General features: G+C 70.1%; 50 protein-coding genes (2 of these 50 cut by a window edge). 32 read left to right on the top strand and 18 right to left on the bottom strand.

From position 1 onward, the window contains the following. The 4 genes in view from HNR67_RS39675 to HNR67_RS39660 are tightly spaced (at most 29 nt apart) and all read right to left on the bottom strand, a layout consistent with a single transcriptional unit that may run on beyond the window. Positions 1-193 carry the 5' end (the start) of an NACHT domain-containing protein gene (locus HNR67_RS39675; RefSeq protein ID WP_185008602.1) on the bottom strand. 3,098 nt of this gene lie to the left of the window's left edge, so 193 of the gene's 3,291 nt are visible here — the first part of the coding sequence; its start codon is at positions 191-193; its stop codon lies off the left edge, out of view. Between the two features lie 3 nt (positions 194-196). Continuing rightward, positions 197-3,175 (bottom strand): NACHT domain-containing protein, encoded by a 2,979-nt coding sequence (locus tag HNR67_RS39670; RefSeq protein ID WP_185008600.1) that lies wholly within the window; start codon positions 3,173-3,175, stop codon positions 197-199. Positions 3,176-3,204: 29 nt separating this feature from the next. Further along, positions 3,205-3,945 (bottom strand): ABC transporter permease, encoded by a 741-nt coding sequence (locus HNR67_RS39665; protein WP_185008598.1) that lies wholly within the window; start codon positions 3,943-3,945, stop codon positions 3,205-3,207. Next, positions 3,942-4,871 (bottom strand): ABC transporter ATP-binding protein, encoded by a 930-nt coding sequence (locus HNR67_RS39660; RefSeq protein ID WP_185008597.1) that lies wholly within the window; start codon positions 4,869-4,871, stop codon positions 3,942-3,944. Before HNR67_RS39660 ends, HNR67_RS39665 begins: the two co-directional genes overlap by 4 nt. A 185-nt stretch (positions 4,872-5,056) precedes the next feature. On the opposite strand from HNR67_RS39660, the gene HNR67_RS39655 reads away from it, so the two are divergent. Together HNR67_RS39655 and HNR67_RS39650 are read left to right on the top strand one after the other, a co-directional pair. Then, positions 5,057-6,928 (top strand): sensor histidine kinase, encoded by a 1,872-nt coding sequence (locus tag HNR67_RS39655; RefSeq protein ID WP_185008595.1) that lies wholly within the window; start codon positions 5,057-5,059, stop codon positions 6,926-6,928. Further along, positions 6,880-7,536, top strand: coding sequence for a response regulator (locus HNR67_RS39650; RefSeq protein ID WP_185008593.1), 657 nt, complete (start codon positions 6,880-6,882; stop codon positions 7,534-7,536). The genes HNR67_RS39655 and HNR67_RS39650 overlap by 49 nt, the downstream gene beginning before the upstream one ends. Positions 7,537-7,668: 132 nt before the next feature. Here HNR67_RS39650 and HNR67_RS39645 read toward each other — a convergent pair whose 3' ends face one another. The 3 genes from HNR67_RS39645 to HNR67_RS39635 are packed head-to-tail and all read right to left on the bottom strand — an operon-like array spanning position 7,669 to position 12,508. Then, entirely contained in the window at positions 7,669-10,140 is a 2,472-nt protein-coding gene (locus HNR67_RS39645) for a transglutaminase family protein (RefSeq protein WP_312989144.1), read from the bottom strand. Positions 10,141-10,153: 13 nt separating this feature from the next. Further along, positions 10,154-11,425, bottom strand: coding sequence for a DUF58 domain-containing protein (locus HNR67_RS39640; protein ID WP_185008589.1), 1,272 nt, complete (start codon positions 11,423-11,425; stop codon positions 10,154-10,156). A gap of 3 nt (positions 11,426-11,428) precedes the next feature. Continuing rightward, on the bottom strand, positions 11,429-12,508 hold the full coding sequence (locus tag HNR67_RS39635; RefSeq protein WP_407645166.1) for an AAA family ATPase: 1,080 nt from the start codon (positions 12,506-12,508) through the stop codon (positions 11,429-11,431). A 451-nt stretch (positions 12,509-12,959) separates the two neighbouring features. Here HNR67_RS39635 and mraZ point away from each other — a divergent pair, with 451 nt between their 5' ends. The 4 genes from mraZ to HNR67_RS39615 all read left to right on the top strand — a co-directional run bounded on the left by mraZ (position 12,960) and on the right by HNR67_RS39615 (position 17,165). After that, the gene (gene mraZ / locus HNR67_RS39630; RefSeq protein WP_185008585.1) at positions 12,960-13,391 is read left to right on the top strand and encodes a division/cell wall cluster transcriptional repressor MraZ; all 432 of its coding nucleotides are present in this window, start codon (positions 12,960-12,962) and stop codon (positions 13,389-13,391) included. Between the two features lie 167 nt (positions 13,392-13,558). Beyond that, positions 13,559-14,515, top strand: a complete 957-nt coding sequence (gene rsmH, locus HNR67_RS39625; RefSeq protein WP_185011650.1) for a 16S rRNA (cytosine(1402)-N(4))-methyltransferase RsmH — start codon at positions 13,559-13,561, stop codon at positions 14,513-14,515. Then, positions 14,512-15,234, top strand: a complete 723-nt coding sequence (locus tag HNR67_RS39620) for a hypothetical protein (RefSeq protein ID WP_185008583.1) — start codon at positions 14,512-14,514, stop codon at positions 15,232-15,234. The genes rsmH and HNR67_RS39620 overlap by 4 nt, the downstream gene beginning before the upstream one ends. Further along, positions 15,234-17,165: a peptidoglycan D,D-transpeptidase FtsI family protein gene (locus HNR67_RS39615; protein WP_185008581.1), complete on the top strand. Its 1,932-nt coding sequence runs from the start codon at positions 15,234-15,236 to the stop codon at positions 17,163-17,165. The genes HNR67_RS39620 and HNR67_RS39615 overlap by 1 nt, the downstream gene beginning before the upstream one ends. Positions 17,166-17,232: 67 nt before the next feature. On the opposite strand, the gene lexA is transcribed toward HNR67_RS39615, so the two are convergent. Then, the gene (gene lexA / locus HNR67_RS39610; protein ID WP_185008579.1) at positions 17,233-17,979 is read right to left on the bottom strand and encodes a transcriptional repressor LexA; all 747 of its coding nucleotides are present in this window, start codon (positions 17,977-17,979) and stop codon (positions 17,233-17,235) included. A 203-nt stretch (positions 17,980-18,182) separates the two neighbouring features. Between lexA and HNR67_RS39605 the strand changes: the two genes are divergently transcribed. The 7 genes from HNR67_RS39605 to HNR67_RS39575 all read left to right on the top strand — a co-directional run bounded on the left by HNR67_RS39605 (position 18,183) and on the right by HNR67_RS39575 (position 27,472). Beyond that, positions 18,183-18,683, top strand: a complete 501-nt coding sequence (locus HNR67_RS39605) for a hypothetical protein (RefSeq protein ID WP_185008577.1) — start codon at positions 18,183-18,185, stop codon at positions 18,681-18,683. A 212-nt stretch (positions 18,684-18,895) separates the two neighbouring features. Next, positions 18,896-19,384, top strand: a complete 489-nt coding sequence (gene nrdR, locus HNR67_RS39600) for a transcriptional regulator NrdR (protein ID WP_185008575.1) — start codon at positions 18,896-18,898, stop codon at positions 19,382-19,384. Positions 19,385-19,536: 152 nt separating this feature from the next. Next, the gene (locus HNR67_RS39595; protein WP_185008574.1) at positions 19,537-22,344 is read left to right on the top strand and encodes a vitamin B12-dependent ribonucleotide reductase; all 2,808 of its coding nucleotides are present in this window, start codon (positions 19,537-19,539) and stop codon (positions 22,342-22,344) included. A gap of 225 nt (positions 22,345-22,569) precedes the next feature. Further along, positions 22,570-23,625 carry a tyrosine-type recombinase/integrase gene (locus tag HNR67_RS39590; protein ID WP_221490206.1) on the top strand — a complete coding sequence of 352 codons (1,056 nt, stop codon included), beginning with the start codon at positions 22,570-22,572 and terminating at the stop codon, positions 23,623-23,625. Beyond that, positions 23,622-23,945, top strand: coding sequence for a helix-turn-helix domain-containing protein (locus HNR67_RS39585; RefSeq protein WP_185008569.1), 324 nt, complete (start codon positions 23,622-23,624; stop codon positions 23,943-23,945). Before HNR67_RS39590 ends, HNR67_RS39585 begins: the two co-directional genes overlap by 4 nt. A 1,157-nt stretch (positions 23,946-25,102) precedes the next feature. After that, positions 25,103-26,302 carry a hypothetical protein gene (locus HNR67_RS39580; RefSeq protein WP_185008567.1) on the top strand — a complete coding sequence of 400 codons (1,200 nt, stop codon included), beginning with the start codon at positions 25,103-25,105 and terminating at the stop codon, positions 26,300-26,302. Positions 26,303-26,449: 147 nt separating this feature from the next. Beyond that, positions 26,450-27,472: a ParA family protein gene (locus HNR67_RS39575; RefSeq protein WP_185008565.1), complete on the top strand. Its 1,023-nt coding sequence runs from the start codon at positions 26,450-26,452 to the stop codon at positions 27,470-27,472. Positions 27,473-27,751: 279 nt separating this feature from the next. On the opposite strand, the gene HNR67_RS39570 is transcribed toward HNR67_RS39575, so the two are convergent. Continuing rightward, complete coding sequence (locus HNR67_RS39570) at positions 27,752-28,843, bottom strand: hypothetical protein (RefSeq protein WP_185008563.1); 1,092 nt, start codon at positions 28,841-28,843, stop codon at positions 27,752-27,754. Positions 28,844-29,106: 263 nt separating this feature from the next. Between HNR67_RS39570 and HNR67_RS39565 the strand changes: the two genes are divergently transcribed. Then, the gene (locus HNR67_RS39565; protein ID WP_185008561.1) at positions 29,107-29,487 is read left to right on the top strand and encodes a hypothetical protein; all 381 of its coding nucleotides are present in this window, start codon (positions 29,107-29,109) and stop codon (positions 29,485-29,487) included. An 80-nt stretch (positions 29,488-29,567) separates the two neighbouring features. Next, a complete protein-coding gene (locus HNR67_RS39560; protein WP_185008560.1) occupies positions 29,568-30,344 on the top strand; it encodes an SDR family oxidoreductase in 777 nt (258 codons plus the stop codon). Positions 30,345-30,371: 27 nt separating this feature from the next. On the opposite strand, the gene HNR67_RS39555 is transcribed toward HNR67_RS39560, so the two are convergent. After that, positions 30,372-31,130 carry a bestrophin-like domain gene (locus tag HNR67_RS39555; RefSeq protein WP_185008558.1) on the bottom strand — a complete coding sequence of 253 codons (759 nt, stop codon included), beginning with the start codon at positions 31,128-31,130 and terminating at the stop codon, positions 30,372-30,374. Between the two features lie 269 nt (positions 31,131-31,399). On the opposite strand from HNR67_RS39555, the gene HNR67_RS39550 reads away from it, so the two are divergent. Both HNR67_RS39550 and HNR67_RS39545 read left to right on the top strand, forming a co-directional pair. Beyond that, a complete protein-coding gene (locus HNR67_RS39550) occupies positions 31,400-32,461 on the top strand; it encodes a DUF6923 family protein (protein ID WP_185011824.1) in 1,062 nt (353 codons plus the stop codon). A gap of 604 nt (positions 32,462-33,065) precedes the next feature. Then, positions 33,066-34,004 carry a GNAT family N-acetyltransferase gene (locus HNR67_RS39545; RefSeq protein ID WP_185008556.1) on the top strand — a complete coding sequence of 313 codons (939 nt, stop codon included), beginning with the start codon at positions 33,066-33,068 and terminating at the stop codon, positions 34,002-34,004. Here HNR67_RS39545 and HNR67_RS39540 read toward each other — a convergent pair. Together HNR67_RS39540 and HNR67_RS39535 are read right to left on the bottom strand one after the other, a co-directional pair. Beyond that, complete coding sequence (locus HNR67_RS39540; protein WP_185008554.1) at positions 33,988-35,052, bottom strand: DUF2293 domain-containing protein; 1,065 nt, start codon at positions 35,050-35,052, stop codon at positions 33,988-33,990. The genes HNR67_RS39545 and HNR67_RS39540 overlap by 17 nt on opposite strands. Before the next feature lie 951 nt (positions 35,053-36,003). Continuing rightward, positions 36,004-36,408, bottom strand: coding sequence for a RidA family protein (locus HNR67_RS39535; RefSeq protein WP_185008553.1), 405 nt, complete (start codon positions 36,406-36,408; stop codon positions 36,004-36,006). A gap of 633 nt (positions 36,409-37,041) precedes the next feature. Between HNR67_RS39535 and HNR67_RS39530 the strand changes: the two genes are divergently transcribed. Next, positions 37,042-38,025: a helix-turn-helix transcriptional regulator gene (locus tag HNR67_RS39530; protein ID WP_185008551.1), complete on the top strand. Its 984-nt coding sequence runs from the start codon at positions 37,042-37,044 to the stop codon at positions 38,023-38,025. Positions 38,026-38,442: 417 nt separating this feature from the next. Here HNR67_RS39530 and HNR67_RS39525 read toward each other — a convergent pair whose 3' ends face one another. Then, positions 38,443-39,141, bottom strand: coding sequence for a DJ-1/PfpI family protein (locus HNR67_RS39525; RefSeq protein WP_185008549.1), 699 nt, complete (start codon positions 39,139-39,141; stop codon positions 38,443-38,445). A gap of 95 nt (positions 39,142-39,236) precedes the next feature. Between HNR67_RS39525 and HNR67_RS39520 the strand changes: the two genes are divergently transcribed. The 3 genes from HNR67_RS39520 to HNR67_RS39510 all read left to right on the top strand — a co-directional run bounded on the left by HNR67_RS39520 (position 39,237) and on the right by HNR67_RS39510 (position 41,906). Beyond that, positions 39,237-40,217, top strand: coding sequence for a GlxA family transcriptional regulator (locus HNR67_RS39520; RefSeq protein WP_185008548.1), 981 nt, complete (start codon positions 39,237-39,239; stop codon positions 40,215-40,217). A gap of 357 nt (positions 40,218-40,574) precedes the next feature. After that, positions 40,575-41,006, top strand: coding sequence for a CBS domain-containing protein (locus HNR67_RS39515; RefSeq protein ID WP_185008546.1), 432 nt, complete (start codon positions 40,575-40,577; stop codon positions 41,004-41,006). Positions 41,007-41,054: 48 nt separating this feature from the next. Next, complete coding sequence (locus tag HNR67_RS39510; RefSeq protein WP_185008543.1) at positions 41,055-41,906, top strand: NAD(P)-dependent oxidoreductase; 852 nt, start codon at positions 41,055-41,057, stop codon at positions 41,904-41,906. Positions 41,907-42,020: 114 nt separating this feature from the next. On the opposite strand, the gene HNR67_RS39505 is transcribed toward HNR67_RS39510, so the two are convergent. Both HNR67_RS39505 and HNR67_RS39500 read right to left on the bottom strand, forming a co-directional pair. After that, complete coding sequence (locus HNR67_RS39505; protein ID WP_185008541.1) at positions 42,021-42,695, bottom strand: LON peptidase substrate-binding domain-containing protein; 675 nt, start codon at positions 42,693-42,695, stop codon at positions 42,021-42,023. Positions 42,696-42,704: 9 nt separating this feature from the next. Next, positions 42,705-43,430: an NUDIX domain-containing protein gene (locus HNR67_RS39500; protein ID WP_185008539.1), complete on the bottom strand. Its 726-nt coding sequence runs from the start codon at positions 43,428-43,430 to the stop codon at positions 42,705-42,707. Between the two features lie 71 nt (positions 43,431-43,501). On the opposite strand from HNR67_RS39500, the gene nadA reads away from it, so the two are divergent. From nadA to nadC, 3 genes are read left to right on the top strand one after another with little or no spacing between them, the layout of a single operon-like run. Next, positions 43,502-44,521 (top strand): quinolinate synthase NadA, encoded by a 1,020-nt coding sequence (gene nadA, locus HNR67_RS39495; protein ID WP_185008537.1) that lies wholly within the window; start codon positions 43,502-43,504, stop codon positions 44,519-44,521. Between the two features lies 1 nt (position 44,522). Next, positions 44,523-46,172 (top strand): L-aspartate oxidase, encoded by a 1,650-nt coding sequence (locus tag HNR67_RS39490; protein WP_185008535.1) that lies wholly within the window; start codon positions 44,523-44,525, stop codon positions 46,170-46,172. 56 nt (positions 46,173-46,228) lie between these two features. Then, positions 46,229-47,083 (top strand): carboxylating nicotinate-nucleotide diphosphorylase, encoded by an 855-nt coding sequence (nadC, locus tag HNR67_RS39485; RefSeq protein ID WP_221491360.1) that lies wholly within the window; start codon positions 46,229-46,231, stop codon positions 47,081-47,083. Between the two features lie 83 nt (positions 47,084-47,166). Here the strand turns inward: nadC and HNR67_RS39480 are convergent, their stop codons facing one another. Beyond that, positions 47,167-47,961: a carbon-nitrogen hydrolase family protein gene (locus HNR67_RS39480; protein ID WP_185008531.1), complete on the bottom strand. Its 795-nt coding sequence runs from the start codon at positions 47,959-47,961 to the stop codon at positions 47,167-47,169. Positions 47,962-48,045: 84 nt separating this feature from the next. On the opposite strand from HNR67_RS39480, the gene HNR67_RS39475 reads away from it, so the two are divergent. After that, a complete protein-coding gene (locus HNR67_RS39475) occupies positions 48,046-48,672 on the top strand; it encodes a GntR family transcriptional regulator (protein ID WP_185008529.1) in 627 nt (208 codons plus the stop codon). On the opposite strand, the gene HNR67_RS39470 is transcribed toward HNR67_RS39475, so the two are convergent. Continuing rightward, on the bottom strand, positions 48,626-49,945 hold the full coding sequence (locus HNR67_RS39470; RefSeq protein ID WP_185008526.1) for an MFS transporter: 1,320 nt from the start codon (positions 49,943-49,945) through the stop codon (positions 48,626-48,628). The genes HNR67_RS39475 and HNR67_RS39470 overlap by 47 nt on opposite strands. Positions 49,946-49,995: 50 nt before the next feature. Here HNR67_RS39470 and HNR67_RS39465 point away from each other — a divergent pair, with 50 nt between their 5' ends. From HNR67_RS39465 to HNR67_RS39435, 7 genes are read left to right on the top strand one after another with little or no spacing between them, the layout of a single operon-like run. Further along, a complete protein-coding gene (locus HNR67_RS39465) occupies positions 49,996-50,682 on the top strand; it encodes a DUF2848 domain-containing protein (RefSeq protein WP_185008524.1) in 687 nt (228 codons plus the stop codon). Positions 50,683-50,726: 44 nt separating this feature from the next. After that, positions 50,727-52,325 carry an ABC transporter substrate-binding protein gene (locus HNR67_RS39460; protein ID WP_312989135.1) on the top strand — a complete coding sequence of 533 codons (1,599 nt, stop codon included), beginning with the start codon at positions 50,727-50,729 and terminating at the stop codon, positions 52,323-52,325. After that, on the top strand, positions 52,322-53,317 hold the full coding sequence (locus tag HNR67_RS39455) for an ABC transporter permease (protein WP_185008522.1): 996 nt from the start codon (positions 52,322-52,324) through the stop codon (positions 53,315-53,317). The genes HNR67_RS39460 and HNR67_RS39455 overlap by 4 nt, the downstream gene beginning before the upstream one ends. Continuing rightward, a complete protein-coding gene (locus HNR67_RS39450; RefSeq protein ID WP_185008520.1) occupies positions 53,310-54,218 on the top strand; it encodes an ABC transporter permease in 909 nt (302 codons plus the stop codon). Before HNR67_RS39455 ends, HNR67_RS39450 begins: the two co-directional genes overlap by 8 nt. Then, positions 54,215-55,162 carry an ABC transporter ATP-binding protein gene (locus tag HNR67_RS39445; RefSeq protein WP_185008518.1) on the top strand — a complete coding sequence of 316 codons (948 nt, stop codon included), beginning with the start codon at positions 54,215-54,217 and terminating at the stop codon, positions 55,160-55,162. Before HNR67_RS39450 ends, HNR67_RS39445 begins: the two co-directional genes overlap by 4 nt. Further along, a complete protein-coding gene (locus HNR67_RS39440) occupies positions 55,156-55,815 on the top strand; it encodes an ABC transporter ATP-binding protein (protein ID WP_185008516.1) in 660 nt (219 codons plus the stop codon). Before HNR67_RS39445 ends, HNR67_RS39440 begins: the two co-directional genes overlap by 7 nt. Then, complete coding sequence (locus HNR67_RS39435) at positions 55,812-56,987, top strand: aminotransferase class V-fold PLP-dependent enzyme (RefSeq protein WP_185008514.1); 1,176 nt, start codon at positions 55,812-55,814, stop codon at positions 56,985-56,987. The genes HNR67_RS39440 and HNR67_RS39435 overlap by 4 nt, the downstream gene beginning before the upstream one ends. A gap of 59 nt (positions 56,988-57,046) precedes the next feature. Here HNR67_RS39435 and HNR67_RS39430 read toward each other — a convergent pair whose 3' ends face one another. Further along, positions 57,047-57,671 carry the 3' portion of a S1 family peptidase gene (locus HNR67_RS39430; protein WP_456064362.1) on the bottom strand. 461 nt of this gene lie beyond the right edge of the window, so the window shows 625 of its 1,086 coding nt (coding positions 462-1,086); the start codon falls outside the window, past its right edge; it ends in the stop codon at positions 57,047-57,049.

Genomic DNA, 57,671 nt, shown 5'->3' with positions numbered 1-57,671 from the left:
AGAGGCCGTTGACCAGATCATGGCCGTGTTTCACCAGATCGGCCTTGGCGTCGAACCAGCCGAGCACTTCCTCGACCGCGGGCGCGGTGCCGAGCATGGCCGCGCCGGTGATCCGGTCCAGCCAGGTGACGGCCTTGCTTTCCTTGCCGCCCAACAGGCGGACGGCATCGGCGTAGCTCAGGGTGCGCGGCACGGGTCAGCCTTCCGAACGGAGGTCGTCGAGGATGCGGGTACAGCGCCGGTGGATCGGGTTGCTGCCGCTGAGTTGTTTCCGCCAGGCGCGGGCGAGCAGTTCCTCCAGCGCGGCGGCGTCGAGGTCGGTGTCCGCGGCCAGGCGCTCCAGCACGAGGGTGAGGTACTGCTCCTGTTCGCTGGCGGGCAGGGACTTGCCGCCGACACCGGTCAGGAAGTCGAGTGCGTGGTGGTAGTGCGCGATCCGGTTCGGCAGCGTGACCCGGTCCGCGGACAGCGTCCACAGGTCCATGATCCGGCGTGCGGGTGAGGGTTCGACAACGCCGTCGACGCAGGGGAAGTTGTTGATCACCGAGCCGAGTCGGCGCAGCAGTGGTTCCGTGGCGTGCAGCAGGGCGGATTCCATGCCGAGCAGGTTGTTCCGGCGCTGGATGTGTTGCGGGTCCTGGTCGCCTCGGCCGTAGACGGTGCCGTGTTCCTTGCTCTCACCGAAGACGATCCGGAGATCGACGGTCGGCGGTGGGTCATCGGTCCGGATCAGCCGGGCCCAGGCGATCGGCTCCGGCTGGGACTGGCGTACCGAGACCGTGATGGTGTCCAGGATGCTCAGCCAACCCGGGCCGCCGAGCTGGGAATGCCAGAGTTGGGCCTCCTGGTACCAGCGGCCGTAGGCGCTGACCGGGACCTCCTCGTCGACGATCACGCTGAGCAGCAACAGGTTGACGCTGTAGGCCGCGTGCCGGGCGGTGACCTGGCGAGGGCCGGGCCGGTAGGCGGCGTGCCTGCGCGGCGGTCGCTCCTGGTGGGCGGCCTCGAACAAGCGGGTCAGCAGGGCCGAGGTCGCCTGCCTGGTCGGATCGTCCAGTCGGCTCGCCAGTTCGGTCAGGAAGCTGATCACGGGTTTGCGGGAGCTGAGGGGCTCGAAGGAGATCAGGGCGTGCAGCAGGTCGTCGTTGACCTCGGTGGTCGAGTACGGGTCGTCGGCGATGGCTTTCTCCTGGGCTACCAAGCCTTGCAGGACTTTCCAGGTGAAGCGGGCGACCAGGTATTCGCCGAAGGTGGCGTGCAGGAACTCGTAGGTGCGCAGGCGGCGGTCGTCGCGGCTGGCCTCGGCGCGGTGGATGAAGAAGAACCGGCCCAGGGTTTGTTCGGCTTCGGTCAGGTCGGCCTGGAGGCTTTGTGTGGCAACGGTCTTGCGGGTTGGGCCGGGGAGGGCGGCGAGGTCGGACTCCAGGTCTGACTCGGCTATCCACTGGGTGCCGCGGTTGAACATGCCGTAGGCGACCACGGACAGCCGCCGCAGTTCCTCCTCGATCGAGCGGCGGATCTCGTTGTCGGGCAGGGCGTTCTGGGTTTTCACCACCTCGCGGCGGGCGAATCGGAACAGCAGGCGTTCGTAGAGTTCGCTCTGGCTCAGGCCCGCCTCGGCGGTGAGCGCGCCGCCCTCGGAGTGGTACAGGGCCAGCATCAGCAGCAGTAGGGGCTGGGTGGCGAGGTCGGGGTGGTGCAGGGCGACCTCGGCGGGCAGGGCGGTGAAGCCGGGGCCCGCGTTGGCGGTGTTCCAGGTGTCCAGCCAGGTGCGGACCCTGGGTTCGTCGAAGGGTTCCAGGCGTAGCGCCACGCAGCCGTCGGGGACGCGGGCGCGGTCGGCGACCGAGGTTCGGGTGGTGACCAGCACGGCGACCGGGCGGCCGGTGTCGGACTCGCGTTCCTGGAACTCCTGCACCTTCTCCAGGTAGTTGCTCTGGCTGACGCCGGTGGCCTGCAACAACTCGTCGAAACCGTCGAGCAGGACCACCGGCAGCGCGTCCCCGGCGGAGCGGGCGAACACCGGCCAAGACAGGGATTCGCCGGTGTCGGCGCGGATGGCCTGTTCGATCTGGGACTGGATGTCGCTCTCCGCGGCGACATCGCGCAGCGGCACCCGGACCGGCAGGAAATCGGTGGCCGGCAGGCGGGCGGCCAGCACCGAGGTGAGCATGGACTTGCCCGAACCCGGCTGGCCGAGCACCAGCAGCGGGAGCTGGACGGCGACCGGGTTGGTCAGGTAGCCGGTGAGGAAGTCGTGGATGTCGTCGCGGTCCGGGAGCTTCCGCCACTCGGACTCGTGCGCGGGTGAGCGGCCCTCGGCGGCCATCGCCCGGAAAAGCGGGTCCACGTAAGCCTTTTCCAGCGCCGGGATGCGCAGGTGGGCAGGCAGGTCGCCGCCGATGAGCACCGGGCGGGACAGGCGGGCCTGATAGCGGCGGGTCAGCTCGGCGCGGCGGTCGTCAGGGAGGCGGCCGGTGGCGATCTGGTCCAGGCGTTCGGACAGCGCGGCCAGGCCGGTGCTGATGGTGCCGCGGGTGGCCTGGTGGTCGATCAGGTTGGCCCAGCAGGCGAGTTCGGGGCAGTCGGCGGCGAGTTGGCGGAACTGGGCCTCGTAGTGGCGGATCGCGTTGTCCGGCACCACTTTCAGCAGGGCCGTGCTCACCCGGCCGCGCTCGGTCTCGGTCCAGGTGTCCCAGACCGCCAGCGCGGGCAGTTCGTCGCACAGTTCGGCGGCGCGATCGCGGTAGTGCCCGCGCAGGGTCGCCAGGTTGTGCTCATAGGGGTGCTCTGGACTGGGCAGCGGCAACGGGGTGGTCAGCAGGTGCTCGACCAGCGTGCCGAACCGGCCGGCCGGGCGGTCGGCCTCGGGCAGTGGCAGGTCGGCGCAGGCGGTGCAGAAGGCGGTGGTGACGATGATCGCGTGCGCGGCTTCCAGGCGCTGGGTGCGGTCGAAGCGGTGCAGGCCGCGCAGGCGCTCGGACAGGCCGGTGACCAGGTCATGGCCGTGGCGGATCAGGTCGGACTTGGCGTCGAACCAGCCAAGCACCTCCGCCGAACCGGGCGCCGCGGCCAGCATGGCGGTGCTCGCGACGCGGTCCAGCCAGGCCACGGCCGGGCTCTGACCGTCGCCCAGCAGGCGGACCGCGTCGCGGTAGTTCAGGATTCTCCGCACGCCTCACGTTATCCAGAGTGCGCGGGCGGTCACTGCCAGCGGAACAATTTCGTTGCACCGAACAGGGCCGCGGCCGCGAATCCGGCCGCCACCAGCAGGTGCAAAGGATTGGGCCAGCCGCCGGACCAGGCCGCCTGCATGGCCTGGGTGCCAGCGCCGATCGGGCTGAACTCGCCGATCCGGCGGACCAGCTCCGGCATCAGCGGACCGGGCGTCCACAGCCCGGCCAGGAACATCAGCGGGAAGAACGCCACCGTGCCGATGCCCTGCGCCGACTTGGTGGTCGGCGCGAGCGCGGCGATCAGCAGGCCGATGCCGAAGACGGCCAGCGTGGCCAGCAGGAAGGACAGTGCGAAGGCGACCGGGTTGCCGGGCAGCGGGACGTCCGCGACGACCTTGCCCAGCCCGATCAGCAGCACCAGGGACACCGTCACCATCAGCAGGTGCACCAGCAGCTGCGCGGTCAGCAGCCGGACCGGCGGCACCGGGGTGGTGGCCAGGCGACGCAGCACCCCCAGTTCGCGGTAGTTGGCCAGGCTGCCGGAGAGCAGGCTCAGGCCGATCATGGCCACCGACATCGAGATCAGCGTGGGCAGGTAGAAGTCCACGATCCGGGCGCCACCGTAGGCCGCCTGTGGTTCGCGGAAGAACGGGATCGAGCCGAACACGATCAGCAGGATCGGGCCCAGGCCGAGGCTGAGCACAACGGCGGCCGGGTCACGCAGGAACAGGCGCAGTTCGGTGGCGCTCAGGCGGGTCAGGGCGGTCATCGGGTGCTTCCGTTCTGCTCGTCGGTGAGGGCGGCGCCGGTCAGCGCCAGGAAGGCATCGTCCAAAGTGGACCGCTCGATGCTCAGGTCCAGTGGGGTGAGCTGGTGTGCGGACAGCGTGGTGACCACCGCGTTGAGCAGATTTCCCTTGCCGGACAGGGTGATCCCGTCGCGCCGGATGGACAGTGCGGTCACCTCGGGCAGGGCGCGCAGTGCCTGCTCCGGGAGTACGCCGTTGATCCGGAAGGTGATTCGCTGCTCACTGTCCACAGTGGACACGAGTCCGGCCGGGCTGTCCACCGCGAGCACCCGGCCCGCCTCGATCACCGCGAGCCGGTCGCAGAGTCGTTCCGCCTCGGCCATGAAGTGGGTGACCAGCAGGATGGTGACGCCGCGGTCGCGGACCTGCTCGATCAGCCGCCAGGTGTCCCGGCGGGCCTGCGGGTCCAGGCCGGTGGTCAGCTCGTCCAGCACCGCGACCTCCGGGTTGCCGATCAGCGCCAGCGCGATGGACAGCCGCTGCTTCTGACCGCCGGAGAGCTTCTTGAACGGGGTGCGGCGGTGCTCGGTCAGGCCCAGGGTGTCCAGCAGCTCGGCCGGATCCGCCGGGGCGGGGTAGAAGGAGGCGTACAGCTCGACCGCCTCGCCGACCCGGAGTTTGTCCGGCAGCGCCGCCTCCTGGAGCTGCACGCCGACCCGCTGGCGCAGCCGCGCGCCGTCCAGGGCCGGGTCCAGGCCCAGCACCCGCAACCGGCCGCCGTCCGGGGTCCGCAACCCGGTCAGGCACTCCACCGTGGTGGTCTTGCCCGCGCCGTTGCGGCCCAGGATCCCGAAGATCTCCCCGCGTTCGACGTGGAAGGACACCTCCGCGACCGCGACCCTCTCGCCGTACCTCTTGTGCAGGTTCGCGACCTCGATGACCGGCATCTCCGGTTGCTCCCTCCCGGTTGGTTTCGCTGACGGGAGAAACGTTAGGAACTCGCTGACCTGCGGAGAATCCGTCTGGGCCCCGAGTGGGGGTTGTGCTAGCCCCACCCCCGACACGGTGTCTGGGCGGAGCGCGCGCGGCAGGCGGACTCGGTCAGACTGGGCCGGTCGAAGGAGGTGCGCGGATGGGCCGCGAGTACGTCACCGCACTCGGCCGCGCGCTCCGGCTGCTCGGGCTCGCGGTGGCTGGGCTGGCGGTGCTGCTGTTCGGGCTGATGTGTTTCCTGCCCGCGATGGCCGGGCTGATCTTCTACTACGGCTGGGGGCTGCGGAACTGCCGCCCGTTCCTCAACCGGGTGCGGGCGGTGGTGGGTCAGTGGTCCGGGACCGAGATCGCACCGCCGTACCGGCCGCGACCGCCGCTGCCCGAACGGGACGCCGACGGGCTCTACCGGCTGGGCGACAGCCTCTACCGGTCCCGGCGCCGGCTGGTCTTCCAGCACAACCTGGCCTGGGTGTCAGACGATCCGGCCACCTGGCGGGACCTGCGCTGGCTGCTGATCAACCCGGTGCTCGCCCCGCTCACCGCGCTGGCCACGGTGCTCGTGGGGCCGCGTGCACTCCGGGTATACAGCTGGTGGACCGCACGTACGCTCGGTGTGCACCGGCCGTCCGGCCAGAATCGGTTCCTGCGCTGGCTGATCCACGGCTGGGAGCTGTCCTGGCGTGGCTTCCTGCTCGGGCTGCTCGCCCTGGTGGGACTGCCGATCCTGGTGGCCAACCTGCTCGGCTTCCTCGTCTACCACGTGCTGGGCATGTGGCAGTTCTGGTGGCCGCCGCTGGTGGAGTACACCCGGCAGTTCGTCGAGCTGCACCGCAGGCTGCTGCGGGACTGGGTGGGCATCGAGATCCCGGACCCGTACCTGCCCGCCCCGCTGCCGCCGCTGCCGGAGTCCGACGGCAAGTTCCGCTTCAACAACCAGTTCTTCAGCACCCCGCAGCCGGTGCGCCGGATGCGCCGCTACGTCTGGGTGATGACCGACCGGGCGAGCTGGCGGGACCTGCTGTGGCTGCTGGTCAACGGCATCCTCGCCCCGGTGCTGGTGATCCTGCCGCCGCTGGTGGCCGCGGGCGCCTTCCTGCTCGGGGTCTGGCTGCCGGTGATCATCTCGCCGATCGTCTCGCTGTTCATGGGGCGGGAGATGCTGCCCACGATGTACGGCTGGATGCCGCTGGATCCGGTGCCCACCACGTTGTTCCGCACGCTCGGCCCACTGATCGGCCTGCCGCTCTCGGTATTCGCCGTGTATGCCGGGGTCCGGCTGGTCACGGTCTACGGCCGGTGGTGCGCGCTGCTGCTCGCGCCGACCAGGGCGGCGCTGCTGGCCCAGCGGGTGCGCAGGCTGACCGAGAGCCGCACCGAGGCGGTGGACGGCCAGGCCGCCGAACTGCGCCGGATCGAACGCGATCTGCACGACGGCGCGCAGGCGAGACTGGTCGCGCTCGGCCTGAGCCTGGGCACGGCCAAGGCGCTGGTGGACACCGATCCGGCGCGGGCCAAGGAGATGCTGGACCAGGCGCTGGCCTCCTCCTCGGCCGCGCTGACCGAACTGCGTGAGCTGGTGGCAGGCATCCACCCGCCGGTGCTGGCCGAACGCGGCCTGGCCGACGCCCTGCGCTCGGTCGCCCTGGACGCCGCGCTGCCGGTGCGGCTGACGGGGTCGCTGCCCGGCCGGTTCGCGCCGCCGGTGGAGTCGGCCGCCTACTTCGCGGTGTGCGAGCTGATGACCAACGCGATCCGGCACGCTGGCGCGGACACCGTCGTCGTACATCTTGTATACAGCGCGGATACCTTGCGTATCAGCGTGGTGGACAACGGGTGTGGCGGCGCGGACCCGGCAGGTGGCAGCGGGTTGCGGGGCATCCGGCGGCGACTGGGAGCATTCGACGGTCAGCTCATCCTGGACAGCCCGCCGGGCGGTCCCACGACGGTCAGCCTGGAGATCCCGTGCGCGTTGTCCTCGCCGAGGACCTCTACCTCCTCCGAGACGGCCTGACCCACCTGCTCACCGCACACGGTTTCGAGGTGGTCGCCGCGGTGGAGACCGGCCCCGAACTGCGTGCCGCGCTCACCGAGCACCGCCCGGACGTGGCCGTGGTCGACGTCCGGCTGCCGCCCACCCAGACCGACGAGGGCCTGCAGGTCGCACTGGCCGCCCGCACCGAGACGCCGGGACTGCCGATCCTGGTGCTCTCCCAGCACGTGCAACAGCTCTACGCCAGGGAACTGCTGGCCGACGGCACCGGCGCGATCGGCTACCTGCTCAAGGACCGGGTGTTCAACGCCGAACAGTTCGTGGACGCCCTGCGCCGGGTCGCCGCCGGTGGCACCGTGATGGACCCGGAGGTCATCGCGAAGCTGCTGGACAGCTCGCCGCGCCGCTCCGGCGTGGACCGGCTGACCCCGCGCGAACGCGAGGTGCTGGAGCTGATGGCCGAGGGCCGGTCCAACGCCGCCATCGCCCAGCGCCTGTTCGTCAGCGAGGGCGCGGTCGGCAAACACACCGCGAGCATCTTCGGCAAGCTCGAACTGGCCCCGTCCGACGACGACAACCGCCGGGTGCTGGCCGTGCTCGCCTACCTGCACGGCACGACCGGGGGCTGAGCCCGGCCCGGCTGTACGACAACGGCCAACACGGCGTACAACAACGGCCAACACGGCGTACGAGAACGGCCAACACGTGGTGCGACCGCGCGGCGGCGCGCGCTCCTGGGTGGGAGCGCGCGGCGCGGGGGGTCAGCGGGCGGGGCGGAGGATGGACGGGGGGAAGAGGCGGGAGCGCCAGCCGAGGGGTGAGTTGGCGGTGAGGCTTTCCAGGACCTGGCGGACGGCGGTGAACAGTTCCGGTTCCGGGCGGGGGGTGCCGCCGTACCAGGAGCGCTCCACCGCGCCGATGATCGTGCGCAGGCCGTTCTGGCCGTGTTCGTCCAGTTTGTGCTCGCGTACCAGCTTCCGCGCGGCCGCGCGCACCGTCTCGGTGCCGGCCACCGCCGCGCCCCGGTCCACCGAGGCGGCCATCAGTTCCTGCCAGGCCGCGCCTGCCGCGTCCGGGCCGCCGAGGGCGACCGCGTGCAGCCGCCGGTCCCGCAGGTACCGGCGCAGCCAGGACGGCACCGCCAGTGCGACCGCGGCCACGCCGAGGGCCAGCAGCAGCCACCACACGATCGGGTGGACCAGGAACCACAGCGGCACCAGCAGCGCGATCCCGCCGCTCAGCGCGGCCAGGCCCCACCACAGTTCCGGTGGTTCCTTGCCGCCGGAGACCACCCCGGCCCGTCGCTCCCGCCTGCGGGCCTGGGTGACCGCGGCGCCGCGGGCGGCGGCGGCCATGGCCAGCAGGGCCAGTGGGCCGGAGGTGAACCAGACCCACACCGGCACGATGCTGTCGTCGCGGTTGCCGTCCTTGTTCGCCTGATCGCCCTGGTTCTGGCCGGGGAGCCCGGTGGTGGTCGGCGCGGCGGTGGTGGTGCGGCCGGTGGACGGGACGATCGCCGAGCTGGTCGGCGCGCCGGGGTTGGGCTGTTCGTAGGGGTTCGCGGTGCCGCGGCTGTCCGGCAGCGGGGTCGGGTCGAACTGGATCCAGCCGACGCCGTTGAAGAACACCTCGACCCAGGCGTGCGCGTCGTTGGTGGTGATCGAGTAGTAGCCGCTGTTGTTGTAGCCGGGGGTGAACCCGACCGCGACCCTGGACGGCACGCCCACCGAGCGCAGCATGGCCGCCATCGAGGAGGCGAACTGCTCGCAGTAGCCGGTCTTGCCGTTGAACAGGAAGTCCACCAGCGGGTCGCCCTGGCCGGTGCCCGCGGTGCGCAGCTGGTACTTGAACCCGCCGCTCTGCGCCAGGAAGTGGCGGATCGCGACGGCCTTGTCGTAGTCGGTGCCCGCGTTGCGGGTGATGTTGCGGGCCAGCGATTCGACCTGCGGATCCACGTTGTGCTCGAAGTAGCGCTCGCCGATGAGCCCCGCGGTGCGGGCCCGGCCGCCGGGCGCGGCCCGCATGGACTCGACGCTGGGTTCGGGCAGCACCGCGGACTGCAGGTACTTCCCGGCCTGCCGCTTGCTGGGGGCGTGCACGATGCCCGCGCCCGGGTCGTAGTTCCAGTCCTCGGAGATGTTGGCCAGCTGCATGGGCACGCCGTAGACCGGCAGCCACGGGTCCAGGTAGCCGATCGCCTCGATCTCCACCTGCATCGGCCTGCCCTCGGCGAGCAGCCGCTGCCGGGTGGTGCCCGGCGGCATGGCCAGTTCGCCGCGGGTGGGCTGGTTGTCCAGCCTGCTGTCCACCTCGAAGCCGCGTGCGGTGTCGAACTTGCTCAGCGTGGTCACCCGCAGGTACGGCGGCTTCTCCGGCAGGCCGCGGACCCGGAACAGCTCGATGCTGCTGTCGCGTTCGAGCTGGCCGCGCAGCGAGGTGAACGTGTTGAGTCCGATGGAGGCGGTGGAGTCGGCCGCACCGCCGCCGGGCAGCCGGCCCGCGGTGCCGACCATGGTCAGCACCGCACCCGCCACCAGCGCGATCGCCACCGCGGAGGCGGCGACGCCGGCGGCCGCGGGCGCCGAGCCGTCCCCGGAGCGCAGCGCCGGCAGGCCGAGCCTGCCCCGCCACAGCCGGTGCCGCTGCCGTTCGTCGATGACCAGCAGCAGCGCGAATCCGGCCGCGCCGGCCGCGAAGGACCACCAGGGCAGCAGTTCGTCGGCCAGTGAGGCGGGCACCGCGAACACGCACAGCAGCACCAGCCCGGAGGCCGCTGGCGCGGCGGCGGCCACCGCGAGGGTGTCCACCACGATCGCGACCAGGCCCAGTGCCACGCAGACCAGGCAGAGCATGGCCGCGGTGGCGGTCACCGGCGGCACCCCGCTCTGCACCTGCGCCATCGCCTGCCGCAGCACGCCGAGCAGGTCGCCGAGCGCGCCCGGCCCCGGCAGCACGACCAGGATGCCGCTGCGGGTGAACACCGCGGTGAGGAAGCACAGCAGGCCGGCGAACTGGCCGAGCGCGACCAGCGGCGTCGGCGTGCGGACCGAGCGCAGCGCGATGCCGGTGCCCACGATCACCGCCACGGTGACCGCGACGAACACCAGCCAGCGCACGCCGTCGATGACCCCGGACAACGAGGTGGCCGCGGTCAGCACGGCCAGCCCGGCGGCACTGGGCACCACCGGCCCGGTCCAGCCGACCGGCGCGGTCACCGCCCTTCGCCTGTTCACCATCAGTCCTCGCTCACCATGGCCCAGCCCCGGCCACATGGCCGCTGGACATCCGTTCCGGCACGGTGTTGCACAGCAGTGACCACACCGCGGCCATGCCCTGTTCGGGCCTGGCCACCACCGCGCCCCAGCCCGCTGAGTTGAGCAGCCGCACCGCGTCGGCCGGGTCGTTGCCCCGGTCCTCGCGGGCGCTGGCCCAGCCGTTGACGTCGAGCAGGATGGCCAGGCTGCGCACGCCGCGCGGCCGGAAGCGCACCAGTTCGGCTATCGAGGCCGGGGTGACGTCGCCGAGCACCGCGATCAGTTCCCGGCCCGCGCCGGGGTCGCCGGTGACGGCCAGTTGCGCGCGATGCGCCGGGTGCAGCGCGGCCAGCGCGTCCAGCACCGGCACGTCGCTGAGCCCGGCCGAGGCGGAGCCACCGGCCAGCAGCACGCCCTCCTCGGTGCTCAGCCGCACGTGCTGACCGTGTTTGTGCAGGTGCAGGCAGATGCTCGCGGTCAGCGAGATCGCCCATTCCAGGCTGGAGGTGGGGCCGTTGCCGCGGTGCGCGGCCGCCCTGGTGTCCAGCAGCACGGAAACCCCGCCGTGCCAGGGGCTTTCCTCGACCCGCACCATCAGCTCGTCCCGGCGCGCGGTGGACTTCCAGTGCACCTTGCGCAGGTCGTCGCCGTGCCGGTACTGCCGGATGATCGCGTCGTCCTCGCCCTGCCCGGCCCGCAGCCGCACCGCGCCGTCATCACCGGCGCCCAGGCCGGAGCCGTGCGGCAGGCCGTTGAGCGTCATCACCTTGGGCACCACGACGAGTCGGCTGCGGCCGCCGAGTTCGCGTTCGAATTCGGCGAGGCCGAAGGGGTCGGTGACCCTGGCCCGCAGCGGTCCGAGCTGGTGCACGCCACGCATCACGGGCTGCAGCGGGTAGCGCAGCACCGCGGCGCTGCGCCGGGGCAGCCGTTCCACCACGAACCTGGGTTTGTTGCCCAGGGCGTAGGGCACGCCGTCCTCCAGCATCAGCCCGCCCGCGGGCAGCCGTCCCGAGCTGCGCACTTCCAGCCGGACCTCGGAGCCGGTGCCCACCTGCACCCGGTCGGGCACCAGGTGGCGCAGCGCGGCCAGGCCGATCCGGGCGTTCGCGGCCATCACCGCGGCGATGATCGGCAACGCGACCACGAACACCGCGATCCGCAGCAGGTCACGTTCGTCGAGCAGCAGCGCGCACAGGGCGGCGGCGAGTCCGGCGGCGAGCAGGCAACGGCCTCTGGTGGTCAGTCCCGCCAACGCGCCCATGGATCACCTGGCTCCGCGCAGGCCGGCGTGCCACTGCTGGCTCTGGTTGCCGGCGGGGCCCTGCGGCACCGGCACCCGCTGGACGAGTCCGCGGACCAGGTCGGCAGGCGAGCGGCGGGCGGCCTGGGCCTCGGCGGTGAGCACCAGGCGGTGCGCGAGCACCGGCACGGCGACCGCGTGCACGTCGTCGGGCACCACGAACTCGCGCCCGGACAGCGCCGCCTGCGCCCGCGCGGCCCGCACCAGGTGCAGGGTGGAGCGCGGCGAGGCGCCAAGGCGCAGCTCGGGCAGGCGGCGGGTGGCCGAGACCAGCTCGACGCTGTAACGCCTGATCTCCGGCGAGAGATGTACTCCACGAACGGTGGCGACGAGCTGGCGCACCCGTTCGGCGTCGGAGACGGGCTTGAGGTCGGACATGGGGTCGTGCCCGGCGTGCTCGTCGACCATGGCCAGTTCGGCCTGCGGGTCGGGGTAGCCGATGGAGACCCTGGCGGTGAACCGGTCGCGCTGCGCCTCGGGCAGGGCGTAGGTGCCCTCCATCTCCACCGGGTTCTGGGTGGCGATGACCATGAACGGCGAGTCCAGCTCGTAGCTGCGGCCGTCCACGGTGACCTGGTGCTCCTCCATGCATTCCAGCAGGGCGGACTGGGTTTTCGGCGAGGCGCGGTTGATCTCGTCGCCGACCACGATGTTGGCGAAGACCGGGCCGGGCCGGAACTCGAACTCGCTGTTCTGGCGGTTGAAGATGGACACGCCGGTGATGTCGCTGGGCAGCAGGTCCGGGGTGAACTGGATGCGGCTGACCGAGCAGTCGATGGACCTGGCCAGTGCCTTGGCCAGCGAGGTCTTGCCGACGCCCGGCACGTCCTCGACCAGGAGGTGGCCTTCGGCGAGCAGGGTGACCAGCGCGATCCGCACCACCTCGGGTTTGCCGACCAGCACCCGTTCGACGTTGGCCGCGATCCGCGACGCGGTGGCGTGCAGCTCCGGCAGTCCGCCGCCCGACTCGCGCGAGTTCACCGTGGTCCCGTCCTCACCGAACTGGTGGCCGGATAGCGCGGCGGGCTGGGTACTGGGCGTCACACGTCCTCCTGCTGAAATCATTCTGCCCCGTCGCTCCGCTCGCCCCGGACCCTGTGCGGCAGCCTGCCACGCAGTGTGTCAAAACCGGGCGAAGGCGGTTGTCGGTCAGGGTCAGTCTTACCGCACGCCTGGTTGCCCACATCGTCCCCCACTTCTCACCACCGTGGACGGCCGATAGACCAACTGGTTGCTCTCCGGCCCCGGATTCGTGGGCGGAGGGTGATCGGATGGCTGTCAATCCCGCCCGCCGCGGCTGCCTCTCCGGGCAGGTCCCCTCCCCGCCCCCCACCCGGCCCCACCGCCGTTTTCCTGCGAAAACGTCGACACACCCGGGGGACAACGGGCCCGTTTCGCGTTGACTGTGGGGGAAAGTGGGGTACTGTGGCGGCCGGTGGGGCAAACGGGGGCCCCGCTGCCGGTCCCGTCGGGTCGGTTGGGAGGTGCGTGGCCGATGTTCCTCGGCACTCACAGCCCAAAACTCGACGACAAGGGGCGGCTCACCCTGCCGGCGAAGTTCCGGGACGCACTCGCGGGGGGTCTGATGCTCACCAAGGGCCAGGACCACTGCCTGTTCGTCTTCCCGCGAGCCGAGTTCGAGCAGATGGCGCGGAAGGTGGCCGAGGCGCCGTTCACCAACGAGGCGGTCCGCGCGTACCAGCGCTACCTGTTCGCGGGCACCGACGAGCAGCGACCTGACTCGCAGGGCCGGATCTCGATCACGCCGGAGCTTCGGCGTTATGCCGCGCTGACCAAGGAATGCGTGGTCATCGGGGCGATCAACCGGCTGGAGATCTGGGACGCCACCGCCTGGGCGCGCTACCTCGAGGAGAACGAGGAGAACTACGCGCAGGCACGCGAGGAGGTGCTTCCCGGCGTCTTCTGACGTGTGAGGCATTCGGATGCGGCTTGGCCTCGGTCCGCTCGGCTTTCGACCCTGGTGCACCTTCCCCGGCACCAGGTGCGACGGGCGGGCGGGGACCTGGCGGCATCGGGAGACGTACAAGGCACCTGCTTGTCGCGCATGGGCGGGTAAGAGAGGTAGTGACCGCCATGACGGGGCAGCCGCAGCACGTGTCGGTCCTGTTGGATCGCACGCTTGAGCTGCTCGCACCCGCGCTGAGCGGACCGGACGCCGTGGTCGTCGACGCCACGCTCGGTCTGGGCGGGCATTCCGAGGCATTGCTGGCCGCGCACCCCCGGCTGACGCTGATCGGTCTGGACCGGGACACCCAGGCGCTCAAGCTCGCCGGCGAGCGACTCGCGGTATACAACTCGCGTACCCATCTTGTGCACGCGGTGTACGACGAGCTGCCCGAGGTGCTGCTCGATCTCGGTATACCGCGGGTACACGGCGTGCTCTTCGACTGCGGTGTCTCCTCCCTGCAGCTGGACGCGGTGGAACGCGGGTTCGCCTACTCCAAGGACTCCCCGCTGGACATGCGAATGGACCCGAGCGGGCCGGTCACCGCCGCGGACATCCTCAACACCTACAGCGCGGGCGAGCTGTCTCGGATCCTGCGCGACTACGGCGAGGAACGCTTCGCCGGCCGGATCGCCTCCGCCGTGGTGCGCGAGCGGGAGAAGGAGCCGTTCACCACGAGTGGACGCCTGGTGGACCTGTTGTATGCCAGCGTCCCCGCGGCCACCCGGCGCACCGGCGGACACCCGGCCAAGCGGACCTTCCAGGCACTGCGGATCGAGGTCAACGCCGAGCTGGACGTGCTGCGCCGGGCCATCCCGGCCGCCGTCGACGCGCTGCGGCTGGGCGGCCGGATCGCGGTGATGTCCTTCCAGTCGCTGGAAGACAAGATCGTCAAACGGGTGCTGGTCCAACGGGCCACCTCGACCACACCGCCGGGACTGCCGGTGGAGCTGCCCGGTCACGGCCCCGAGCTGAAGCTGCTCACCCGAGGGTCGGAACAGGCCGGTGAACAGGAACAGGCGGTCAACCCGAGGGCCGCCTCGGTGCGGCTGCGGGCCGCGGAGCGGATCAGGGAGGCGACATGACCGCACCAGCACGGCAGACCCCGCCCGAACTGCCGGAGCACGCGAGCCCGGCCAAGCCGGGCGAGCGCGGCCGCTCCGACGCCGCCGAACGCGCCTACGCCCGCCGCGAGCAACGCAAGGACCGCTGGCTGCGGCCGGTGCAGGAACGCGCCGCCGCGACCGGCTTCCGCGCGCCGTTCGTGCTCATGGTGATGTCGCTGCTGGGCATCGGCCTGGTCACCTCGCTGTGGCTGACCACGGCCGCGGCCGCCGACTCGGTGAAGCTGGAGCAGATCAAGAAGGACGCGCGCGCCCAGGCCGAACTGGTCGAGCTGCTGCGCCGGGAGGTCGCCACCAAGGAGTCCCCGGCCGAGCTGGACCGCAAGGCCAGGGAGATGGGCCTGCTGCCCGCGGTCGACCCGGCCATGCTGGTGCAGCGGCCGGACGGCAGCTGGGGCCTGGTCGGCGAGCCGAAGGCGGTCAAGCCCGCGCCCCGGCAGCAGCCGAGTCCGCCCGTGCAGAACCCGGCCCCGCCGGCCAACCCGCCCGCGCAGAACCCGGCCCCGCCCGCGCAGAACCCGCCGCCCGACCAGGGACAGCAGGGTGGCGGCCAGGGTCAGCCCGCGCAGGGCCAGCCCGGCGCCCCGGACCAGCAGGGACAGCCCGGCGGACAGCCCGCACAGGGGCAGCAGCAACCGGGTGGCCCGGCCGGCGTGGGCCAGCCAGGAGGAGCCGGCTGATGCAGCGTTCGCGCACGAGCCGCCCGGTCCGGTCGCGGTCCGTCCGCGGCGCCCGGACCAGCCGCCCGCCCGGCGGGATGGGCAACCATCGCACCCGAGCCGTGGTCGGCCGGATCATGCTGGTCATCGCGCTGGTCGCGGCCGGGGTGAAGCTGGTCGAGGTGCAGATCATCAACGCCGGCGAACTCTCCGCTGCCTCCCAGCGCCAGCGCAGCACCCCGCAGGAACTGCCCGGCCCGCGCGGCTCGATCACCGACCGCAACGGCGCGCTGCTCGCCTTCTCCAGCCAGGTCCGCGCGCTCTACGCGCTGCCGCAGCGGATCAACCAGGAGTGGGACAAGCTGGCCGAGGAGGCCAAGACCAAGGGCGTCAAGGACCACGTGCCCAACGGGGACGAGCGCAAGCGCAACATCGCGGCCAAGTTCAAGCAGGTGCTCGGCGAGGCGGTCAACGAGAACGAGATCCTGGACAAGCTGCGCAAGGACGTCAAGTACGTGGTGCTGGCGCCCAACGTGGAGCCCGGCAAGGCCAGGGAGATCACCAAGGCGTTCTCCGACGTCGGCGCCGAGTTCCGGGAGGAACGGCAGTACCCCGGCGGCACGCTGGCCTCCGACATCCTGGGCTTCGCGAACTGGCGGATGGAGGACAAGCCCAACCGCCTGGCCGGCATCGAAGGCCTGGAGAACATGCGCAACGACCTGCTGACCGGCAAGAACGGCAAGCGGGTCGTGGACACCGTGGCCAACAACGAGGACGCGGTCATCCCCGGCAGCGAGCGCGAGCTGATCCCGCCGACGCCCGGCTCCGACCTCGAACTGACCATCGACGCGGACCTGCAGTACCGGTTGCAGCAGCAGCTCACCGACTACGTCCGCCGGGTGGGCGCGCGCAACGGCTCGGCCGTGGTGCTGGACGCCAAGACCGGCGAGGTCTACGCGCTGGCCGATGACAAGCCGTATGACCTGAAGAACTTCAGCACCGCGACCAAGGACCAGCTCAACCGGTTCGCGGTCACCTCGCCGTTCGAGCCAGGCTCGGTGAACAAGATCGTCACCGCCGCGGCCGCGATCGAGCACGGCCTGGTCACCCCGACCACGGTGCTCAGCGTGCCGGGCAGCATCAGCTACCCGGGCCACGTCGTCTCCGACGCCTGGGACCACGGCACCGAGCGGATGACCTTCACCGGGGTGCTGGCCAAATCCTCCAACGTGGGCACCCTGCTCACCGCCAAGGAGATCGGCGAGGACCGCTTCGCCGACATGCTGGCCAAGTTCGGCCTCGGCAAGCGCACCGGCGTCGGCCTGCCCGGCGAGTCGCCGGGCACGGTGCCGCCGCGCGCGCAGTGGTCGCAGTCCACCTTCGGCAACCTGCCGATCGGCCAGGGCCTGAACATGACCGTGCTGCAGATGGCCGGGATGTACCAGACCATCGCCAACGACGGGGTGCGCGTGCCGCCGCGGATCGTGCGCGCCGAACTCGTCTCCACCCCCGGCGGCGGGGCCGATGCCAAGCAGCGCCGCGAGGAGAAGCGTCCGGACGGCGTGCGGGTGGTCTCCCCGGAGACGGCCAAGACCGTGCGGGACATGATGCGCGCGGTGGTGCAGCAGGTGCCGGGCAAGCCGGACCTGCGTGGCACCGGACCCGCGGCGGCGCTGGAGGGCTACCAGATCTCCGGCAAGACCGGCACCGCGCAGCAGGTCGAGAACGGCCGGTACAGCCAGAGCCAGTACTGGATCACCTTCGCCGGCATGGTGCCAGCGGACAACCCGCGGTTCGTGGTGGCGCTGATGCTGGACGCGCCCTCCGAGGGCGGCGCGGAGGGCAAGTCCGCGGCCCCGCTCTTCCACGAGGTCGCCTCCTACCTGGTGCAGCGCTACCGGATCCCGGTCTCCCCGGAGCCCAGCCCGATCCAGAACCTGATCGTGCGCTGACCACCCGGTCCAGCGACGCGAAAGCCCCGCTCCGGCAGCCGGAGCGGGGCTTTCGTCAGCGTGTGGGTCAGAGGCGGCGCAGCACCGCGACGACCTTGCCCAGGATCTGCGCCTCGTCGCCCAGGATCGGCTCGTAGGCCGGGTTGTGCGGCATCAGCCAGACGTGCCCGTCCCGGCGCTTGAACGTCTTCACCGTGGCCTCGCCGTCGATCATCGCGGCCACCACGTCCCCGTTGTCCGCGTCGGGCTGCTGGCGCACGGCCACCCAGTCCCCGTCGGTGATGGCCGCGTCGACCATCGAGTCGCCGACCACCTTGAGCAGGAACAGCGAACCCTCGCCGACCAGCTCCTTGGGCAGTGGGAAGACCTCCTCCACCGACTCCTCCGCCAGGATCGGGCCACCGGCGGCGATGCGCCCGACGACCGGCACGTAGGTCGGGACCGGGCGGGCGAAGCCCTCCGGCTCCTCCTCACCCTCCGGCGAGCGCACGCCGTAGGCCCGCGGGCGGTTGGCGTCGCGCCGCAGGTAGCCCTTGCGCTCCAGCGCGCGCAGCTGGTGCGCCACCGAGGAGGTGGAGTTCAGCCCGACCGCCTCGCCGATCTCCCGGATGCTGGGCGGGTAGCCGAAGCGCTCCAGCCAGTCCTTGATGACCTCGAGGACCTTGGTCTGCCTTGGGGTCAGCCCCACGAGTTCCGCACCCTCGGCCACCGGTTCCGGTAGGACGTGCACCTCGGCCCGTCGCGCCGCATCCCCCGCCTCGGCAGCGGGTTCAGCGCCGGTAAGAACAGGCTCCTTGGTCGTCTCGCGTGCCACGGGGGTGCCCTCCAGATCCCAGGTGAACTCAGGTTCGAACGGTAGTCGCACAGCGTGTCCAGATCAAACGGGTGTTCGAACGACACGCCGGAAATGCTTCAAATCAGCGCGCCGTGGTGGTAGACATTCGCACGGACGTTCGATCGAACAGGCGTTCGATCGGACGTCCGAGCCAGGGACCGCTCGCGTTGGATGGAGACGTCATGTCGGCGCTCACGCACACCGAAACCGCGCAGCCGCAGGCCGGGACCGGCCATGTGCCCGCCCATGTCGCCTGGCAGCGGCGCAGCCTGCGGGTCCGCCGGGCCGGGGACGGCGCGCGGCCGCACGGGCGCCCGGACAGCGAGCTGTCGACGGGGGAGTCCGGCCGGGTGATCGCCACCTGCGGGCCGGCCCGCCGCCGCGCCACCTGGGTGGACGTGGTGCTGGTCGCCCTGGTCACCGCGCTGGCCGTGCTCGGGCTGGGCCTGCTCGCCGAACTACGGATGGGCGGCGACACCGCCCCGCTGCCCGCCAAGACCATGCTCACCCAGCTCGGCGCCGGCGAGACCCTGACCGACCTGGCCCGCCGGGTCGCCCCCGGCCGCTCGACCGCCGAGGTCATCGCGCGCATCCACGAGCTGAACGCCTCGCTGTCCAACGGTCCGCACGCCGGTCAGCCGCTGTGGGTGCCCGACCTGGACGCCGATCCCGCCCGGCCCTGAGCCCGGCCGCGATCCGGCCCTGAACTGGGCTGTCTTTCACCTGAAGGCGTGATCCCGCTCGCATGTCCCCGTAACGCGTGATGACATGCGCCTGTCAACTTGCTTCCTTAACCCGCTCGGCCTAGTTTCTACCCCTACATCTAGTAGTTACACCGCTGTCTTTGTCCCACTGATTGGGTCGAGGCGGCTGGTGCGGGGAAGGGGCGAGGACCGTGCGGTGTCCATTCTGTCGGCATGCCGACTCTCGGGTGGTGGACTCCCGCGAGGTCGACGAGGGCCAGGTCATCCGCCGTCGCCGGTCCTGCCCGCAGTGCAGCCGCCGGTTCACCACGGTCGAGGAGGCCGTGCTGGCGGTGGTGAAGCGCTCCGGCGTCACCGAGCCCTTCAGCCGGGAGAAGGTGGCCCGCGGGGTCAGCCGCGCCTGCCAGGGCCGTCCGGTCGATGAGGACAAGCTGCAGCTGCTGGCCCAGCAGGTGGAGGAGGCCATCCGCTCCACCGGCGTGGCCGAGGTGCCCAGCCACGAGGTCGGCCTGGCCATCCTCGGGCCGCTGCGCGAGCTGGACGAGGTGGCCTACCTGCGCTTCGCCAGCGTGTACCGCTCCTTCACCTCGGTGGAGGACTTCGAGAAGGAGATCCTCGACCTCCGCGAGGCCAAACAGCCCGAGACCGGGGACGAGCAGGAAGCGGCGAAGAGCGAATGACCAGCCAGGAACGGCGTCCTGGGCAGCGCGCCAAGGGATCGGTAGCCAAGACCGCGGCGGCGAAGAACAAGAAGAGTCCTGCCGGACCGAAACGTACGGGGACACCGGACGGGGCCAGGCGTGCAGCAGCCAGTGAGGGAGAGCAGAAGGTCATGACGGAGACCGTCGGGACCCCGGCCACCGGGGAACAGGCCACCGGCCTGCGCATGGAGCGCGTCTACACCACCGCGGGCGTGCATCCCTATGACGAGGTCACCTGGGAGCATCGCGACGTCGTCATGACCAACTGGCGCGATGGCACGGTGAACTTCGAGCAGCGCGGCGTGGAGTTCCCCGACTTCTGGTCGGTGAACGCGGTCAACATCGTGACCAGCAAGTACTTCCGCGGCGCCGTCGGCACCGACAAGCGCGAGAGCAGCCTGCGCCAGCTCATCGACCGGGTGGTGCTGACCTACACCAAGGCCGGGGTGGACAACGGCTACTTCGCCACCGGGCAGGACGCGGAGATCTTCGAGCACGAGCTGACCTGGATGCTGCTGCACCAGGTGTTCAGCTTCAACTCGCCGGTCTGGTTCAACGTCGGCACCGCCTCCCCGCAGCAGGTCTCGGCCTGCTTCATCCTCGCCGTGGACGACACCATGGAGTCGATCCTCAACTGGTACAAGGAAGAGGGCCTGATCTTCAAGGGCGGCTCCGGCGCCGGGGTCAACCTCTCCCGCATCCGCTCCTCCCGCGAACTGCTCTCCTCCGGCGGCAGCGCCTCCGGCCCGGTCTCCTTCATGCGCGGCGCGGACGCCTCCGCGGGCACCATCAAGTCCGGCGGGGCCACCCGGCGCGCGGCCAAGATGGTCATCCTCGACGTGGACCACCCCGACGTGGAGGAGTTCATCGAGACCAAGGCCCGCGAGGAGGAGAAGATCCGCATCCTCCGGGACGGCGGCTTCGACATGGACCTCGGTGGCAAGGACATCACCAGCGTCCAGTACCAGAACGCGAACAACTCGATCCGGGTCTCGGACGAGTTCATGCGGGCGGTGGAAGGCGGCGGCAGCTACCACCTGCGCTCCCGCACCACCGGCGAGGCGATCGACTCCAGGGACGCCAAGGAGATCTTCCGCAAGCTGGCCAAGGCCGCCTGGGAGTGCGCGGACCCCGGCATCCAGTACGACGGCACCATCAACGACTGGCACACCTGCCCGGAGTCGGGCCGGATCAGCGCGTCCAACCCGTGCTCGGAGTACATGCACCTGGACAACTCCAGCTGCAACCTGGCCTCGCTGAACCTGATGAAGTTCCTCAACGAGGACGGCACCTTCGCCGGCGAGCGCTTCGCCAAGGCGGTGGAGTTCGTCATCACCGCGATGGACATCTCGATCTGCTTCGCCGACTTCCCGACCGAGCCGATCGGCGACACCACCCGCAAGTTCCGCCAGCTCGGCATCGGCTACGCCAACCTGGGCGCGCTGCTGATGGCCACCGGCCACGCCTATGACTCCGACGGCGGGCGCGCGCTGGCCGCCGCGATCACCTCGCTGATGACCGGCACCGCGTACAAGCGCTCCGCCGAGCTGGCCGGGGTGGTCGGCGCGTACGAGGGCTACGCCCGCAACGCCGACGGCCACCAGCGGGTCATGCGCAAGCACGCCGCGGCCAACGACCTGGTCCGCACCATGCACAGCAACGACAAGGCCGTGCACAAGCTGGCCACCATCGCCTGGCAGGACTGCCTGGTCACCGGCAACCGCAACGGCTGGCGCAACGCGCAGGCCAGCGTGCTCGCCCCCACCGGCACCATCGGCCTGATGATGGACTGCGACACCACCGGCATCGAACCGGACCTGGCACTGGTCAAGTTCAAGAAGCTGGTCGGCGGCGGCTCCATGCAGATCGTCAACCAGACCGTGCCGCGCGCGCTGAGCGCCCTGGGTTACCAGGACGAGCAGGTCGAGGCGATCGTGGAGTACATCGGCGAGCACGGCCACGTGGTGGACGCGCCGGGTCTGCGGCTGGAGCACTACGAGGTCTTCGACTGCGCGATGGGCGAGCGCTCCATCGCCGCGATGGGCCACGTCCGGATGATGGCCGCGGTGCAGCCGTTCATCTCCGGCGCCATCTCCAAGACGGTGAACATGCCGGAGACGGCCACCGTGGAGGAGGTCGAGAAGATCTACTACGAGGGCTGGAAGCTCGGCCTGAAGGCGCTGGCGATCTACCGGGACAACTGCAAGGTCGGCCAGCCGCTCTCGGCTGGCAAGAGCGCGACCAAGTCCGGGGAGCGGCAGCCCGAGACGATCATCGAGTACCGCCCGGTCCGCAAGCGCCTGCCGAAGAAGCGCCCCAGCCAGACGGTGTCCTTCACCGTTGGCGGCGCCGAGGGCTACCTGACCGCCGGCTCCTTCCCGGACGACGGCCTCGGCGAGATCTTCGTCAAGCTCGGCAAGCAGGGCTCGACGCTGGCCGGCGTCATGGACGCCTTCTCCATGTCCATCTCGGTGGGCCTGCAGTACGGCATCCCGCTGGAGTTCTACGTCTCGAAGTTCATGAACCAGCGCTTCGAGCCGGCGGGCATGACCGACGACCCGGACGTCCGCATCGCCACCAGCCTGCTGGACTACCTGTTCCGCCGCCTGGCCCTGGACTACCTCCCACCCGCCAAGCGCGCCGAACTCGGCATCTTCACCGCCGACGAGCGCTCGGCCCAGGTCGAGGCCGAGTACGGCCCCGGCGAGGTCGACCTGACCGCCCTGCGCACCACGGTCGAGGCCAGGCCCGCCACGGGCAAGGGCGAGATCGCGGCCAAGCCGGCCGAGGTCACGGTCGGCAGCTCCACTGAGCTGATCGAGTTGCAGCTGGGCATGGCCGCCGACGCGCCGCTCTGCTTCACCTGCGGCACGAAGATGCGCCGCGCGGGGTCCTGCTACGTGTGCGAGGGCTGCGGCTCGACCTCGGGTTGCAGCTGATACCGAGCCGAGTTGCGTTTGATGCAACATTGAACAAGGTGCGCACAAGCTGATAGCGCGCACGTCAGAGTGGGGGCCAGTCGACGGGCTGGCCCCCACTCTGTGTTGTTGACCTGGGAAGATCAAGTCCTCCTGGACAGGACTCAACGATGTTGTGTTAGATGCAACGTTATGGAGAGGGCTGTTAATCTTCCTGGCGCGGCGCATCTAGTGCTGGCTGACGGCGTGGTGCACCTGGATCCGGCGTCGGCTGTGTTCAAGGCGATGCTGGAGGGTTGGGAGACTCAGCAGCGGGCTCGGTTCCTGAAGGCTGGCGGCACGATCAAGCCGCGGTTGGACCTGGTGCGCCGGTTCGCCGAGTACACCAACCAGTACCCGTGGCAGTGGGAGCCCGCCGAGGTTGAGGCGTTCATTGTCTCGCTGTCGATCGCGCCATCGACGGCGCGCAACTACCAGAATTGCCTACGGATGTTCTGCGAGTTCGTCACCGACGCCCGCTACGGCTGGCCGGCAAAGTGCCTGGATATTTTCGGCGCGGTACCGCGGCAGATCCTGCACGAGGCCAACACGATCAGCCACGTCACCGACTACGAGGGCAATCCTGGTCGTCGTCCGCTGTCCTACGACGAAGTGCAGGCCCTGTTCGACGCTTCCGACGGGCGCGTCGAGGAGATTCAGTCGCGGCATCGCAAGGGCGCGCTGACCGCGATGCGCGATTCAGCGATGTTGAAGGTGATCTACGCCTTTGGGCTACGCCGCCAAGAAGCGGTCGGCTTGGATGTGGCCGACTGGCGGCATAACCCCAAGGTTCCGGCCTTTGGGCGTTTTGGCGGGGTGTTCGTGCGCTGGGGAAAGTCCACTAACGGCAGCCCACCCAGGCGGCGCACCGTGTTCACCGTCGCCGAGTTCGACTGGATCGTGCCCGTGATGGAGCACTACCTCGAAGAGGTCCGCCCGTTGCTGGCACCGGGAAAGCATCCGGCGATGTGGGTGACCGAACGCTGTGGTCGTATCTCACGTCGCCGCCTCAACCGCACTTTCGGGCTTGTGCGGGATTTGGCTGGCCTTCCTTCCGAGCTCGACTTGCACGCGCTGCGACACAGCTTCGTGACCCACTTGGTTGAGTTCGACTACCCCGAGAAATTCGTCCAAGACCAGTGCGGACATTCGTGGGGAAGCACGACGGCGATTTACACGGGCGTGTCGGACGAGTACCGCAACCGCTTGGTTCAGCGCGCTTTAAGGGAACGCCATCCCGACCTGTGGAAGGACCAACCGTGATCAAGAAGATGGGCTTCCAATGGCGGCTGCGGCTGCGGATGGCGGAGAAGGGATATTTTCAGACCTCAGACTTGGTGCCCCTGCTGGCAGAACGCGGAATCGTTTTGTCCCGCGAGCAGGTATTCCGCCTGGTTACCCAGCCGCCCCAAAGGCTGTCGATGGACACCTTGGCCGCGCTCTGCGACATCCTCGACTGCCAGCCCAACGACCTGATCGAGGTCCAAGTTGTCAATGAGAAGGTTCGCAAGGTCGCTGGCGAAGCCAAGCGGTCTGCGCCACAGGCGAGGCGCACGACCATACGTCGCCCCGAGGGTCTATGACCCGCAAGCAGCCCGCCCCGCTGTCGGAAGCGTTGGTAGCAAAGACAACCCGACTGTTAATGGGTGCGGTCCCAAGTCTGGACACCGATCAAGCCTGGGAGCTGCTGATCGTCGCTGCGGGCAAGAACGCATCGATGCGGCAAGTCCATGATTTCCTTTCCCGGCATCCAGATGCCCTGCGACACGGGCTGTCAGACTCGCCCCTCGCGCTCGGTCGCCTGGCCCGTCTTCTCGTTGACCTCGGTGTAGGCGACATCGTCGAGCCAACATGCTTCGACTGTGGACGTACTATCGCCCGTCCACATCGAGTGGAAGGCGGGCGTGTTTGCCGGCGCTGCTACCGCCATAGGCTCACCGGACTCTGTTGCCGCTGCGGACAATCGCGGCCAATCATGGCCCGTCTTCCGGAAGGTGTCATCTGTCCAACGTGCTATGGCCGAGAGACCCGCGAACTATGTGCGAACTGCGGTGGTCTGTTTCGGGTAACTGCTCGTCGCGCAGACGGCAAACCGCTATGTCAGACGTGCAGGCCGCGACGACTGGAAAAGTGTGTGGTTTGTGGGACCGAACAGCCGGTTGCGATGCGATACGAGATCAACGCGGTCTGTAAACGATGTTACCGACTTACATTCCAACCCCGTCGCGAATGCGGAAGGTGTGGGAAGACCGCCCAGATCGCGAAGGCGGCGACGGCGGAGCAGCCGGATATCTGCACAAACTGCAATGCTGGGCCGATCCAGACGTGCTCGGTCTGTGGGCGTCGACGACCATGCCACAGAGGTAAACACGGCGTTCCAAGGTGCGAGTAGTGCCGCCCTCGCGCGCCGCGCGACTGCTATATCTGTCATCGGGCCAGAATCGTGCACACCGTGTGGCCCATCGGACCGGTTTGCAGGACTTGCTATTCGGCGACTCGGGATTCTCCGGCTACGTGCTCTACTTGTGGACAGCATCAGGTACTCGTCGCGAAGGATTCATTCGGCCGCCGAGTCTGCGGACCGTGCGTCGGGCTTGCCACCGACTACTCGTGCCATGCCTGTGGAACCGCCGCTGACTTCTACGAGCGCGGTCGTTGCGCTCGTTGCGTGATGTCCCAGAGGGTACGCGATTTGTTGACAAACCCGGAAGGCAGCGTTCTCCCGCAACTCCGTCCGCTCGTGATTGCCTTCGATGCGGTGGACAAACCGCGGTCAGTGATTCGATGGTTGAGCAAAAGCGCCGGAGCGCGCCTTCTATCGCAGATCGCGTCCGAGGAATCCGAGATAACCCACGCGACGCTCGACAAGTTCCCGCAGACCCTGCACCTCAACCACGTACGGCAGACGCTGGTTCACACGGGAGTGCTCCCTGAGCGCGATGAATACCTCGATCGCATCGATCCCTGGCTCGACACGCTGGTGAGCAGCCACCCCGAGGAACGCGCCCAGTTGGTACGCGCCTACGCCCGCTGGCACGTCCTGCGCCGGGCTCGAAGCCGCGCGAGCCGTCGGACATTCACCAGCGATGCAGGTCGGCGAGCGCGAACCATGATCCGAGTCGCGCTCGAGTGGCTCACCTGGCTCGATGACATCGACCGGAAACTAGCCGATGTTCGGCAGGACGAAATCGATCAGTGGCTAACGGCTAATCCCACCAGACGCGGATACATGATCGATGGCTTCGTCGCCTGGGCGAAAGGTCGACGCCTGATGGAAGGTGGGACGATTCCCAGCTACCCCAAGGGAGAGCCCGCCTGTTTTCTGGACGACGATCAACGTTGGCAGCAGCTCAAGCGATGTCTTGATGACGATGGCGTCGCCCTCACGGGCCGGGTGGCAGGAGCCCTCGTGCTTCTATTCGGGCAGTCGCCAACCCGGCTGATCCACTTAAGTGCTGCGCACGTCGAACAGCAAGGCGAGCACACGTTCCTCCAACTCGACGAACGGCCCGTTCTCCTGCCGCCCAAGCTTGCAAAAATCGTCATCAAGCTGCGTGACACTGGTCGCCCGAGCTCAGTCCTGGGCCGTGCGCACCCAGGTACTCATTGGTTGTTCGCCAGCGTCACTCCCGGCCGACCTCTGAGCATCGCCGGGCTGCGTCGGCGCCTGGACGAGCTGGGAATCCGGACTCGTCCAGCCCGGAACGCGGCGATGATGGCTCTGGCCACTGACCTGCCGGCCGCAGTGCTCGCGGACCTCTTCGGGCTGCACATCGTCACAGCAGTTCGCTGGGTGAAGTACGCCAAGCGTGACTGGGCGGCCTACGTGGCTGAGCGGGCCACCGAGGCCAATGGGAACTCCGCAGGGTCTCGCGCGGTCGACAACCCCACAGTAGGAAGCCAGCAACTGAGGGAATCTCGCTCGACCGTACCTCGGTGACCCATTTGGCGCCGACAGCACCGGCACCAATGGGCGACCTCCTGACGCTCGGCGCGAGAGTACACACTCGGCGGATTGAAAGTCCGTCTGTCGCGTACCTGTGATACGGTGTGGCTGTACTCATCGGCCAATTGGAGGAGCTCTCGCGTGACCACGACCTACGCGTTCTGGAACAACAAGGGCGGTACGGGCAAGACGAGCCTGTGTTTCCAGTCCATGGCCTTCTATGCCCACCAGAACCCGGGCAAGCGGGTCTTGGCCATCGACGTCTGCCCACAGGCCAACCTGTCCGAGCTGCTTCTCGGTGGGTTGACGGGTAAGGGCAGCGAAGTCCTGCTCGCCCGCCAGAATGAGCCGACCCGCAGGACCATCGGCGGCTACTTCGAACTGCGCGTCCCTACCCCGTGGTCGGCCCCGGCGATTGATCCCGACCTCTACATCTCTCACCCGGCGGACTACAACTCCGTGATCCCGGACAACCTCGACCTCATCGCCGGAGACCCGATCTTGGAGTTGCAGGCCAACGCTGTCTCCACGCTGGCCAACACGCAGCTGGCTGGCACCCCCACCTGGCTACGCGTTATCGACTGGATCCGGAACCTGGTCGATACCCTGGAGAGTAGGTACGACGCGATCTTCATCGACGCGAACCCGTCGTTCTCGATGTACACCCAGATCGCCCTCGCAACCGCCGACCGCTTGGTCCTGCCGGTGATGGCCGACGACTCCTCGCGCCGGGCAATCCAGAACGCGTTCTCGTTGATCTACGGCCTGAAGCTGCCGTCCGAGATCTACACCCAGTACGCCTTCGCCACGAAGTTGAAGGCGGAGGGTCGTGTTCTGCCGAAGGTGCACGTGATTGCGAAGAACCGGCTCACTCAGTACGTCGTCGCGGCGTCGGGGTACTCCGCCGTGCTCAAGACCATCGACGCGGACGTGAAGACGCTCATCGCGGCGAACCCCGGGATGTTCACCGCGAGCGAGGCGAAGGACGTCATGGTTGAGATCCGGGACTTCCAGACCGCCGGGGTCGTTTCGTTCGCCCGCGGCTGCCCGTTCTATGCCCAGCAGCCGGGTCGCCCGGAGATCGAGGGAAAGCGCGTGCAGGTCAAGAGTGAGTACCTCCAGAACTGCATCCAGTCGATGCAATCACTCGTCGACGAGCTCTGAACTCGGTGACCTGACGGGGTGAGTCCTGCGTGATGGTGATCATTGGCTGTCGTCGGCGACTCTAGGCATGGGCCCACAGGGTGGATTAATGCTGGTCACCTGTTTACCGGAGGTGTGTCAACGGTACGTGGAGACCATCGCGGATGGGCGAATAGCGCACCCCAGGAATAAGTCCCCTGCGCCAGTACAACCAGCGCTGACTGAACGCGAAGGCCCGGTCAGGGTGGGCACCCACCTTGACCGGGCCTTTCCGCGTTCGCCCGCGTAGTGCCCGGCGGCTCAGTACCCGTCCGCGGCCAGCCGGCTGGCCTCCTGCACCGACATCAGTTCCTGGACGCCCGCGAAGTAGGGCGCGGCCTCGGCCGGTTCCAGGATCTCCTCCAGGTCAAGGCGTCCGGGCACCCGCGGCAGGAAGCGCACGGCCTGGTAGGCGTGGGTGAACACCGGCGGGTCCAGCACCAGCCTGCGGATGCCGTCCACCACCGGGATCCGGCTGGGCGTGGACTCACCCCAGATCCAGCGGCCGGAGGGCTCGGCGAAGTTGAAGCACTCCACCGTGTGCGGCAGCTCGTCCAGCGCCTTCATGTCGATCTCCGCGACACTGCTCAGCGCCACCGCCTCGGCACTGGGCGCCGTCCCCGGCAGGTGGCCGCCCCCGATGAGCGCCCCGGCCAGCAAGGTCTGGAGCTGGTAGTTCCCGGCGATCCCGCTCATCCGCATCCGGAAGGCCCGGCCGGAGGCGCGGTCCAGCACCAGCAGCGGCTCCTCGTCGAGCAGCAGCAGCGCCCACTGCACGCAGCGCAGGTCGCCGTAGTCCGGTTCCAGCCGGTCGATCAGTGCCAGCAGTTCGTCCCGGTTGGTCAGCCCCCGGCGCACCCGGCGATCGGCGAGCACGGCCACCGCGGCCATCTCCCACTTGTGCACGGTGTGCCAGCCGAAGTACGGCGCGTGCCAGACGTCCCCGAAGTCCGGGCCGAGCCGGTCCTGCACCTCTTCGCTGGGCATCTCGGTCGGCTCCGGCAGTTCGGCGTCCTCACCGAACCTGTTGCGCCACAGGCGGGCGAACTCGATCGCGTCTTCCAGGCTCTCCTGCAGGCCGTCCAGGATCGGCGGCGCGCAGGCCACCGCGTCGGCCTGCCATTCCACCAGCGCGCCGACGAACACCGCGTACACGGCCGAATGCCATTGCGGCATCTCGGGCAGCAGGGCGGTCAGCCGAGGGCCGATCGTGGCCGAATGCGCGGCCAGCACGTCTGTCGGTGCCGAGGCGAGGTCGTGATAGGCCGCTTCCAGCAGCGAGAGCTTCTTCGCCGCGATCGCCGCCTCTACCGCCTCGACCGCGGTGTCGACCGAAAACCCATCGGGTGCCATCGCCGCAGTCTAGGCGGGCGCCCTGCCGACCAACGACGCTTCCCGCCCACACCACCCACCCGCCAATTCCCAAGATCGGATCCCGCGCCGGAACCCACCTCGCCGCACCCGCCACCAGGCCGGCCTGCCCTGTGGACAACTCACCCCACCGGCCCCGCGGGTCGGCTAACGTCCTGGTCATGGACGCGCTGCGGAAATCAGGACCCCTGGGCTTCAGATAGCTCCGCCAGGAGATACCTGGCGGTGCGAACCAGGGGAGTCTCATGTCCCGCACCGCTGCCCACATCAGGTCCACCCGCGCCCGGACCCCGCACCACCGGGCCTGGCACGCGGTGGCCGTCAGCGACCTGCGCTACAGCACGGCGGCCCACACCGAGGCCCGGCACCAGGGCCGTCGGGTGCGGCCGATCGCGCTCCGGCGGGCCGTCGCGATCTACTCGTATCCGCGTATGCACAACGGGAATCGGGAGATCGCCCGGCTGGCCCGCATCGCGGAACGACGTGCCCGCCAGGACCTGCGCCGCGCCCTCACCACGGTGCTGCGCGAGATCAACACGCCCGGCCGCCGGCACCCCGGCGCGCCGGCCGAGGCGGACATCCCGCCGATCCGGCACCGGCACGGCGCGCGCTGGCACGCCTGGTGACCGGGACCACGTCGAGGGCGGGTCACACCAGGACCGGGTGGCTCGTCCTCCAGGTGAACCCGAGAACAGGAGGCCCAGCGATGAGTGTGGTTCTGGTGACCGGCGGCAGCGGCACCCTTGGCCGAGCCGTGGTGCGTGGGCTGGTGCGTGCGGGCCATCAGGTCCGGCTGACCAGCCGGAGCCCGCGCCCGGCCGAGACCGATCCGGGGATCGACTGGCACACCGTCGACTACGCCACGGGGGAGGGGCTGGACGCCGCCTGCACCGGGGTCGATTCGATCGTGCACACCGCGACCGCGGTCAACCGCAAGCGGGACGTGGAGCTGACGCGCACGGTGGTCGAGGCCGCGGTCCGCGCGCGGGCGCCGCACCTGGTCTACATCTCCATCGTCGGCGTCGACCGGATCCCGTTCCCCTACTACCGGGGCAAACTCGAGGCCGAAACGGTGGTCCGCGAGTCCGGGCTGCCGTGGACGATCCTGCGCACCACCCAGTTCCACGACCTGGTGCTCCAGGTCGTCAGCGGGCTGGCGGTGTTGCCGATCATGCCGGTGCCGTCCGGGATCCGGGTGCAGCCGGTGGAGGTCACCGAGGTCGCCGAACGGCTCATCACGCTCGCCACCGGCAGGCCCGCCGGCAATGTGCCGGACCTCGGCGGCCCGGAAACGCACCTGGTGGCCGATCTCGCCCGGCTGTACCTGCGTCAGCAGGGCAAGCGCCGCTGGCTGGTGCCGATGCGATTCCCGGGCAAGGTGTTCACCACGTATCGAAACGGTGAACACCTCGCCCCGGAACACGCGGACGGAACGGTCACATTCGCCGAGTTCCTCGCCGAGGAGACCGGAAAAAGCCAGTGAAACCGGACATGGGATGATTCGACAGGGTCAGCGCAACCGGTCCAGGGCCGAGCTGAATGCGTCCGGATCGACCTTGACGCCACCGCTGAACGGGTTTTCCAGCTGATAAATCGCGAACAGTAGCAGGGTCAGTGCGGCGGTCAGGATCACCACGATAACGATATGTGGAATTATCTTCGGGCCGCCGAACAGGAACGGGAACAACGCTGACATCACCGCGCCGAGAATGAGCGCGAACCACATCACCGTGCTGACCCCGCCACTGGCGGCGTCCAGTCGTGACTGCCGGGCCTGGTATGCCTCCCAGAGCTGGTTGGACGCCTCGGTCTTGCGGTTCTCCAGCCAGTGACCCTCGGCCGGGGCCTCCGCGATGACCTTGCGCAGCTCGTCCAGCTTCTGCCAGCCGTCCTCGTCGACATCCTGCTCCTGGCGGAGCTTCGGCCACTCATCGTTGAGCACGGTGCCGAGGTAGGACCTGGTCAGTTCCTCGACCTTGCCGCGCACCGGATCGGCGAAGGAGGTCGCGGCCCAGTTCACCGCGACGATGCTGTTGGCCTCCTTGGTCGAGTCGTCACCCACCGACTTGACCGTGTCCAGCAGGGAGATCAGCACAAACGCGGTGACCACCGCGTGCAGTCCGCCGACAATGGTGAAAACCAATCCGGCGGACTCGTTGTTGCTCAGTCGTTCCTCGTCGGAGCCGAATCTGCGGAACAGGACGGCCAAGGCCGCGACGACCGCAGCGACTCCGGCGACCCAGAGCAAGCCTGACAGGTAGAGGTTCAATTCAGCTCCTTTCTGGTCCGGGATTACATCACGGTCTACTGTGAGGAGTACAGTCCGGTCCAGTCGCGAAGCGATGACGATCCGGTGCTGTTAGCAGAGCGAATCAGCGCGATCCTGAAAGGAGTACCCGATTGTCGTATTCAGTTGCTCCGATACGGTGGTCGCGCCATTTGGTTGCGCTGTGCAGTACCTCGTTCCTGCTCTTCCTCAGCAGTGGCGGACTCAGTCCGGTCGAGGCCGACGCGGCCAGCGTCTGCACCGCTTACCAGGTGCGTGCCACCTCCCACGGCGGCCTGTCCACCCTGTTGCGGGTCACGCTGCCCACCGGCCTGCCCAACCGGCCCCCGCAGCCATTGGACCTAGCCGTTAACTCGATCGGGTACGCCCCGGCGCAGGGACTTGTGTATGGGATCGCCTCCCGGGACCGATCCGGCAAGTTCCGTGACGGTGGTCACGTCGTCCGCATCGACCAGAACGGAGCGGTCAAGGACCTCGGTCCGCTGCGGCGCACGGGCAGCGTGCCGGTGCCGTGGAGCGGCCTGATCGACAGCTTCGCCGGCACTGTCATCGGCAACCGGTTGTACGTGCGCGAATGGGACAAGCTCTACGCGATCGACATCGACCCCCGAAGCCCCAGCTTCCTCGGCCTGGTGCACTCGGTCCGCCTGGACTGGCACTGGCTCTCCGACGATCTGGACGACTTCGCGCACAACCCCGCCGACGGCAAGCTCTACGGCATCTCCAACACCGGCCACGGCAACGGCACCCTGGTCAAGGTCGACCCAGGCAACGGCAAGGTCACCAAGGTCAAGATCCTCAAGGGCCTGCCCGGCTCCAGCACCTACGGCGCGGTCGTGCTGGACCCGGCCGACAACGGCCTGTGGGTGCTGAACAACGACCACCGCCGCGCCAGCCGGCTGTACCGCATCCAACTGGGTGACAACACCTTCACCGAGGTCAACACCGGCCCAGCCCTGGCCAGCACCGACGGCGCAGGCTGCGTGAAGTCAACCCCAGCCCCCACCCAACCCCCGACCACCACACCCCCACCCCCCGCCGTGATCCCCCCACCCCCACCAGCCCCACCACCCCCCACCACAACGACAACCACCCGCCCAGCCCCCGTCCTCCCACCCCCACCCCCCACCCGCGCCACCCCACCCCCACCTCCGGCGAAACCGATCATCGCCCGAGCCCCAGCCCGCCCCACCCCAAGAGCCCAAGCCTCGTCCTCCCTGGTCCGCGACCAGCGACGCTGGACCGTGGTGACCGTGGTGATGATCGTGTTCGGCTCAGGCGCCGCACTCCGCGTCGTCCGCTCCCACCGCTGACCACACTCGAACCCACACTTGGCACCACAGCGCTGCTCCAGATATCCCTGCCCGCTGCCCGCTGCCCGCTGCCCGCTGCCCGCTGCCCGCTGCCCGCTGCCCGCTGCCCGCCAGCGGGTAGCCGCTGCCGGGCGTCGTCCGTCGAGGCGCGGTCCGGGCCGCCGAGAACCCGATCACTACCCCACCTTGCGCGGACCAGGCCACTGCTTGGCCCGCAACCCGCCCGACCCGAGCCGACTTGCCGCAACCCGCCCCAATCCGGCCCGCCCCAACCCAATCCAATCCGGCTCGCCCCAGCCCAGCCCGGCCTGGCTCGGCCCAACCTGGCCCGGCTCGGTCGGTTGGTCCTGCCGACCGACCGGCGCCCCGAGATTCTCGCGAGCCTGAGTACCCACCGACGTGCCCGAGTGCACCCGCGTCCGGCCGCAGCCGGAAAATCCCGGCGGCCGGACGCGGCCATGCCCTATGCTCTGCCCGGCCGCATCGAGCGGCCCCTGCACACGGAAGGGAGGCCCGAGATGTACGCGTTCCCTCCGGCGCCTCCGCGGATCGCCTGACCGATCCCGCGCGCGCCTCCTGATCTTCGCCTCGGAGGCAGCTCCACATGAAGTTCCGTTCCATCGCCGCGGCCGATTTCGCCCGCATCCCGCACCGCACCGTTCCGTTCGACTGGGCCACTGCCGTGCAATACGACGAACGCCGCACCGCAGGCCAGTACCGTCCGCAGTGGACCTGGCTGGCTGAGGACGGCGACCGAGTCCTGGCCCGCGCCATGTGGTGGGGCTTCGGCGACGGCGAACACCCACTCGCCCTGGACTACCTGTACGTGCACCACTCGGTCGCTGACCCCGCCACCCTGGTCGGTGACCTGCTCAACGCGGCCCACGAGACGTTCCTGGCCGAAGGCGCGCCGGAACTGCCCGCCTACCACCTCAAGCTGCCGCTGAACTGGCGCGCCGACCCGGCGTCCGTTGCCGCGGTCGACTGGCGGCGCACCGCCGCCGCCCGCGCCGGGCTGAGCGAGGACAACGAGCGCCTGCGCTACGAGTGGACCCCGGCCGACGGCCTGCCGGAACCACCCGCACGCCTGGACTTCCGTCCCGAACCCGACGACGACGTGATGCTGTCGGTGTTCCGCCGCCTGACCGAGGGCAGCCTGGACACCGAGACCCGGCGCGGTGTCACCGCGGTCGGTGTGGACGCGCACGCCCGAGCCGACTTCGAGTTCTACCGCGACCAGATGCCCGGCCCCCGCGAGTGGTGGCGGTTGGCCTACACCGCGGGTGGCGACCTGGTCGGTCTGGCCCTGCCTTCGCGCAACGCGAGCAACGCCGTCGTCGGCTACCTGGGCGTGCTGCCCGAGCACCGAGGCCACGGTTACATCCATGACCTGCTCGCGCACATCACCCGCCACCACGCCGAACTGGGCGCGTCCAGGGTGGTCGCGGACACCGACCTGGTCAATCAGCCGATGGCCGCGGCCTTCACCCGTGGGCGCTACCGCAACATCGAGATGCGCCTGGTGTTCAGCGCACCCCACTGACCCAGCGGTCCAGCACGTCGTCGATGGTGTCGCGAATCCGTTCCCTGGCAACGGTTCGCGGCACCCCGGCCATCAGCATCGCGTCATAGCCGGTGTCCTCGTGCCGGATCGAGGCGATCACCGCCCGCCGGGTCGCGCCCTCGTCGAGGGCCTGGCCGGCGGCGGACCGCCCGACCCGGCCACTGCTGCGCGCACCCGCGTGCCGAGCGATCGCCTCGGCGCGCGCGGGCGCACAACCCGGGAACAGCCGCAGGATCTCCGCGGCGAGCCGGTCCTGGAACTCCAGGTCTTGCTCGCCACGGCGAACCGCGTCCCGCTCCCGTCGCCGCGAGCGCACCTCAGCGTCGGCGAAACACTGCTCCTCCGCCGCTTCGAGGGCGCTCTCCTCGACGAGCAGGCCCAGCCGGTCGAACCGCTTGCGTGACCGGTTGAACCGTTGCACCACCGCGGACAGCGTGCTCGCCTTCTTCGCCCGGCGGGTCAGCGTGGCGTCGCCGGCCGGCAGGAACACCAGGTGGTACAGGTCAGCGCACTCCAGGCAGTACGGCCGGTTCTCCTCGACGAACTGGTAGGTGTCCGAACCACCGCAGTCCGCGCAGACCCAGCCACCCTCAGCCCGCAGGACCACCAGATCGGGTGCCGACTTCTGGCGTTGGACCACCCGATCCCGTTGCGCCTGCGAGAGTCCTGCCGCCAGCCAGTGCGTGCTGAACCGGCGTTCGGCTGAGGATGGACCGGATCCAGTGAACCGCAGCGGCCGCCGATCCCGGGTCGCCGCAACGTAGTCCACCACTTCGGTGGTCAGACCTTGTTGCCGTGCCCAGTGCTCGAGGAGCCCGAGTGCGGCGTCCACCTTGTCCGGCGGCACCGTCATCGCTTCGGCGAGTGAGCCGATCCGGCCCTGTTCCCAGTCGTCGATCCGCCTGTCGGTCAACCAGCCGAGCCGGTTGAGTACGAGCACCGGGGAGACGAACTTCTTCTTCGCCAGCAACGCCACGGCCGCCTCAGCGACGCGCCGTTCGAGCTTGGACTTGACTGCCTGGACCACCACGCCAGTCTGTCAGGCCGAGGTGGCGACTGGGGAACAGGACAAAATGATCACAGACCTCCGGGTACGGCTGGGAACGTGTGGGGAGATGCTGGGCAGGGGCGGCGCTGCCGGGATCGCTGGCGCCACACGAAGCATACCGCCGTTCGAGCCGCCGGCTCCCCGGAAAATCACCGGCTTTCCGGGGGCATGATCGCGCGAAACCGCTTACAGATATCGTTGACCTGCAAGGAATATCGATGCCGGTGCCGACGAGGGTCGATTGTTGTCAACGGATCGGGTGATGATTGGCCGATCTGGCGCGCATCGCCCGTAGGCTGAACTCGTGGCCACGATACTTGTGGTCGCTGAAGTTGTTGCAGCGCAGTCGAATTGGTTCAGCAGGCCCCCTGGTCCGTACGTGCCACGGGGTGGAACTCGATCATCAGAATGTGCGCTACGATGCGTTCAGGCGGACCGAGACTCGGGACTCGACCGCTGTGCACGCCGAACCTGAGCATCCCGAGCATATACAGCAACTTCTTCCCAGTGACCTCATGTCGCGGGACTTCGGGCCTGAGCTGCGGCCCCATATCTCAGTGAACAGAGCATCAACCGTGCCGGGCAGGTGCGTGTGTTGCCACTCGAACATCCCAACAAATGTTCCCTGGAGGTGGAATGCGCTGATATGTCCACAGTGGACTGTCATCTGACACGATGCGAACAGACCCCAGTCGGGTTCCGGTGTGCGTCGCCCAGCTTGCCTGATTGTCCGGACTGACCCGGTTGACTTGTCCGGCTCTGCCGTTGAGGAGGTGAAAACGCCGGCAGGGCTGGACATCCAGGGTCGGACGGTCAACCGCAGGCGACAGTGACGATCGCGCGCCACTGATCGATTGCCGGCGCGGCTTGTGGCCACCACGTGGGCCGGCACCACGTGGCTGCCCGAGGCGCTCCAGCGGTCGAGTCGGCTCAGGGGTTTCGCACGGTCGCGATGACATCCACCTCCAGCAACGCCTCCGGCCGGAACAGCCGGGACACCTGCACGGTCGTGCTTGTGGGCGGGTCGACTGGGAACAGTCGGCGGCGTACCGCGCCATAGGCAGGCAGGTCGTCCATATCCGTCAGGTACGAGCGGATGTTGACGACATCGGCCAGGGTCGCGCCATGCGCGTCCAGCAGGGCGGTGATGGTGGCGAAGACGTTCTCCGCCTGCACCCGCATGTCCCGGTCCGGCAGGGGCCGGCCATCATCGGTGACCGCGATCTGTCCGGACAACACCAGCAATGCGCCGCTGCCCAGGTCGATTCGGGCGACCTGCGAGTAGTTCGCGAAGGGGCCAGGGGCATTGGCTGGGTTGTCGAAGGAGGTCCGCATGGCGGTGACGCTAGGCGTGCGGTCGACATGCGACCAGCGACTGTTTCGCACAGGTGCGATGCGAACTGGGCATGGCACCTGTGCGGGCGGCGGGCTGCCGTCGACCGTGGCCTGGCGGGTGCTGGGTCTGGGTGCCGCGCACGTCCGGGCCGGACTGTTCCGGATTGTTTCGGCTGGGCGAGGCTGCTCCGCCTGAGCGTCGTCTGTGCCCGAGGGCCATCTGTGCCTGAGGGTCGTTTGTGCCTGAGCCACGTCGCGGTGGTTGAGCGGTTGCTTCGCGGGTTCGACGGCTTTGCCTGGTCGAGCTGGGTTTCCTGGCTTGGGTGGCGTTGTGTTGGTTGTGCCCGGCTGCCGGGTCTGACCGGTGCTGCCTTGGCCGGGTGGTTGGGTCGATTCCGCCCGCACGTGGTCGGCGAGATCACTGGGGCGGAGCTTGGGTTGTCTGGGAAAGCGTTGGCACCCAATAGGACTGGGCCTCGGCGCGGGTGCCCCAGTGCCGGAGACCGTGTTGGGAAAGGAGACTCTTGGAGGTGAGGCTTACTGCGTGAGCACCCGCCACGGGCTGCCGTGACGCGGTGGCTGGTGCCGTCGTGGTGTGGCGGTGCTGGGTGCGTGGCGGGGTAGGTTGCGGGGATGCGTGCCAGTCGGTTGTTGTCGGCTTTGCTGTTGCTGCAGACGCGTGGGCGGATGTCGGCCAGCGAGTTGGCTGCTGAGCTGGAGGTCTCGGTGCGGACCGTGTACCGGGACATGGAGGCGTTGTCCTCGGCTGGGGTGCCGGTGTACGGCGACGCCGGGCGGTCTGGCGGGTACCAGTTGGTGGATGGGTACCGGACCCGGTTGACGGGGTTGACCGCCGCGGAGGCGGAGTCCTTGTTCCTCACCGGGATTCCGGGGCCTGCGGCGGAGCTTGGGCTCGGAGGTGTGCTGGCGGCGGCGGAGTTGAAGTTGCTGGCGGCGTTGCCTGGGGAGTTGCGGGTTCGGGCGGAGGCGTTGCGGGGGCGGTTCCATCTGGACGCGGCCGGGTGGTTTCGGCCGGTGGACCGGGTGCCGATGCTGGGTGGGATCGCGGCGGCGGTGTGGGAGGGCGAGCGGATCGCCGTGCGGTACCGGCGGTGGCGGGAGCCTCGGGAGGTCGAGCGGGTGCTGGAGCCGCTGGGGCTGGTGGTGAAGGCGGGGCTTTGGTATCTGGTGGCGCAGGGGGTGGAGCAGCCTGGGCGGGTGCGGACCTATCGGGTCGCGGAGGTGTTGGAGCTGACGCGATTGGGAGAGGGGTTTGTGCGGCCGGGGGATTTTGACCTGGCCGTGTACTGGAGTGAGTGGGCTCGGCGGTACGAGCGGGAGATGCTGGTGGGGACGGCGGTGGTTCGGTTGTCACCCAAGGGGATGTCCCGGCTGGCGTATGTGTACGGGGACACGGTGGCCGCGGCGGTGGTGGGCAGCGCGGGGGAGCCGGATGAGCGTGGGTGGGTGGTCGCGGACATGCCGATAGAGCAGGTCGCCGTAGCGCATGACGACCTGCTCAAGCTCGGTGCGGAGGTGGAAGTGCTTGCGCCGCAGGAGCTACGGACCCTGCTGACGGAGTCCGTGCGTACGCTGGCGGCGGCGTACCTCAGGTGATCTCAACGTGCGGCGGCTGTGTCCCAGCCTTGGCGCAGCAAGGTGTTTCGACTCCTTTCTGTTGACGACAGGTACGGGGTGCGACCACGTGGATTGGGCCCGCGGGGACGGTCGCGTGGGACACGAACGCCGGGCGGGAGAAGACATCGGTCCACAGCGGACAGTGGGGCGGCGGAATTTCGCGCAGCCTTGTACGCCGTGGATCCGATGGCGGGGAGCGCTGGAATCGTGGGTATTTCTCCGGAATGGTGACCGGGAACCCACGAGGGGCCGGTCACCGGCCTGGGCGGGACTCGCCCTTTCGCTTCAGCAGCATGACCGAATCATCCCGGATGTTCCGCGCCCTCCGCAAGAGAGTTCTTCTCCAGCGAACAACAAAGTGGGGTGCCTGGGTTGGCTGAGGGGTGGGGTGGTGGATCAGTCGAGCAGTTTGGCGAGCAGGGCCGGGTGGTTGGACAAACCCTCCTGGATCATGGCCTTGCTCCACTGTTCGCCCTGCTCGAAGTCCACAGTGGACCAGTCGATGCCGCCGAGCGGGGGCTGGGGGTCGTACTCGATGCCGGTCTGCACGCCCCGGGCGACTTCCGGGCCGGCCAGCAGCTGCACCACGTGCAGGGCGGCGTCGATGCCCGCGGCGACGCCGGCCGCGGTGATGAACCTGCCGTCGGTGACCCAGCGTTCGGCCACGGGGGTCGCGCCGAACCTGGGCAGCAGGTGGCGGCAGGCCCAGTGGGTGGTGGCGTTGCGTCCTTCGAGCAGGCCGGCGGCGGCCAGCAGCAGGGAACCGGTGCACACCGACAGGGTCAGTTCGGTCTGGGGGCTGGTGGTGCGGAGGTAGTCCAACAGCTCTTCGTCGGCCATGGCGCGGAAGGTCGGGCCGCCGCCACCCGGGACCAGCAGCGCGTAGGGGGCGGGGGCCTCGGCGTAGGTGTGGGTGGCGGACAGGTTCAGGGGCAGGTCGGTGGGGAGGGGGTTCGTGGTGGCGGAGACCGTGATCGTGCGGTAGGGCAGGCCGAGTTGGGTCAGGGAGGCGAGCACCTGGAGGGGACCGACCAGGTCGAGCGGGGTCAGGCCGGGGTAGAGGACGAAGGCGATGGTGCGGACTTCGGTGGTCATGGGTCCAGCCTGGCGGGTGGTGTGGAGGCGGCGGCGGGCGATGTCCGGAAACCTGCGGTCCTTGTCTGACGGACATGGGGCGTTAGGTTGGCGGTATGGCGACCGGGGACCGGCGGGTGGTGATCATTGGCTATGACCAGGCGGAACTGCTGGACATCGCGTGTCCGAGCGATGTGCTGGACGCGGCCAATCGGCTCGGGGTGACGCCGCGGTACGAGATCCGGCTGGCCAGCATGGGTGGGCGGGCGGTCCGATGCGCCTCGGGGCTGACGCTGGCCGCGCAGGTCAAGTTGGAGCAGGTGGCCGGGCCGGTGGACACGATGATCGTGGCCGGGGGCTGGACCTATCTGGAACAGGCCGAGGACCAGCGGTTTCTGGACCAGGTGCGGCGGGTGGCCCGGATGAGCAGGCGGGTCGCGTCGGTGTGCGTGGGGTCGACGCTGCTGGCCGCGGCGGGATTGCTGGACGGGCGGCGGGCGACCACGCACTGGTTCTACGCGGACAAGATGGCCGAGCACTACCCGGCGGTGACCGTCGACCCGGCGCCGCTGTTCATCAAGGACGGGTCGGTCTACACCTCGGCCGGGGTGACCAGCGGGCTGGACCTGACCCTGGCCCTGGTCGAGGAGGACCACGGGGCCGTACTGGCGCGGGCGGTGGCTCGGAACCTGGTCACCTACCTGCAGCGGCCGGGCAACCAGGCGCAGGTGAGCGTCTACGTCGCCGCGCCACCGCCGGAACACGCGGTGGTGCGCGAGCTGGTGAACCTGATCGAGGCCGATCTGGCCGCTGACCTGCGGACCAGCACCCTGGCCTGCCGGGCGGGACTGAGCACCCGGCACCTGGCCCGGTTGTTCGAGCAGCAGCTGGGCAGCACGCCGAGCCGGTACGTGCGCGGCGCGCGGACCAGGGCCGCGGCGCGGCTGCTGGAGTCGACCCGGTTGCCGTTGACCGGGGTGGCGGCGCGCTGCGGGTTCAGCTCGACCGAGACCCTGCGGCAGGCCTTCCTCGACCACTTCCAGACCTCGCCCTCGGTCTACCGGATGGTGCACCGCAGACGGGCGGCGGCGGGCTGACCTCGGGTGGGCTGACCTGGGCGGGGCCGGTTGTGGGGATCGCGGATGCGGGGCCGATGGCCGGGTTGGGTTTGGGTCGGGATCGGGTCGGCGAGCGGCCGTGCGCCGGTGCTGGTGAGGGCCGGGATCGGGTCGTGGACTGGGCCGCTGAGGGGCCGGGATCGGGTCGTGGGCTGAGCTGCTGAGGGGCCGGGATCGGGTCGTGGGGTGGGCCGCTGAGGGGCGGGATCGGGTCGTGGGCTGAGCTGGTGAGGGGGCTGGGTTGGGCCGGAAGAACCACCGTTGGGGGCGCTGCGCGTTCGGCTGTCCCCCGTTAGCCTGAAGCGGGTCGGCCGGTGTCGATCGAAGGGTGTTGCCATGCGGATCGCGGATGTCCTGCGCACCAAGGGTTCCACTGTTGCCACGGTCGAACCGGGCAATACGGTCACCGAGTTGCTCACGGTGCTCGCCGAGCACAACGTGGGCGCGCTGGTCGTGGTGGGGCCGGATGGGACCGTGGTGGGCATCGTGTCCGAGCGGGATGTGGTGCGGCGGCTGCGGGAACGCGGGGCCGAACTGCTCAGCGGCACGGTCGCGGAGATCATGACCGCCGCCGTGGTGACCTGCACACCGCAGGACACCGTGGACAACCTGACCGTCCTGATGACCGAGCGGCGGATCCGGCATGTGCCGGTGCTCGTCGATGGCAGGCTGGCCGGGATCGTCTCCATCGGGGACGTGGTGAAGTCGCGGATCAGCCAGCTCGAAGAGGACCACGAGCACCTTCAGGCCTATATCGCCCAGGGCTGAGAAATTCGCGGTGGCGCGGTCGCTGGGCTGGTCCTAGCGTTCGTTGTCATGTCACGTATCGCTTTTCTCGGCCTCGGTCGCATGGGTGTGCTGATGGCGGGCCGGTTGCTGGCCGCCGGGCACGAGCTGACCGTGTGGAACCGGACCGCGGCCAAGGCCGACCCGCTCGTCCAGCGTGGGGCGCGGGTCGCGGACAGTCCCGCCGCGGCGGTGGACGGGGCTGAGCACGTCATCACCATGCTCGCCGACGGCGACGCGGTGAACGAGGTCATCTTCGGCACCGGGGGCGCGGCCGGGAAGCTGGCCACCGGGGCGACCGTGGTGGAGATGTCCACCAGCGGGCCCGGGGCGGTGCGCGAGTTGCGCGCGCGGATGCCCGAGGGGACCACGCTGGTCGACGCGCCGGTCAAGGGCACGTTGCCGCAGGCCGAGGGCGGCACCCTGGACATCTACGTGGGGGGCACCGAGGCCGAGTTCGCCGCGGTCGTGGACGTGCTCTCGGTGCTGGGCAACCCGGTTCGGGTGGGCGAGGCCGGGGCGGGGGCCGCGTTGAAGCTGGTGGTCAACGCGATCACCGCGACCGTGCCGGTGCTGGTCGGCGAGGCGATGGCGCTGGCCGACGAGCTGGGGGTGGAGCAGGGCACGGCCTGGGACGCGCTGGCCGGGTCGGCGGTCGGTGGGATGGCGAAGCGGTTGCGGGAGCAGAACGAGACCGCGGGGCTGCCGATCACGTTCTCGCTGGAACTGGCCGCGAAGGACCTGCGGCTGGCGCTGGAAGCGGGGGCGGCCGAGGCTGGGGTGATCGCGGCGGCTCGGCGGGAGCTGGGTGCGGCGGCGGAGGCCGGGCTTGGTGGGCGGGACTTCAGTGCCGTGGTGGCACATCTGCGCGCCAAGGGCTGAGGGGAACGGGAGAGAGCCGCGGGGAGCGGGGCAGGCGGTCCGGCGCGAGGGGACTGCGAGGACGGGGAGCGGGGCAGACAGGTCTGGAGCGGGAAACGGTGGGCCGGCCGGCGGCTAGTTCTCGCTGTGCTTCTGCGCGAACTCGGTCAGCGGCACCGGGACCGCACGCAGCGTGCGCAGGATCTCCGCCTCCCTGGTCAGCATCCGGCGGACCAGCCGCAGCCGCCGGATCGGGCAGGTCTCCTCCAGCAACCGCTGCTGGTCCTCCAGGGTGAGCATGCAGTCGGCGGCCAGTTCGTGGGACAGGGAGGCGACGTCGGCTGTGTTGCTGGGTTCCTTCCAGTCCTCCTGCCGCCACGCGGTGGTGCAGTAGCGGCGGTGGGCGGCGCGGGCGGCGTCGGCGAGCACCGTGGGTTTGGGGCCAAGGGCCGGTTCCGCGTCGGGCATCCACTCGACCTGGCCGATCAGGTAGGGGGCGCTGGTGCGGTCCACCTCCAGCAGCCGGAAGCGGCGTTGACCTCGGACGACCACGTCGTACTGGCCGCCGTCGAGTCTGCGCACGTCGCGCAGCAACGCGGTGCAGCCGATGTCGTGCACGGCCTCCAGGTTGTCCTCGCCGACCTCCCAGCCCTGTTTGACCGCGACCACGCCGAAGCTGCGACCGGGCACGGCGCCGGTCACCAGGTCCACCATCAGCTGCCGGTAGCGCGGTTCGAAGATGTGCAGTGGCAGCGAGGCGCCCGGCAGCAGCACCGTGCCCAACGGGAACAGCGGCAGTGTGTCGGTCACCCGTTCACGTTACGACGAGCCGGTCGAGCCCGCTGGCCGATTTCCCCCTGGCGGACGCAACACCGCGAACGGATCAGTCACCTCCAAGCCCTTGCCCGGGAACCGGAACAACGCAGCTGGGCGGCCTCCGGACGGGCCCGGCGGGGCGGTGTGGCCGGTGGGTTCCAGCAGGCCGCGGCGGGACAGCACGCGTTGCAGGTTGGTCGCTGACACCCGGTAGCCGAGCGCCGCTGAATAGAGCGAACGCAGCGCCGAGACGGTGAACTCCGGCGGGGCCAGGGCGAAGCCGATGTTGGTGTAGGACAGCTTGGCGCGCAGCCGGTTGCGGGCGCGGTGCACGATGGCCTCGTGGTCGAAGGCGGTCGGCGGCAGCGCGTCCACCGGGTGCCAGGCGGTGTCGGCCGGGATGGCCGGGTCCACGTCGTAGGGGACCAGGCCGAGGAAGGCCGTGGCGACCACCCGTTCGCCCGGCACCCTCTCAGGGGCTGAGAACACCGCGAGCTGCTCGACGTGCGGCACTCCGCGCACATCGACCTTCTCGCCCAGTTGCCGCCGGACCGATGCCTCGACGTCCTCGCTGGTCCCGAGCCTGCCGCCGGGCAGGGACCACCGGCCGGCATGGGGTTCGCGGGCCCGTTCCCAGAGCAGCGCCTGGAGTGATCCTGCTCGCACCTGGAGTACCGCGGCCAGAACCTCATGTGCCGCATGACCCTTTTGGCTGATACCATCACCCATAGTTTTCGATTCTAAGGCGAAAACCTGGTTGACGGCCACTCGGCACGCTCGGGTGGAGCAAGGAGGACGACATGGCCGCTACTGCGTGGTTGGAGCGGACCGACCTGACTCCGTACGGCGGCGTCGAGCCGAACGCGGAGTGGGCCGCCGAGGTGCGCAGGCTGGCCGAGGAGCGCGATGCGGTGCTGCTGGCGCACAACTACCAGCTCCCCGAGATCCAGGACATCGCTCACCACACCGGTGACTCGCTCGCGCTCAGCCGCATCGCGGCCGAGAGCGAGGCCTCGACCATCGTGTTCTGCGGTGTGCACTTCATGGCCGAGACCGCCAAGATCCTCAGCCCGGAGAAGACGGTGCTGATCCCGGACGCGCGGGCGGGCTGCTCGCTGGCCGACTCGATCGACGCCGACCAGCTGCGGGCCTGGAAGGCCGAGCACCCCGGCGCGGTGGTGGTCTCCTACGTCAACACCACCGCCGAGGTGAAGGCGGAGACCGACATCTGCTGCACCTCCTCCAACGCGGTGGACGTGGTCCGCTCGATCCCGGAGGATCGGGAGGTGCTGTTCCTGCCGGACCAGTTCCTCGGCGCGCACGTCCGCCGGGTGACCGGCCGGGACAACCTGCACATCTGGGCGGGCGAGTGCCACGTGCACGCCGGGATCAACGGTCCCGAACTCGCCGAGAAGGCCGCGGCCAACCCGGATGCCGACCTGTTCATCCACCCCGAGTGCGGTTGCGCCACCTCCGCGCTCTACCTGGCGGGCGAGGGCACCGTGCCCGCCGAGCGGGTGCACATCCTCTCCACCGGCGACATGGTCAAGGCCGCTCGGCAGACCAAGTCGAGCACGGTGCTGGTGGCCACCGAGATCGGCATGATCCACCAGCTCAAGCTGGCCGCGCCGGAGATCGACTTCCGCGCGGTGAACGACCGGGCCTCCTGCCGCTACATGAAGATGATCACCCCGGCCGCCCTGCTGCGCGCGCTGCGCGAGGGCAAGGACGAGGTGCACGTGGACCCCGAGATCGCCGCCCGCGGGCGCGCCTCGGTGCAGCGGATGATCGAGATCGGGCAGCCGGGCGGGGGCGAGTGAGGTGCCGCGCTGGGAAGCCGGCGCGGACCTGGTGGTGGTCGGCACCGGGGTAGCCGGGCTGACCGCCGCGTTGCGCGCCACCGAACTCGGGCTGCGCGTGCTGGTGGTCACCAAGGCCGGTGCCGAACAGGGCAACACCCGGTGGGCCCAGGGCGGTATCGCGGTGGTGCTCGACGGCGAGCACGAACCAGGTGACAGCGTCGCCGGACACCTGGGCGACACGCTCACCGCGGGCGCCGGGCTGTGCGAGGAGGTCGCCGCGCGCACCATCCTGGCCGGTGGACCGGCCGCGGTGCGGCGGCTGCGGCGGCGTGGCGCGATCTTCGACGCCCGGCCGGACGGCACCCTCGCGCGCACCAGGGAGGGCGGGCACTCCGCGTTCCGGGTGGTGCACGCCGGCGGGGACGCCACCGGCGCCGAGGTCGAGCGCGCGCTGCTGGCCAGTGCCCGCGACGGGCGGCTGACCATCCTGGAGCGGCACACCGCCGTGGACGTGCTGCGGGCCGAGCCGGTGCAGGTCGGGCCGCGGCCGGGCAGCGCGGTCAGCGGACTGCTCGTGCTGGACGACGCCGGCAACCTCGGTGTGCTCGCCGCGCCGGCCGTGCTGCTGGCCACCGGCGGGCTCGGCCAGCTCTACGCGGCCACCAGCAATCCGGAGGTGGCCACCGCGGACGGGCTCGCGCTGGCCCTGCGGGCCGGGGCCATCGCGGCCGACCTGGAGTTCACCCAGTTCCACCCGACCGTGCTCTACACCGGACCGCAGGCCCGCGGGCGCCGCCCGCTGGTCACCGAGGCGGTGCGCGGCGAGGGCGCGGTGCTGGTGGACGGCGCGGGCGAGCGGGTGATGACCGGTGTGCACCCGCTGGCCGACCTCGCGCCGCGGGACGTGGTGGCCGCCGCGATCACCCGGCGGATGAACGCCACCGGCACCGGCAACGTCTACCTCGATGCCACCAGGCTGGGCCCGGACACCCTCGGCATGCCGTTCGCGCAACGGTTCCCGAGCGTGCACGCGGCCTGCGTGGCGGCCGGGATCGACCCCGCCGTCGATCCCATCCCGGTCGCGCCGGCCTGTCACTACGCCTGCGGAGGTGTCATGTCCACAGTGGACGGACGCACCGGGGTGACCGGGCTGTACGCGGTCGGCGAGGTGGCCAGGACCGGGCTGCACGGGGCCAACCGGCTCGCCTCCAACAGCCTGCTGGAAGGGCTGGTGGGCGGTGAGCGGGTGGCCGAGGCGGTCGCGCTGGACCTGGGCACCGGCCTGGCCGACGGGCACCGCGGGCCGGTGCGGATCGGCAACCCGGTGGCCCGGATCGCCGACCGGGACACCCTGCAACTGACCATGAGCAGGCACGGCGGGATCGGCCGCACCGCGGCCGGACTCGCCGCGGCCGTCGAGACGATCGGCGCGGTCAGCGTGGACTCGCTGCTGCGGACGCGTGCGGATGTGGAGGACGCGGCACTGACCCTGGCCGCCGCGGTGCTGCTGGACAGCGCCGCCGCGCGGACCGAGACCAGGGGCTGCCACGTCCGGTACGACCATCCGGCCACCGACGACCTCGCCTGGCGGCGCAGCATCGCCGTCCGGCTCGGCGCCGACGGCAGGCCGGAGTTGATGCGGTGGACCGCGATGGGAGGTGCGGCGTGAGAGCCGTTGGCGGGGTCGAGTACTGGCGGAGCTGTTCACACCGGGTCTCGGCGAAGCTGGGCCGGGCCGGGCTGGACGTCGATGACGTGCAGCGGGTGATCAGCCTGGCCCTCGGCGAGGACCTACGGTACGGCCCGGACGCGACCACGGACGCGACCGTGCCACGGGAGGCGGTCGCCGAGGCCGACCTCAACCCGCGCAAGGGCGGGGTGCTGGCCGGGGTGGTGGTCGCGCTGGCCGTGTTCGACACGGTGATCGGCGCGGAGAACTACGAGGTCCTCGAACTGCGCAAGGACGGGGAGAAGCTGTCGCCGGGGGAGAGCGCGCTGCGGTTGCGCGGCCCGGTGCGCGGCCTGCTCACCGCCGAGCGGACCGCGCTGAACCTGGTCTGCCACCTCTCCGGGGTGGCCACCGCGACCGCCGCCTGGGTGGACGCGGTCAACGGGACCGGGTGCGTGGTGCGGGACAGCCGCAAGACCATGCCGGGGGTGCGGTTGCTGCAGAAGTACGCGGTGCGCTGCGGCGGCGGGGAGAACCACCGGCTGGGCCTCGGCGACGCGGTGCTGATCAAGGACAACCACGTGGTCGCCGCGGGCGGGGTGGTGCAGGCGCTGAAACTGGCCCGCCAGCACGCGCCGCACCTGCCCTGCGAGGTCGAGGTGACCTCGCTGGAGGAGCTGGACCTGGTGCTCGGCGAGCAGGCCTCGCTGGTGCTGCTGGACAACTTCACGCCGGAGCAGTGCGCCGAGGCGGTGCGCCGGGCGGCCGGGACCGGGACGAAGCTGGAGGCATCCGGCGGGCTGACGCTGGATGTGGCGCGGGAGTACGCGGAGACCGGGGTGGACTACCTGGCGGTGGGTGGGTTGACGCACTCCTCGCCGGCATTGGACCTCGGGCTCGATCTGCGCTGAGGGCCTTGGGGGAGGAAGAGGAGGGGCGCCTGTCCGGGGGGAAGGCGCCCCTTCGCTTTCTCCGGGGGTGGGCAGGGCTTGGGTCAGAGCCTGCGGTTCTCCAGGACCGGGATGGCCTCGCGGGCCTGTTCGACCATGAACGGGTCGATGCTCACGACCAGGACCTCCGGTTCGGCGCCCAGGCCGGCGTGCACGTTGCCGAAGGGGTCGATGACCGCGCTGTAGCCGACGCCGGTCGGGGCGTTGCCGGTGGTCTCGACGCCGGTGGTGGCCGGGTCAGCCTGGCCGCAGGCCACCAGCCAGGTGGTGGAGTCCAGGGCGCGGGCCCTGGTCAGCAGCTCCCACTGCTCGCGCTTGCCCTCGCCCGCGCCCCAGGAGGCAGCCGTGATGATGACGCTGGCGCCGTTGTCGGCCAGGGCCCGGTACAGCTCGGGGAAGCGGACGTCGTAGCAGGTGGTCATGCCGACGGTGACGCCGCCGATCTCGATCGCGACCAGGTCGTCGCCGGGGGCCACCGTCTTGGACTCGGTGAAGCCGAAGGCGTCGAAGAGGTGGATCTTGTTGTAGCCCACCGGGTCGTCGCCGCCGGTGACCAGCAGGGTGTTGTAGACCCGGCCGTCCGGGGCGGGAGTGAACATGCCCGCGACGACCAGCACACCGGCCTCCTTGGCCAGCGTGCCGACCGCGGTGCCCCAGGGACCGTCCACCGGTTCGGCGATCTCGGCCAGCTTCGGGCCGCCGAAGCAGGCCATCGTGGCCTCGGGGAAGACCACCAGCTCGGCGCCCTGGTCGGCGGCCAGGCGGATGCCCTCCCGAACCAGCTCCAGGTTCTTGGCGGGGTCGGCGCCTGACACGATCTGACACAGGCCGATTCGCACTCTGGGTCCTCCTAGAACTCCGCGGCAAGCTGGCACACACAGTGTGACCTACTTGTATACTTCCAGTATGCAAGGGGGTGTCTGATGGCCAGTGGCCGTGACCGTGCCTATGAGTTCCTCAAGGACACGGTGCTGGGTGATCCGGCCATGCAGGGGCAGTTCATCAACGAGCAGGAACTCGCTGACCGTATCGGTGTGTCGCGTACTCCCATCCGCGAGGCGTTGCTGATGCTCGCGGCCGAGGATCTCATCCGCCTGGTGCCGAAGAAGGGCGCCTACATCCCGATCATGACCATGCGGGAGATCAAGGAGCTGATGGAACTCCGGGAGATGCTCGAACGGCACGCCGCCGCGCGCATCCTGGAGGGGGACCGGAGCGCGCTGAAGGAGATGGCGGTGGCGCTGGAGACCCAGCGCGGGCTGCTCCTCGCCGAGGACCCGCGCGAGTTCATCGAGTGGGATCGGCGCTTCCACGCGGCGCTGGTGGCGGCCTCGGGGAATCAGCTGCTGGTGCGGGTCTACGACGGGTTGCGGGCCCGGCAGGTCACCGTGGGGGTGGCCGCGCTCGGCCGGGCGGCCGGGCGGCGGGAGGACGTGCTGGCCGAGCACGAGCTGATCCTCAACGCGCTGAGCGAGGGGGACGGGCTGGCCGCGTCGCTGGCCATCACGACGCATCTGCAGGCGACGCTGAAGGTGCTGCTGGCGGGCTGAGCCGCTCCTCGGTCGGGTCGGGGTCGCGGCCCAGTGCCACGCCGATGAGGGTGATCACGCCGGTCAGGCCGAGGTAGGCGGCCAGCGCCAGCCAGTCGTGGTACTCGGCGAGCAGGTAGGTGAACAGCAGCGGGGCGATGGCGCCGCCGATCACCCCGGCCAGGGTGTAGGCCAGTGAGCTGCCGGTGTAGCGCAGCCGCGGGGTGAACTGCTCGGAGATGAAGGCGGCCTGCGGGCCGAACAGGGCCGAGTGGATCACCAGGCCGCCCAGCACGCCGAGGATGAGCGCGGGCAGCGAGCGGGTCTCGGCCAGCGGGAAGAAGACGAACGGCCAGGCCATCGCGGCGACGGTGGCGATGGCGTACATCCGGCGCCTGCCCCAGCGGTCCGAGAGCGCGCCGGCCAGTGGGATCAGGAAGACCTGGACCGCGGAGCCGATCAGCACCGCGGCCAGTGCCCAGCCGCGCGGCACGCCCAGTTCCTGGGTGGCGTAGGTCAGCACGAACACCGCGAACAGCGCGTAGAGCACGTCGGGGCAGACCCGGCAGAGCACCGCGGCGAGCAGGGCGCGGCGCTGGGTGGTGAAGACCTCGGTGATGGGTGCGGTGGGGCGGTCGCCGCTGTCGGCGATGGCCTGGAAGACCGGGGTCTCCTCCAGCCGGGCGCGGATCCACAGGCCGAAGAGCACCAGCACCGCGGAGAGCAGGAAGGCCACCCGCCAGCCCCAGGCCAGGAAGTCCTCGGCACTCATGGACACCCCGAGCAGCGCGATCACGCCGTTGGCCAGCAGGGTGCCCAGCGGCGGGCCGACCTGGGCCGCGGAGGCCCAGAAGCCGCGGCGGGCCGGATCGCCGAACTCGCTGGAGAGCAGCACCGCGCCGCCCCACTCACCGCCAAGGCCGACGCCCTGGGCGAAGCGCAGCACGACCAGCAGCACCGCGGCGGTCACGCCGATGTCGTCGTGGGTGGGCAGCAGGCCGATCGCGAAGGTGGCCACGCCGGTGATCATCAGCGTGATGACCAGTACTTTCTTCCGGCCGATCACATCACCCAGGCGGCCGAAGACGAAGCCGCCGAGTGGCCGGGACAGGTAGCCGACCGCGTAGGTGGAGAAGGCCAGCAGGGTGCCGGAGAGCGGGTCGTGGCTGGGGAAGAACAGCGCGCCGAAGACCAGGGCCGCGCTGGAGGAGTAGATCGCGAAGTCGTACCACTCCAGCGCGGTGCCGCTCAGGCTCGCGGTGAAGGCCCTGATCAGGGATCGCTGGTTATGCATGCCTAATACTTGCTGTATACAAGACGTATGCGCAAGAGCGGAGAGGCACGATGACCCAACTCAGCTTCGAACTGCCCGGTGGCGAGACCGTCCGGACCACGGTGAACACGCTGCTCAACGCCGGGTACGCCGGGCGCAGCCAGGCCGAGGTGGCCGCGCACGTGGCCGAGCTGGCACAACTCGGCGTGCCCGCCCCGACCGTCACCCCCTGCCTCTATCCGGTCGCGCCCTACCTGGCGTTGCAGACCGGCGAGGTGCCGGTGCAGCACGAGCGGACCTCCGGTGAGGCCGAGTGGGCACTGGTCATCACCGAGGCCGGGGTGCTGCTCACGGTGGCCTGCGACCACACCGACCGCGCCCTGGAGGTGCACGGGGTGGCCTGGAGCAAGCAGGCCGGGCCGGACGTGCTGGGCAGGCAGGCCTGGCGCCTGGACGAGGTGGCCGACCGGGTGGACCGGCTCACCCTGACCGCCTGGGTCATCGGCGTCGACGGCGTCGAGCAGCTCATCCAGCAGGGCACCATGGGCGACCTGCTGACCCCGGCCTACTGGCTGGAGCGGCTGCGCGCGGACGGGCTGGCCGAACCGGGCACCGTACTGCTCTCCGGCACCATCCCGATGAAGCCCGGCGTGGACCAGTTCGCCGACGCCTGGCGGGTCGAGCTGGGCGATCCGGATACCGGCGCGCGTATTTCCTGTGCGTACACGGTGCGGAGGCTGCCCGCACCGGTCGGCTGAACCGGGGGTGCTAATGCAAGAGAGTGGCAGCTAGGGTCTGCGGCGTGAAGCGCCGACAGGTTGCCCTCCTGCTGCCCACCATGATCGCATCCGTCGCGGTCGCCGCCGCCTGCACCACGCCGACGGCGGCGCCCGACCGCAAGGCGGGCACGGACCGCACCGCGATGACCCTCGCCGACGGCTACGAGCCGGAAAGCCTCAACCCGCTGCTCGGCTACGGCGAGGAAGGCGTGTCCAAGCTCTTCGACGGCCTGGTCGAGCACCAGGCCGACCGCTCGGTGCGCCCGGTGCTGGCCGCCGACCTGCCCAAGCCCGGCCCGGACGGCAGGTCCTGGACGGTGAAGCTGCGCACCGGGATCAAGTTCCACGACGGCACCCCGTTCACCGCCGAGGACGTGGTGGCCACCTACCGCGCGGTGCTCGACCCGGCCTACGCCTCGACCGTGAAGTCCTCCTTCGGCATGCTCACCGGTGTGGTGCAGCTCGACCAGGAGACCGTGCGGTTCGACCTCGCCTACCCCTACACCCCGTTCGCGCACAAGCTGGTGCTCGGCATCGTGCCCAGCGAGGCCCTCGCCCAGCCCGGCCCGCTGGACAAGAACCCCTTCGGCGCCAAGCCGGTCGGCACCGGCCCGTACCGGCTGGAGGAGTGGCGCAAGGGCGAGAAGATGGTGCTGGCCGCCAACGACGCCTACTTCGAGCGGGTGCCCAAGGTCCGCAAGGTCACCGTGGTCTTCGCCACCGACGACAACGCGCGCGCCCAGCGGATGAAGGCGGGCGAGTTCGACGGCACCGCGTTGCCGCCCGCGCTGGCCAAGACCTTCGAGGGCAACGGCTACCGGCAGATCACCCACCGCAGCGCGGACTACCGCACGGTCACCATGCCGATGGCCAACCCGGTCACCGCGGACAAGAGCCTGCGGCTGGCGCTCAACCACGCGGTGGACCGGCAGGGCATGATCAACGCCTTCCTGGCAGGCAAGGGCGCGCCCGCCTCCACCCCGATCCCGCAGGCGCTGCCCGAGTTCGTCGAACCCGCCGCGCAGTTCCGGTTCGACCGGCCGGAGGCCGAGCGGATCCTGGACCAGACCGGCTGGGTCAAGGGCGGCAACGGAATGCGCGCCCGCGGCGACCTCGCGGCCAGCTTCACGCTGATGTACCCGGTGGGCGACGCGGTGCGCAAGGACCTCGCGCAGGCCTTCGCCTCCGACGCCAAGGCGGTCGGCATCGAGGTCAAGCTGGAGGGCCTTGGCTGGGAGGCGATCGAGCCGCGGATGGGCCGGGACGCCCTGGTGCTGGGCGGCGGCAACCCGTTCGACCCCGACCTGAAGGCATATCCGTTGCTGCACAGCAGCTTCGGCGGCGACGGCTTCAACAACCCCGGCCGCTACTCGAACCCGGCCGTGGACCGCGCGCTGGAAGCCGGTCGCCGCGAGGCCGACCCGGCGCAGCGGGTGGCGCAGTACCGGGAGTTCCAGCGTGCCTACGCCGCCGACCCCGGCATGGTGTTCCTGGCCTTCCTGGACCACACCTACGTGGTGCGCGAGGGCTGGACCGGCTACCAGGAAGTGGTGGACCCGCACACGCACGGCCTCACCTGGGGCCCGTGGTGGAACCTCCAGGACTGGACCCCACAGGGGTGAGCGCCGGCGCGCCCAGCCGGGCCCGGTCCATCGGGCTGCTCGCCCTGCGCCGCCTGGCGTTCGCGATCCCGGTGCTGCTGGTGGTCGCGGTCGCGGTGTTCCTGCTGGGCGCGGCCTCGCCGTTCGACCCGGTGTACCAGTACTACGGCGTGCAGATCTTCGGCGCCGGCGCGGAGGACGTGGCCAGGGCGCGGGCCCAGCTCGGGCTCGACGACTCGGTGTTCGTCCAATTCGGACGGTGGGCTGGCACCCTGCTGAGCGGGGATCTCGGTGCCAGCCGGTCCTTCCGGCAGCCGGTGGCCGAGGTGATCGCCGAACGCCTGCCCTGGACCCTGCTGCTGGTCACCACCGGCCTGCTGCTGGCGGTGCTGATCGCGCTGGTGCTCGGCGTGTTCGCGGCCTGGCGGCAGGGCGGCTGGCTGGACCGCGTGGTGACCGCGACCGGCCATGCGCTGGAAGGGATTCCGCCGTTCGTGCTCGGACTGGTCGCGGTGGCGGTGTTCACCCTCGGCCTGGGCTGGCTGCCCGGCGGTGGGCTCACCGACGCCGGTGCGGAGGCCACCGTCGGTCAGGTGGCCACCCACCTGGTGCTTCCCGCGGTGGTGCTCGGGGTGTCCCAGTCGCCGTGGCTGATCCTGCACATCCGGCAGTCCCTGCTGACCGTGCTGGCCGAGGATCACGTGACCGGCGCGCGGGCGCGTGGGCTGGGTGAGCCGATGGTGGTGCTGCGGCACGCGTTGCCGACCGCGCTGCTGCCGTTCGTCACCCTGCTCGGGGCGCGGGTGCCGGAACTGGTGACCGGTGCCGTCCTGGTCGAGGAGGTCTTCTCCTGGCCGGGAGTGGCCGGTGCGGTGGTGAAATCGGCGCTGGCGGTGGACTTCCCGCTGCTGGTCGCGTTGTCCCTGCTGGCGACCGCGGCGGTGCTGATCGGCTCGCTGCTGGCCGATGTGGCCGCCGCACTGCTGGATCCGAGGGTGGCCACCGATGGCTGAACGTCAAGTGCTGCAACGGGAATGGCGATCGGCCGCGCGTAAGCGGGCAGGTACACCGCGGGGCAGAGGTGCGGCGGGGCGGGCGAGGCTGCGGTTGTGGCTGGGTCTTGGCACCATGCTCGCGCTGGTGCTGGGCGCGATCCTGTTGCCCTGGCTGGGCGGCCTGGACGAGTCCCTTGTGGACTATCAGTCGATCCGGCTGGCGCCCAGCGCCGAGCACCTGTTCGGCACCGACGGCGGCGGGCGGGACCTGCTGCTGCGGACCTTCGCCGGACTGCGCGTCTCCCTGCTCGTGGCGGTGCTGTGCGCGGTGCTGTCCACCGTGCTCGGCGTGCTCATCGGCGGACTGTCCGGATTGGTCGGCGGCTGGCCGGACCGGTTGCTGATGCGCCTGGTCGACACCGTCAACGCGGTGCCGCACCTGTTGCTGGGCATCGTGATCGTCGCGCTCTACCGGGGCAGCCTGACCGCGGTGGTCGCCTCGATCGCGCTCACCCACTGGACCACGGTGGCCCGGATCGTGCGCGCCGAGGTGCTCTCGTTGCGGCAGCGGCCCTTCGTGGACGCGGCCATCTCCGGCGGCTCCTCGCGCCGGCGGGTGCTGCGACGGCACCTGCTGCCCGCGGTGGTGCCGCAGGCCGCGGTGTCCGCGGTGCTGTTGCTGCCGCACGCGGTGTGGCACGAGACCGCGCTGAGCTTCCTCGGCCTCGGCCTGCCGCCGCACCTGGCCAGCATCGGCAACATCCTCACCGAGGGCCGTCAGGCCGTGCTGCTGGGCGCCTGGTGGATCGTGGCCCTGCCGTCGGTGGTGCTGGTGGTGGCCACCCTGGCCGTCTCCGGGGTGGCCGCGGTGTGGCGGGACCGACTGGTGCCGCGTCGACGATCGGAGCTGGCGCTGTGAGCCCCCTGCTGGACGTGCGTGAGCTGTCCGTGCGGTTCCGGCTCGGCCGCGGACGGCCCGAAGTGCACGCGGTCACCGACGTCTCCTTCGCGCTGGCCCCCGGCGAGTTGCTGGCGCTGGTGGGGGAGAGCGGCTGCGGCAAGTCGGTGCTGGCCTCGGCCTTGCTGGGACTGTTGCCGGGCAACGCGATCCTGCGCGGTGAGGCGGTGCTGGCGACCCCGGACCAGGAACCGGTCGAACTGGTGAGCGCACCGGAAAGCGTGCTGTCGCAACGGGTCCGCGGGCGACTGGTCGGGCTGGTGCCGCAGTCGGCGGCCGCGCACCTGACCCCGGTACGGACCGCCGGGGCGCAACTGGTCGAGGCGGTCCGGGTCTTGCGGCCCGAGGAACCCGACCCGCACTGGATCGCCGAGGGGCTGGCCGAGCGGGTCGGACTGGATCCGGTGTTCCTGAAACGGTATCCGCATGAGCTGTCCGGCGGCACCGCACAACGCGTCGCGGTCGCGCTCGCGCTGGCCGGGGATCCGCCGGTGGTGCTGGCCGACGAGCCGACCGCCGGACTGGACCGGCCGCTGGTCGAGCGGACCGTGGATTTGCTGGCCGGACTGGCCGAGGAGGGCCGGGCGGTTTTGCTGATCACGCACGACCTGTCCGCGGCCAGCCGGGTGGCCACCGACCTCGCGGTGATGTACGCGAGCAGGCTGGTCGAACGCGGACCGGCGGCCGAACTCTTCGAAACCCCTTGGCATCCCTACACCGAGGGGCTGCTCGGCGCGTTGCCGGGCGGTGGTTTCCGGGCTATTCCAGGACATCCGCCGGAACTGACCGCGCTGCCAGCGGGCTGCGCGTTCCGGCCGCGCTGCCCGGTGGCCGATGATTGCGGTGGGAGTCCAGAGCTGGTGCGGCACGGGGATCGCTACCTCGCCTGCGGGCCACCGTGCTGAGCGGGACCGGCCTGGTCGCCGGATACCGCAGCGGCGTGCCCGTACTGTCCGAAGTGGACATCCAGATCGCGCGCGGTGAAGTCGTCGGACTCGCCGGGCCAAGCGGGTGTGGCAAGTCCACCCTGGCCAGGGTGCTGACCCTGCTGATGGCGCCGTGGGCCGGGCAGGTCAGCGTGGACGGCGAGCCGGTACGCGGGTTCCGGCACGCCGCGCCACGGGCCCAGCGGACCGCGATCGGGGTGGTCTTCCAGCAGCCCCGGCTCAGCGTGGACCCGCGCTTCACCCTGCACCAGATCGTGGCCGAACCCCTGCGCGCCAACCGGAAACACCCGGTGGACGAGCGGGTGGCCGAGCTGACCGACCAGGTCGGACTCACCGCGGAACTGCTGCGCAGACGACCGCACGAGGTCAGCGACGGGCAACTGCAACGGGCCTGCCTGGCCAGGGCGCTCGCGCTGGAACCGCGCTATCTGGTCTGCGACGAGATGACCGCGATGCTGGACGCCTCCACCACCGCCGCACTGGTCGGCGTGGTGGCCGACCACAGCAACTCCACCGGCACCGGCGTGCTGGCGATCAGCCACGACGAACCGCTGCTGTCGGTGTGGGCGGACCGGGTGGTGCGGTGGCAGCCGACAGGGGAGGAACAATGATCGATCTCGACCGGGTCCGTGCGGACACGCCGGGCTGCCTGGAGCAGGTTTTCCTGGACAGCGCGGGAAGTTCGCTGCCACCCGAACCCGTGCTGGCCGAGGTGCTCGGTCATCTCAGGCGGGAGGCCGAGGTCGGCGGCTACCGGGCGGCGGCCGAACGCGGCGCCGACCTGGACGCCGGCTACCAGGTCGCCGCGGACTTCTTCGGTTGCGCGCCAACCGATATCGCCTTCACCGACAGCGCCACCCGGTCCTGGCTGCTCGGCATGTCCGCGGTGCCGCTGGGCGCGGGCGACCGGATCCTGGTCAGCCAGGTCGAGTACGGCAGCAACGCGATCGCCCTGATGCAGCGGGCCCAGGAGGTCGGCGCCACCGTCGAACTGGTGCCCAGCGCCGAGGACGGCTCGATCTCGGTGCCCGCGCTCAAGGAACTCCTGGACGAGCGGGTCAAACTGGTCTCGGTGGTGCACATGCCCACCAACGGCGGACTGGTCAACCCGGCCAAGGAGATCATCGACGCCGCGCACGAGGTCGGCGCGCTCACCCTCCTCGACGCCTGCCAGACCGCAGGGCAGCGACGGGTGCGGCTGGACGAACTGGGTGCGGACCTGATCTCGGTCACCGGCCGCAAATGGCTGCGCGGACCGCGCGGCACCGGCCTGCTCGTGGTCAACCCCGTTGCCGCGCACCGGCTCCGGCCGCCGCTGATCGACCAGCACTCGGCCGACTGGACCGGGCTCGGCCAGTGGACGCTGCGCCCGGACGCCCGCGTGCACGAGCTGTGGGAGTACTCGGTGGCCGACCGGCTCGGCCTGATCGCCGCCCTGCGCTACGCCGACGAGCTGGGCATCGACCACATCCAGGCCGCCGTGGTCGAACGCGCCGAACTGCTGCGTGCCGAACTGGCCGCGCTGCCCGGGGTCACCGTGCACGACCTGGGCACCGAACGCGGCGGCATCGTCAGCTTCAGCCTGGCCGGGATCGACGGCACGGACGTCAAGAAAGCCTTGCTGGCCAAGAACATCACCCTGTCCGTCGGCGGACCCACCGGGGCGCTGCTGGACATGGCCGCGCGTGGGCTCAGCCAGGTCGTCCGGGCCTCGCCGCACTACTTCGTCAGCCACGCCCAGCTCACCCGGTTCGTGGCCGCCGTCGCGGCGATCGCGGCCTGAACGAACGCGGGGCCACCGTCCGAAGTGGACGGTGGCCCCGCGGTTCAGGCTTTACTACCTCAGCTGGTCACCAGGCGCAGGCCGTAGGCGCCCAGGATCTCGTTCACCGGCTGGAAGTAGATGATGCCCGCGGCCAGGTCGCCACCGGAGGTGACACCCTGGGCCTGGTTGCCGGAGATGAACGACCCACCGGAGTCACCGCGGTCGGCGCGGGCGTTGGTGCGGGTCAGGCCGGTGACCGCGCCCTGGGCGTAGTTCACCGTCTGGTTCTTGGCCTGCACCGAACCGCAGGTCCAGCTGGTGGTCGAACCCGACTTGCAGATCGAGGCGCCCACCGCGGCCTCCGAGGAGCCAGCCACCCGGACGGTGCCGCCGCTGTAGTTGTTCACCACACCGCGCGGGGTCCAGTTCGCGTTCACCGCGACCCAGGCGTAGTCGTTGCCAGGGAAGGAAGAACCGCGGAAGGTGCCCTGCGCGACCTGGTTGAAGCCCTGGGTCGCGGTGCCGGTCCGGCCACAGTGCCCGGCGGTGACGAACCCGCCCTGCACCGAGAAACCGACCGAGCAACGGCCACCCATGTAGTAGGCGTCGCCACCGCGGACGTCGTAGAGCGGCTCGTTCTTCGCCGCCGCCTCGACCACGGAGACCGCACCGCGGTCCACGCCGGTCTTGGCCACGAAGTCC

The sequence above is a fragment of the Crossiella cryophila genome (assembly GCF_014204915.1).
Taxonomy (GTDB): domain Bacteria; phylum Actinomycetota; class Actinomycetes; order Mycobacteriales; family Pseudonocardiaceae; genus Crossiella; species Crossiella cryophila.
Note: the sequence above shows the minus strand (reverse complement) of the source record. Positions and strands in the feature narration are given on the sequence as shown.

Excerpts from the sequence above, each read along its gene's own strand:
- HNR67_RS39660 (WP_185008597.1), bottom strand. The coding sequence starts at position 4,871 with ATGCCGGTCATCGAGGTCGCGAACCTGCACAAGAGGTACGGCGAGAGG.
- rsmH (WP_185011650.1), top strand. The coding sequence starts at position 13,559 with ATGACGGGGCAGCCGCAGCACGTGTCGGTCCTGTTGGATCGCACGCTT.
- HNR67_RS39655 (WP_185008595.1), top strand. The coding sequence starts at position 5,057 with ATGGGCCGCGAGTACGTCACCGCACTCGGCCGCGCGCTCCGGCTGCTC.
- nadA (WP_185008537.1), top strand. The coding sequence starts at position 43,502 with ATGGCCGCTACTGCGTGGTTGGAGCGGACCGACCTGACTCCGTACGGC.
- HNR67_RS39465 (WP_185008524.1), top strand. The coding sequence starts at position 49,996 with ATGACCCAACTCAGCTTCGAACTGCCCGGTGGCGAGACCGTCCGGACC.
- HNR67_RS39510 (WP_185008543.1), top strand. The coding sequence starts at position 41,055 with ATGTCACGTATCGCTTTTCTCGGCCTCGGTCGCATGGGTGTGCTGATG.
- HNR67_RS39570 (WP_185008563.1), bottom strand. The coding sequence starts at position 28,843 with ATGGCACCCGATGGGTTTTCGGTCGACACCGCGGTCGAGGCGGTAGAG.
- HNR67_RS39565 (WP_185008561.1), top strand. The coding sequence starts at position 29,107 with ATGTCCCGCACCGCTGCCCACATCAGGTCCACCCGCGCCCGGACCCCG.
- HNR67_RS39665 (WP_185008598.1), bottom strand. The coding sequence starts at position 3,945 with ATGACCGCCCTGACCCGCCTGAGCGCCACCGAACTGCGCCTGTTCCTG.
- HNR67_RS39515 (WP_185008546.1), top strand. The coding sequence starts at position 40,575 with ATGCGGATCGCGGATGTCCTGCGCACCAAGGGTTCCACTGTTGCCACG.
- HNR67_RS39475 (WP_185008529.1), top strand. The coding sequence starts at position 48,046 with ATGGCCAGTGGCCGTGACCGTGCCTATGAGTTCCTCAAGGACACGGTG.
- HNR67_RS39470 (WP_185008526.1), bottom strand. The coding sequence starts at position 49,945 with ATGCATAACCAGCGATCCCTGATCAGGGCCTTCACCGCGAGCCTGAGC.
- HNR67_RS39525 (WP_185008549.1), bottom strand. The coding sequence starts at position 39,141 with ATGACCACCGAAGTCCGCACCATCGCCTTCGTCCTCTACCCCGGCCTG.
- HNR67_RS39620 (WP_185008583.1), top strand. The coding sequence starts at position 14,512 with ATGACCGCACCAGCACGGCAGACCCCGCCCGAACTGCCGGAGCACGCG.
- HNR67_RS39450 (WP_185008520.1), top strand. The coding sequence starts at position 53,310 with ATGGCTGAACGTCAAGTGCTGCAACGGGAATGGCGATCGGCCGCGCGT.
- HNR67_RS39435 (WP_185008514.1), top strand. The coding sequence starts at position 55,812 with ATGATCGATCTCGACCGGGTCCGTGCGGACACGCCGGGCTGCCTGGAG.
- HNR67_RS39615 (WP_185008581.1), top strand. The coding sequence starts at position 15,234 with ATGCAGCGTTCGCGCACGAGCCGCCCGGTCCGGTCGCGGTCCGTCCGC.
- HNR67_RS39500 (WP_185008539.1), bottom strand. The coding sequence starts at position 43,430 with ATGGGTGATGGTATCAGCCAAAAGGGTCATGCGGCACATGAGGTTCTG.
- mraZ (WP_185008585.1), top strand. The coding sequence starts at position 12,960 with ATGTTCCTCGGCACTCACAGCCCAAAACTCGACGACAAGGGGCGGCTC.
- HNR67_RS39560 (WP_185008560.1), top strand. The coding sequence starts at position 29,568 with ATGAGTGTGGTTCTGGTGACCGGCGGCAGCGGCACCCTTGGCCGAGCC.
- HNR67_RS39530 (WP_185008551.1), top strand. The coding sequence starts at position 37,042 with ATGCGTGCCAGTCGGTTGTTGTCGGCTTTGCTGTTGCTGCAGACGCGT.
- HNR67_RS39640 (WP_185008589.1), bottom strand. The coding sequence starts at position 11,425 with ATGGGCGCGTTGGCGGGACTGACCACCAGAGGCCGTTGCCTGCTCGCC.
- HNR67_RS39595 (WP_185008574.1), top strand. The coding sequence starts at position 19,537 with ATGACGGAGACCGTCGGGACCCCGGCCACCGGGGAACAGGCCACCGGC.
- HNR67_RS39605 (WP_185008577.1), top strand. The coding sequence starts at position 18,183 with ATGTCGGCGCTCACGCACACCGAAACCGCGCAGCCGCAGGCCGGGACC.
- HNR67_RS39520 (WP_185008548.1), top strand. The coding sequence starts at position 39,237 with ATGGCGACCGGGGACCGGCGGGTGGTGATCATTGGCTATGACCAGGCG.
- HNR67_RS39535 (WP_185008553.1), bottom strand. The coding sequence starts at position 36,408 with ATGCGGACCTCCTTCGACAACCCAGCCAATGCCCCTGGCCCCTTCGCG.
- HNR67_RS39545 (WP_185008556.1), top strand. The coding sequence starts at position 33,066 with ATGAAGTTCCGTTCCATCGCCGCGGCCGATTTCGCCCGCATCCCGCAC.